The sequence below is a fragment of the Rhodococcus sp. NPDC003322 genome, from assembly GCF_053589555.1.
Window position 1 is genome coordinate 403,192 of record NZ_JBSFSC010000003.1, and the last position, 57,450, is coordinate 460,641.

A 57,450-nucleotide genomic window follows, 5' to 3' on the forward strand; every position below is an offset into this window, starting at 1 on the left:
CCCCGCGGGCGGGTTCTGTGACATCGCGGGCATGACCGTGCACGACGAACTCGCCCCCGACGAGGTCGACCGGGCGATGTACAAGCAGAAGACGTGGAAGCGTCTGGTCGTCATGTCCGGCGGCATCGCGATGAACTTCCTGCTCGGTCTGGCTCTGGTCGTGGTGCTCGCGGTCGGGTGGGGCCTGCCGAACATGAACCAGCCGCCGGAGACGCAGCTCGGCGCGATGAGCTGCACCTCGGACCAGATCGACGCGCAGACGCTGGCGAAGTGCTCCGGCACCGGCCCGGCCGAGGCGGCGGGCCTGCGCGAGGGCGACCTGGTCACCGCGATCGGCGGGGTGCCGGTCGAGACGTGGAGCCAGTTCCAGACCCAGACCCGGAAGCAGACCGGCCCGGTCGACTTCACGATCGAGCGCGACGGCAGGTCGATGACGGTGACCGTGGTGCCCGACCAGGTCCAGCGGATGGTCACGAACGCCGACGGAACGGTGACCACCACGACCGTCGGCGCGATCGGTGTGTCCCCGGACTACTACGAGCCCGTCAAGTACAACGTCGCGGCGGCGATCCCGGCCTCGGTGGCGTTCACCGGGGACCTGATGGTCGAGTCGCTCAAGGGCCTCGCCGAGTTGCCGAGCAAGGTCGGCGACCTGTGGACCGCGGTCACCGGTGGAGAACGCGCCCAGGACACCCCGGTCAGCGTCGTCGGGGCGTCGGTGATCGGCGGTCAGGCGGCCGAGCGCGGCCTGTGGGAGATGTTCATTCTGCTGCTCATCAGCCTGAACTTCTTCCTCGGCGTCTTCAACCTGCTGCCGCTGCTGCCCCTCGACGGCGGCCACATGGCCGTCGCGGTGTACGAGAAGATCCGCAACACGCTGCGCATCCGTCGCGGACTGCCTGCGGGCGGGCCGGTCGACTACACGAAGCTGATGCCGCTCACCTATGTGGTGATCGTCATCGGTGGCGCGTTCATGCTGCTGACCCTGACCGCCGACATCGTCAATCCGATCAAGATTTTCTAGCCCGGAGGACGTGCCTTCCGATCCCCTCACGGCGCCCCCGGCAAGGATCGGGAGACACGACCTAGACTTTCCTGGTACCGCAAAGAAAGAAGGCAACCGTGACCAGCCCCGTCGGTTTGGGCATGCCCGATGTTCCCGCCGTCCTCGCTCCCCGCCGCAAGACCCGGCAGTTGATGGTCGGCAACGTCGGTGTCGGCAGCGATCATCCGGTGTCGGTGCAGTCGATGTGCACCACCAGGACGCACGACGTGAACGCGACCCTGCAGCAGATCGCCGAGCTCACGGCGTCCGGATGCGACATCGTCCGGGTCGCGTGCCCGCGGCAGGAGGATGCCGACGCGCTCGCCGAGATCGCACGCAAGAGCAAGATTCCCGTCATCGCGGACATCCACTTCCAGCCGCGCTACATCTTCGCCGCCATCGACGCCGGCTGTGCCGCGGTGCGGGTCAATCCCGGCAACATCAAGGAGTTCGACGGCCGCGTCAAGGAGGTCGCGAAGGCGGCCGGGGACGCGGGCATCCCGATCCGGATCGGCGTCAACGCCGGATCCCTCGACCCACGGCTCATGCAGAAGTACGGCAAGGCCACCCCGGAGGCCCTCGTCGAGTCGGCGCTGTGGGAGGCGGGCCTGTTCGAGGAGCACGGCTTCGGCGACATCAAGATCTCCGTCAAGCACAACGACCCGGTCGTGATGGTGGAGGCGTACCGGCAGCTGGCGGCGCAGTGCGACTATCCGCTGCACCTGGGCGTCACCGAGGCCGGTCCGGCGTTCCAGGGCACCATCAAGTCCGCCGTCGCGTTCGGTGCGCTGCTCAGCGAGGGCATCGGCGACACCATCCGAGTGTCGCTGTCCGCGCCACCGGCCGAGGAGATCAAGGTCGGCACGCAGATCCTGCAGTCGCTGAATCTGCGCCCGCGCAAGCTGGAGATCGTCTCGTGCCCGTCGTGCGGACGCGCACAGGTCGACGTGTACACGCTGGCGAACGAGGTGACCGCCGGGCTCGAGGGCATGGAGGTGCCGCTGCGGGTCGCGGTGATGGGCTGCGTCGTCAACGGTCCCGGCGAGGCGCGCGAGGCGGACCTCGGTGTCGCGTCCGGCAACGGCAAGGGCCAGATCTTCGTCAAGGGCCAGGTCATCAAGACCGTCCCCGAGGCGCAGATCGTGGAGACGCTGATCGAGGAGGCGATGCGCATCGCGGAGGAGATGGGCAACGATTCCGAATCGGGATCGCCTGTCGTCACCGTGAGCTGATCGCGCACCGTATCCTGTCGGCACGCCCACCGTGAGGAACGGCGTGACTGTCCGCTTTCTTCGACGAGACCCGGGGGTGACGGGGTGCTCAAACTCCTCGGCGCCAGGCAACTCGGCGCACGGGACCGCGCTGACGTGCTGCGGGTCCTCGACGCCGACCCCGTCGCCACCTGCATGGTCGCCGCGCGGGTGCAGGACCTCGGGGTCGAGCCGCGATCGATCAACGGGGAGTTGTGGAGTCGCGGCGGCCCCGACGAGTCGCTGTGCTTCTCCGGGGCGAACCTGGTCCCACTGCGCGGCAGCATCGGCGACCTGCGCGCGTTCGCGGATCGGGCGTGCCGGTTCCCGCGGATGTGTTCCTCCCTCGTGGGGCGTGCCGAGCTGACCATGCCGCTGTGGGAGATGCTCGAATCCGACTGGGGTCCGGCGCGGGAGGTCCGCGCCGAGCAGCCGCTGCTCGCGTTGGCGGCCCGGCCGCTCGTCGAACCCGATCCCGACGTCCGGCTCGTCCGGATGGACGAGCTCGACACCTACCTCTGCGCCGCCGTCGAGATGTTCATCGAGGAGGTCGGGGTGGATCCGCGCGCCGGGGACGGAGGTCGCGGCTACCGGCGCCGGGTCGCCGGGCTGATCGCCGCGGGCCGTGCGTTCGCCCGATTCGAGGACGGCCAGGTGTTGTACAAGGCGGAGATCGGCTCCGCGTCCCGGCAGGTCGGCCAGATCCAGGGCGTGTGGGTGCATCCCGACCACCGATCCCGCGGGCTCGGCGCCGCCGGAACCGCGGCCGTCGCGGCCGCCGTGGTCCGGGGTGGGCGCACCGCCAGTCTCTACGTGAACAGCTTCAACGTGCCGGCTCGGCGGGCATACGAGCGGGTCGGCTTCACCCAGGTCGCGACCTTCTCGACCGTCCTCCTCGACTGATGCGGCAGCCGGCGGGTGCCGTGCACCGGCTGGGGCGAATCTCACGCGTGGTCGATCGGCCGAATGTGTCGGCGGCACACCTACTATGGGCGTCGATGAACTCTCGTGTCGCCCGCCGTGTCCGCACCCCGCTCGCTCTCGCCGTGACGGGGGCGTTGACCGTGGGCCTCGCCGCCTGCACCCCGAAACCCGACGGACCCGAGCCGGCTGCGCAGGAATTCGTCTCCGCGCTCGCGGAGCGGGACACCGAGGCCGCGGCTGCCCTGTCCGACCGCCCGGACGTCGCGCAGCGGGCGCTCGACTCGGCGTGGGAGAACCTGCAGGCCGAGTCGATGACCGCGACGCTGGGTTCGGTCCGCGTCACCGGCGACACCGCGACCGTCGGCTACACCTACGAGTGGCACCTGCCGAAGGAGCGCGTGTGGACCTACTCCGGTGATCTGCAGATGGGACGCAAGGACGGGGACTGGGCGGTGCGCTGGAGTTCGACCGACCTGCACCCGAAACTCGGTGACACCCACACCATGTCGTTGCGGGCCACGCCGGCGCCGCGGGCACGGGTCAACGAACGCTCCGGCACCGACGTCCTGGTGCCCGGCACGATAGAGCGGATCAAGCTGGACGCACGCAAGGCGGGCAACCTGGGGTCCGTCGCGGCCGCGCTCGCGAAGATCCTTGCGCCGTTCGACAAGTCGCTGACGGCGCAGTCCATCGCCGAGTCGGCATCGACCGTCAAGGGCACCTATCTGGTCGCGAGCCTGCGCCAGGAGGACTACGAGACGGTCGCCGCCTCGCTCGCCGAACTGCCGGGCGTCACGGTCGACGAGGAGGCCGACCTGGTGTCGACCGACCGCGACTTCGCGCCCGACCTGATCGGCCAGGTCAAGAAGAGGGTCATCGACGAGGTGGACGGAACCGCGGGGTGGAGTGTGGTCACCGTCAACCAGAACGGTGTCGACACCGACGTGCTCACGGACACGAAACCGCAACCGGCGCCGTCGTTCTCGGTGAGCCTGGACCGGCCGATCCAGGTGGCCGCGCAGAACGCCGTCAATGCCCGCACCGACCAGGCGATGATGGTGGTGATCCAGCCGTCGACGGGCGCGATCCTCGCCGTCGCGCAGAACAAGGCCGCCGACCGCGACGGCCCGGTCGCGTCCACCGGCATGTACCCGCCCGGGTCGACGTTCAAGATCGTGACCGCGGGCGCCGCCATCGACAACGGTCTCGCGCAGCCGGGCACCATGGTCGGCTGCCCGGGCCGGATCACGATCGGAGAGCGGTCGGTGCCGAACTACAACGAGTTCGCGCTCGGCACCGTCTCGATGAGCACCGCGTTCGCGCGGTCCTGCAACACCACCTTCGCGAAACTGGCCAGCGAGATGGAGCCGGAGGCGTTGACGAAGGCGGCAGCGCAGTTCGGTATCGGGGTCGACTACGAGGTGCCCGGCCTGCCGACGGACTCGGGGTCGGTGCCCCCGGCCGAGGATCTCGTGCAGCGCACCGAGGACGGCTTCGGGCAGGGCAAGGTAGTCGTCAGCCCGTTCGGCATGGCGTTGGCCGCCGCGACCGTCGCGAATGGTTCGACGCCGGTGCCGCACCTGATCCTCGGTGACGAGACCACCGTCGACGGCGACCGCACGGCGATCACCCCGGAGATGGTCAGCGGTCTGCGCGGCATGATGCGCGAGGTGGTCACGTCCGGCACCGCGACCCGGATCGCCGGCGAGGGCGACGTGTACGGCAAGACCGGTGAGGCCGAGGTCGACGGCGGCTCGCACGCCTGGTTCGTCGGCTATCGCGGGGACATCGCCTTCGCCACCCTCGTGGTCCGCGGCGGCAGTTCCGACAACGCGGTCGCCGTCACCAACGACATGTTCGCGGCGCTGCCGGAAGGCTACTGACCCGCACCCGTCACGCCCGTGCCCGAGCCGGTACCTCCCGGGCGAGCAGCAGGGCCACCGCGCCGAGGAGGGTTCCGGTGACTCGGCGCTGCCACGTCGCCCACGCGGGGCGCGCGGCGATCAGTGCGGCGACCGCGCCCGCCGCGATCACGATCGCCGCGTTCACGGCGACGCTGACCGCGATCTGCACGCCGCCCAGCGCGAATCCCTGTGCGACGGGGTGCCCGCGGCCCGGGTCGACGAACTGCGGGATCAGCGCGAGATAGATGATCGCCGCCTTCGGATTGAGCAGGTTGGTGACCAACCCCATCCCGAAGAGCCTGCCGGTCGAGTCGCGGGACAGTGACGCCGGTTCGAACAGGCCTCGTCCGCCGGGTTTGAGCGCCTGCCAGGCGAGGTAGGCCAGGTAGCCCGCGCCGGCCGCCTTGAATCCCGTGTACAGCCACGGAACCGCGAGGAAGACCACCGCCAGACCCAGGTTCGCCATCGCCATGTAGATCACGAATCCCGTCGCTGTGCCGGACAACGAGATCAGACCGGCCGTGCGGCCCTGGCTGATGCTGCGAGACACCAGGTACATCATGTTCGGCCCCGGGGTGAGGACCATTCCCAGTGCCGTCAACGCCATACCCAACGCCGCCGCCGTCGAAATCACCACGCCCCCAGGCTGCCCGGCAGGTGCGGTGCGGTCGACAGCCAGATCGCGAACACTGGCCTGCTGCGGGCCGGGGCGCGCGTCAGGAGTAGACGACGGCCCGGATCACTCGGAGGGACCTGCGATCGAGATAGCAGCACAGCAGGGCCGGGGAGCCGTCGGCGGTGCAGGAGGCGGTGACGGCGTCCCCCGCGGCGATGACCTTGGTCAGGTCGGTCACGGTGCGTCCGCCGAGGACCGCCCGGGCGTCGGCGTCTCCGCGTCCGGCGGACTCGACGAGTCGCCGCACGGACTGCTTGCCGCGTTCTCCGACGCTGCGGACCGCGGCGCCGAAGGCGAGGGATCCGCCCAGGCCCTGGTGCCGCAGCATCCGCGCGCCCATCGACATGCCGACCTTGAGTTTCGCCGGATCGACCCCCGCGACCTGCGCGAACATCGGTGCGACCGCCCAGTGCGCGGCGATCCGACGAATCCGCGGTTCGCCGTCGTCGAGGGTGGCCTCGTACAGCAGGTGCATCGGGGCCTTCGCGGCAACGCCTCCGCCGAGACGGGTCTCGATGGTGACGTCGCGGACCACGGTCAGGCCGTCGACGATGTCGTCGCGGTCGATGTGGAACCGAATGTCGTTGGGGGCGATGAAGGTGTCCCAGAACCGGGCGAGGGGTTCGCCGCCGCGGCGGAGGCTGCGCTTGTCGTACAGGCCGCCGAGGACGGGCCGCCCGCCGACCGGGTCCTCGACGACGTGCTGGCGGGCGAACAGGCCCAGCCACGCGGCCTTGTCGTGGGCGGCGACCGCGGCGGGGGAGGCGTGCGCGAGCGCGAGCAGGGTGGTGGGGTCGGCGAGCATGGCACACCTCGGATCGGTGACGGCGTCGGGCATCGCGGAGTATGCCAGAAAGTTGGAACGCGTTCTAGAAGTCAGTTGCTGGGGCCCTGCGGGTTCGTGGGATCCTGCGGGGCGTCCCCGAGGTACTCGGGATGCAGTTCGCCCTTGACCCCGAGTTTCGTGTTCACCAGGTGGTTGACGAACCACAGCACCACTCCGATCGCGAGCAGCACCCCGGCGATCGCGTACTGCTCGGGGTTGCGGTCGGTGAACGGAGTGGCGAGGAATGCGCAGCTCAGCGCCCCGACGACCGGTAGGGCAGTGGGTGCGCGGAAATGCTTGTGCTCCACCGGGTCCCGGCGTAGGACCAGTACCGCGACGTTCACGATGGTGAACACGCACAGCAGTAGCAGCGCCGTGGTGCCGCCGAGCTGCGGCACCTCGCCGACGAACGTGATCAGCCCCAGTGCGAGCAGGGTGGTGAACGCGATCGCGATGTACGGCGTGCGGCGGGTGCGGTGCACCCGGCCCAGTTGCGGCGGCAGCACGTGCTGGCGGCTCATGCCGTAGAGGAGGCGACTGGCCATCAGCATGTTGATCAGGGCGGTGTTCGCGACCGCGAACATCGTGATGAACGCGAAGATCCCGAGCGGGAAGCCGGGGGCGCCGGCCTGCACGACCTTGAGTAGCGGGGTGTCGCCCTCGCCCAGTTCGTCGGCAGGCACCAGTGCGATCGCGGTCACGGACACCAGCACGTAGATCAGGCCGGTGAACAGCAGCCCGATCAGGAGCACGCGCGGGAAGATCCGGCTCGGTTCCTTGCACTCCTCGGCCATGTTCACCGAGTCCTCGAATCCGACCATCGCGTAGAAGGCCAGAGTCGTCGCGGCGATCACGCCTCCGAGCGCGGTGCGGTCGCCGGTGTCGAACGTCATCGCGCGGGAGAAGTCGCCCTCGCCGACTCCGAGCGCCCACATGCCGATGAAGATGATGATCAGCAGTCCGGACAGTTCCACGCAGGTGAGGACCACGTTGATCTTGACCGACTCGCCGACCCCGCGGAAGTTGACCGCCGCGACCACCAGCATGAACGCCACGCCGAGCAGGGTGATGCCGATGCCGGTGCGCACGTCCAGCTCGAAGGCCTCGGCGAAGTTCGCCGCGAACGCCCGGGACGCGGTGGCCGCCGAGGTGATACCCGAGCACATCACCGCGAACGTGACCATGAACGTGAGGAACTGGAGACCGAACGCCTTGTGCGTGTACAGGGCGGCGCCGGCCGCCTGCGGATACTTGGTGACCAGTTCCAGATAGCTGAAGGCGGTGATCATCGCGACGACGAAAGCGACCAGGAACGGCAGCCACACCACGCCGCCGACGTCGTTCGCGACCTGGCCGGTCAGTGCGTAGATCCCGGTACCGAGGATGTCGCCGACGATGAACAGCAGCAGCAGCCACGGGCCCATCACGCGCTTGAGGGTCGGTTCGTGCCCGGTGGTGGACGACGGTGCGGCCATGGCCCCTCCTCGCGCTGACTGGATCTATGGAAGCAGACCGAGGCGCCTCGCGCTGACCACCGCCTCGTGCCGCGAGTGCGCGTCGAGCTTGCCCATCGCGCTGCGCAGGTAGCTCTTGACGGTCTCCGGTCCCAGCGAGAGCCGGTGCGCGACTTCATTGTTCGTGCAGCCGAGGGCGATGTGCGCGAGGACGTCGAGTTCGCGCGGGGAGAGGGTGACCGCGGACGGCGCGGCACCCTCCGCGAGCAGTCCGGCGAGCTTGTCGGCGACCACACGCAGCCGGCTCCGCAACGCGTTGTCCGGTACGTCCTGGGCCAGGCTCCGCAGCTCCGCGTGCGCGTCCCGGATGCCCTCCGACACGGCGGCGTCCGCGGGACCGGAACTGGTCTCCCGGGTCCCGAGCAGTCGCAGCCGCCGGTCCACCTCGTCCCGGATCGCGATCTCCGCGGCCAGCCTGCGCCCGGACAGCGTGAGCAGTTCCGCGGTCCGGTCACCGATCGGGGTGGATTCGCGGATCGCGGCGTAGAGCACGGCACGGGAGACGCCGTCGACGACGACGGGGACGGCGATCACCGACCGCAGGCCCTCGCCGAGGACCGGTCCGTCGAAGTGGTGGGTGATGTTCAGGGCGCTGCGATAGTCGGGCACCGACGCCGGCCGGCGCTGGTGCGAGACGCGTCCACCGAGCCCGGACGACGACGGGACGGTGAGTCCTTTCAACCCGTTGGTTCGGGTGCCGAGAAACTCGCTGAGCAGCAGGTTTCCGTCGTGGACCTCACCGCCGAACAGCACCGGTACGTCGGTGAGGCTCGCGGTCAGTCGCAGTTCGGCGCGCAGCGCGTCCCCGTCGCGGGGACGGAGGAGCGCGTCGCGGGGGCTCGTCGGCGTCGGCATCGGTGCGGCTACCCCTTTCCGGGGGTGGTGTGGAGACCTTGTGAGCTAGATCATAAGGCGAGTGAAGTGTCCGGCGTCATGCCGGAGTGAAGTGGGAAGGAACCTCCATGGTCGACAACAGTGCCGCGACGAGTCGCGCAGATGCTGATGCGCGGGTGCGCGAGCTGCTCGGTCAGTACGACACCGCCGATGCCTGCGCGGCCGAGCTGCTCTGCGACCGGCATCCTGCCGAGGACATCGCGTTCACCGTGATCGAGGGCGACCTGTCCTCCCGCGACCTCACCTACGGCGAGCTGCGCGCCGAGTCGACGAAGTTCGCCGCCGCCCTCGCCGACCTCGGCGTCGAGCCCGGCGACTGTGTCGCCACCCTGATGGGCAAGTCCGCGGAGCTGGTCGTCGCGCTGCTCGGCATCTGGCGGCGCGGCGCGGTGCACGTGCCGCTGTTCACCGCGTTCGCGTCCCCGGCGATCGCGTTCCGGCTCGACTCGTCCGGCGCGAAGGTCGTCGTCGCGGACCGGAACCAGCTCGACAAGCTTGCGCCCGGCGAGGACATTCCCGCCGACGCGCCGTGGACGGTGATCGTCGCTGCCGGCGAACCGGAGTCCGACGGTCAGCTGAAGCTGTCGGACCTGCTCGCCGCGCATCCCGGGGACGACCCGAAGGGTGCCGCGGTCGCGGTCGGCGCGCAGGGGCCGATCGTGCAGCTGTTCACCTCCGGGACCACCGGAACCCCGAAGGGCGTGCCGGTGCCGGTGCGCGCGCTCGCGTCGTTCCACGGATACATGGAGTTCGGGCTCGACGTGCGCTCCGACGACGTGTTCTGGAACGCGGCCGACCCGGGCTGGGCGTACGGGCTGTACTACGCGCTGCTCGGGCCGCTGGCGTCGGGCACGCGAAGCCTGCTGCTGCACGCCGGGTTCTCGGCGCCCCTCACCTGGCAGGTGATCGAGAAGTTCGGGGTCACCAACTTCGCCGCCGCGCCGACCGTGTACCGCAGCCTGCGCGCCGACACCAACCCGGTCCCGGCCGGGCTGGCGTTGCGGCGTGCGTCGTCGGCCGGCGAGCCGCTGACCCCCGACGTCGTGGCGTGGTCGCAGTCCACCCTCGGGGTCGAGGTCCGCGATCACTACGGGCAGACCGAGCACGGGATGTTCATCGTCAACGCCTGGGCGGACGGGCTGCGCGAGGGTGTTCCTGCCGGGTCGATGGGCCGGGCGCTGCCGGGCTGGTCGTGCGCGGTGCTGCTCGACGACGCCGACGAGGTCGCGCCGCCGCGCACCGCGGGCCGGGTCGCGATCGACACGCACCACAGCCCGATGATGTGGTTCACCGGCTACGTCGACGCCCCGGAGAAGACGAAGCAGCGGTTCAGTGAGGACGGCCGCTGGTACATCACCGGCGACGCGGGCAGCACCGACGACGACGGGCACTTCTTCTTCAGCTCCCGCGACGACGACGTCATCATCATGGCGGGATACCGGATCGGCCCGTTCGACGTCGAGTCGGTGCTGGTGATGCACGATCAGGTCATCGAGGCCGCCGTCGTCGGCATGCCCGACCAGCTGCGGGGTGAGGTCCTCGAGGCGTTCGTCGTGCTGCGTGACGGGGTGGAGGGCACCGACGAGCTCGAGGCCGACCTGCAGCTGCTGGTGAAGAAGAAGTTCGCCGCGCACGCGTACCCGCGCACCGTGCACTTCGTGCCGTCGCTGCCGAAGACCCCGAGCGGCAAGGTGCAGCGCTACATCCTGCGCAAGGGCTGACAGCGCGTGACGGGGAGTTCGGTGGCCGGGTCGTCGGCCCCGGACTCCCGTCATCGTGTCTCGGTCAGCCGTGAGGTGAGGAACGCGAGGATCTCGTCGCGCGCGGCAATGGTCGGCTCGCCCGCGGCATCGATCAGGTGTGCCGTCACGACGCTGTGCGGGCTCGCCACCACGTCCGCGAAGAACGGCGGGGGCGTGGGGTCGGCCGCGCTGTCCGGGAGCACCGTGCCCACGAACCGGTCGCCGAGCGCTGACGCGTAGGCGGCGAAACGTTCGGCCCGGCACCACTTGTCGCCGGCGAACCGGTACGACAGCACGGTCAGGTCGTCCCGGTCGAGGCGGTCGCGTACCGCCGTCAGGTCCTCCGGTGCGATCTCCAGTCCCCCCGGGTCGTCGAGCGGGAGCGACGGCTGGCAGAGCACCGGTGCGAGGACCGACGCCTCGAGTGTCATGGTCAGCGCGAAGTTCCCGGTGAAGCACATCCCGACGGCGCCGACGCCGGGGCCGCCGCACTCCTCGTGGGCGGTTCGCGCCAGCGCGCGGAGCCATTGGGTCACGGGACTGGTCCGGTTCGCGCCGAACGCCCGGAACTCGGCGCTCACGCACGCCCGCTGCATCACGGCGCTGCCGTCCTCGGTCGTCGGCACCGCACCGTCGCGCCCGAACAGCGACGGCAGGTACACGGTGAAGCCGGCGTCGCGCACCCACCGCGCGAACCGGGCCACGTGCGGGCTGATTCCGGGCATCTCCGGCATGACGACGACGGCCGGGCCCGCGCCGGAGACGAGCACGACCTTCGTGACCGAATCGAAGGTGACGTCGCGCCGTTCGAAGTCGTCGAGCGGATCGTCCACGGTCGTGTCGTGCGGTGTCATCTGTGGGTTCCTGTTCGTTGTCGGTCACTGAACAGGCCGAGTCTCGTGGCCGGCGGACCGGGGGACGAGGGGCGGGATCGCCACCTTTCGGGTCGATCCGGCCAGGGTGGCTCGGGCGAGGTCCCCGATGACGCCGAAAACAACCGTTGTCGCAGAGCGCCTCAGTTCTAGGCGTCGAACCTGGGTTCACCCTGGCAGCCGCCTGGGAATCCGATCCCCGCCCGGGGCGGCAACCTCAACGAGCGCGGAACCGGCGGCGGAACTCGGCGGGACCGATTCCGACGCGATCGACGAACATCCGCCGCAGCGTGCCGGGATCCTGGTACCCGACCCGACGCGGGATGTCGCCGATCGGGACATCGGTATCGGCGAGAAGCCTTTTGGCGGCAGCGATCCGTGCCTCCTGCAGGAAGGCCAACGGCGTCCGACCCTCCTCACCGCCGTACCTGCGCAAGAGGGTTCGGGTGCTGACGTGGAACGCATCCGCGAGCCGGGACAGGTTGTAGGGCTCCGTGAGGTGATCGACCAGCCAGCGCTGTACCGCGGTCGCGAAGGGGCCGGACGTCGTCGGCACCATCGACTCGACGACGTACGGCGCCTGGCTGGCCCGGTTCTCCGATACCAGGGTGATGCGGGCAGTCGCACGGGCGACGCTCGCGCCGAGGTGGTCTCGCACGATCGCGGTCGCGAGGTCGAGGGATGCACTGAACGCGGCGGTGGTGGTGACGTGGCCGTCGCCGACGACCAGCGACTCCGCGCACACCGTCGACTGCGGATATCGCCGAGCCAGCTGCGACGCGAACAGCCACGAAGTCGTCGACCGTCGTCCGTCCAGCACACCGGCCTCACCCAGCAGGAATGCGCCGACGCACACCGACGCGATCCGGGTGTTGTGGCGCGCCGCCGCTCGGAGGAAGTCGATCTCGCGGCCGCGATCGGCGAGCCGGACGTCGAGGTCCTCGGTGGGGGAGACGTCGAATCCCGGCACGACGAGGAGATCGAACCGGTGATGCCATCGCTGCGCGCCGATCGTGAACCCGCCTGCGGCGGCCACCGGTCCGTCCCCCGCGGCGACGACCGTGGTCCGGAACAGGTCGGTACGGGAGGTGCCGTTCTCGCGGGCGACCCGGTTGGCGATGCGGAGGATGTCGGAGACGGCGAACACCTCCGTCGCGAAACAGTCGTCGTACGCGAGGATTCCGATCCGCATGGCACCCACTCCCGAGACGGCCGCCGGTGGGGAGGCCACGAGAGTGCAAGGCTAGACCCGGGAGCCCTTCCCGTCCGGAGGCGGACCGGAAGGACTCCCGGGTTGCGTCAGCGCCTGCGGATGCGGCCGACGACAAGCAGGGCGACGAGCGTGACGGCGAGCAGGAGGGTGGTGTTCGCGGCGGCCTGGAACACCTGGCCCCGGTCTGTGAGGCCGAAGATGGTCACCGGCAACGTCTTCCAGGTCGCCGGGTATACCATCACGGTGGCGCCGAGCTCTCCCATGGACAGCGCGATCGACAAGCCGGCGGCGGCGCCGATCGCGGGCAGCAGCAGGGGGAGCGTCACCCGCAGCAGTACCCGGGCGGGCCCGGCGCCGAGCGACTCGGCGGCCTGCCGGTAGGCGGGGTCGAGGCGGTCGAGCGCGGCGGAGACCGAGCTGAACGCGAACGCAAGCACCAGCACCGTGTGCGCGAGGATCACGATCCACTTGGTGCCGCCGAGCAACAGCGGCTTCGAGTTGAACGCGACCAGCAGCCCCAGCCCGATCGCCACCGAGGGCACCGCGATCGGCAGGTGGAACACCGCATCGGTGGCCTTGCGCAGCCACACCGGCGCCTCGCGTGCCGCGAGGGCGGCCCAGGTGCCGACGGCCAGCGCGATCGCGCCTGCGATGAACGCGGTCTGCAGGCTCACCGCCAGGCTCGCCAGGTTTTCGTCGGTCAGCGCGGCTGCGAAGTGCTTGCCACCCAGATCGGACGGCAGCGGTCCGGTCCACGACCCGGCCAGCGCCGCCGCGACGACCGTCGCGATCGGGGCCACGAACACCACCGCGACAACCAGCCCGAACACGGTCAGCGTCAGCGCCCTAGCCCGCGTTGTCCACAGCAGCACGGCTGCCTCCCATCGGTCGGTTGAACAGGACCCGGTAGCCGACGTACAGCGCCACCGACAGCGCCACCTGGACGGTGGCGATCACCGCGGCGCCGGGCAGGTCGAAGGTGACGATGCCGCGGGTGTAGATCAGCACCGGTAGCGTCACGACGTCCTTGGCTCCGGTGAACAGCACGATGCCGAACTCGTTGAGCGTCAACAGCAGGACGAGCGAGCCGCCGGACATCAGTGCAGGCCACGCCTCCGGCATGACCACCGTGCGCAGCACCCGCCACGGGGACGCGCCGAGGCCGGCGGCCACGTCGAGCTGCTCACGCGGCATCTGGGTGAACGCGGCGAGCAGCGGGCGGACCACGAACGGCGTGAAGAAGGTGACCTCCGCGGCGATCACGCCGAGCGGGGTGGCGAGGAAGTTCAGCGGACCGTGCTCGGCGCCGGTGATCCGGGTGATCAGCGCGTTGACCGCGCCCGCGGTGCCGTACAGGAAGGTGAACGCCAGGGTGATCAGGAACGACGGCAGCGAGAGCACGGTGTCGATCAGGCGGCCCACCGCCTTGGACCCGGGGAACGGCACGAACGCGAGGACCAGGGCCAGGAAGGTGCCGAGCAGCATCGCGCCGAGTGTGGACAGGGCCGCGATCTGCACGGTGCGCCACAGCGCGGTGCGGAACAGCTGCGACCCGAGGACCTCGCCCCAGGTGGACCAGCCGCGGCCGTCGTCGGTGACCGTCGACTCCGCCAGAACGCGGGCCATCGGGTACACGGCGAAACCGAGGACCAGCAGCAGCGGCGGCAGCGCCCACAGCGTCGGACCCCACCGGCGCGGACGGGGGCGCGCCGGGGTGGGATCGAGGAAGGGCGGCCGCTCCAGCACGGGAGCGTTCACGGGACCGGCCTCGGGGCCGGGACGAGCACCGCGCTCCCGTCGGGAAACTTCACACCCACCGGGGTGCCGATCGGCCGGTCGTCGTGCCCGGTGACGTCGACGTGGAGGGGGTGCTCCGGCATCCCGGCGAGCGTCACGGTCAGGCGGGTGGTGGCGCCGCGCCATACGCTGCCGGTCACGGCGGCGCGCAGCGCGCCCCGGTCGGCGGGCCCGGTCAACTCGACGGCGTGCGGCCGGATGCACAGCAGCGCAGCCGAGTCGGCGGCCTCCCAGTCGGTGGCGCCGATCTCCGGTCGCGGAGCCTGCGCGGTGACGGGGAGCCCGGCCAGCGAGACCAGCGCGGACGTGCCGATCACCCGGCTCACCGTGCACGGCAGCAGGTTCGCCCCGCCGAGGAACGCGGCGGTGAAGCTGCTCGGGGGCCGCTTCCACAGGTTCTCGGTGGTGTCCACGTCCACCAGCCGGGCGTCGCGCATGACGGCGATCCGATCCGCCAGCGCGAGCGCCTCGGACTGGTCGTGGGTGACGTACAGCATCGCGGTGTCCGGCAGGGCGGCGCGCAGCTGCTGCAGTTCGGCGAGCATGGACTGGCGCAGCTGGGCGTCGAGCGCGGCGAGCGGCTCGTCGAGCAGCAGCACCTTCGGCCGGATCGCCAGTGCCCGCGCGATCGCCACCCGCTGCTGCTGTCCGCCCGACAGTTCGCGGGGAAACCGCTTGCCGTAGGCGGACATCCCGACCATCGCGAGCGCGTCGTCGACCCGGCCGCCGATCTCGGACCGCGGCACCCGCTGGGACCGGAGCCCGAACGCGACGTTCTCCGCGACCCGCATGTGCGGGAACAGGGCGTAGGACTGGACGACGACGCCGATGCCCCGTTTGGCCGGCGGCAGGTCGGTGATGTCGACGCCGCCGAGGCGGACGGTGCCCGACACCGGGCGGTTGAACCCGGCCAGTGCCTTGAGCGCGGTCGACTTGCCCGACCCGCTCGGCCCGAGCAGGGCCACGGTCTCGCCCGGTGCCACCCGCAGGTTGAAGTCGACCAACGCCCGGGTGGCGCCGCGGCCGCGCCCGTAGGCGACGTTGACGCGATCGAACTGGATCGCGGGAGAGGTGGTGCCGACCGTGCCGCCGTCGATCTCGGTGGCCGCCTGGCGCCACCGGGCGTTGATCCGCGTCATGTCAGTTCCCGGTGGCCTTCTGGTAGGCGGCGACGTCGGCGTCGAGGTCCCGCAGCACGTCGTTCCAGTTCGGGGTCCACACGTCGACGCCTACGAGGACACCCGCCGGCGTGTTCTCGCCGGCCGACACGGTGGTGGCGGCGAGGTCGCTGCGGACCGACACCCCCAGCGCCTCGGTGCCGACGGCCTGCTGCGCAGTCTCCGAGAGCAGGTACTCCATCAGCTTCTTCGCCTCGTCCTCCTGCGGGGCGCCCTTCGCCAGACCCATTACGTAGGGCAGGGCGACGGTGGTGCGGGTGCCGTCCGCGTTGGCGGGGAAGAACAACCCGAACTTCGAGCCGTCGTCCTTGATCGACGCCAGATTCATCTGCACGTCGCCGTTGGCCACGAGCAGTTCGCCGTTGCTGACCTTCGGCTGCAGCTTGCCGGTCGACGACGAGGGGCCGACGTTGTTGGTCTGCAGCTTGCCCAGGTAGTCCAGTGCGCCGTCCTTGCCCCTGAGGTGCTGGAGCAGCAGCAGTACTGCGGTGCCGTCGCCGGCCTGGCCGGGAGTCGAGTACTGCAGTTTGCCCTTGTACTGCTCGGTGAGCAGGTCGTCCCAGCTGGTGGGGCCCGGGTTCGCGGCGGGGTTGGCGATGAACGAGAGGTAGTTGTTCACCACGGGCACGTACGTGCCCGCCGGGTCCTGTTCGGCGGCGGGGACTGCCGAGGTGTCGATACCGCTGGGCTGCAGCAGGCCCTGCGCGGCGGCCTTCTGGATGAACGGCGGCAGCGTGACGACGATGTCGGCCTGCGGGTTGGACTGCTCCTTCTCCACGCGGGAGACGACCTCGCCGGACCCGGCCTCGACGAGGTTGACGGCGATGCCGGTTTCCTCGGTGAACGCCTCGAACTGCGGCTTGTACCAGTTTGCGAGCCCGTCGGCGCTGTAGACGGTGACGACGCCGGAGCCGTCGGAGTTCGCGGCGGTGCCGGTGCCGCCGCAGGCGGTCAGGGTCAGGGTTGTTGCGGCCAGTGCGGCCGCGGCGACGGCGGGGCGGATCCGGAAGGGGCGCATCGATTTCCTCGCTCGGGGTGAAGGGGTGTGGGCGAATGCTTCGTAGGGCGGGCGGCTAGCGGTCGGAAAGGATCAGATCCGCGAACTCGCGAACCGAGGGCAGTACGGCGGTGGCACCGGCGGCGCGCAGCTGCGCCTCGTCGTGGGCTCCGGTCAGGGTTCCGGCGACGACGGACGCGCCCGCCCGCAGGCCCGACGTGATGTCGTTGGCGGTGTCGCCGAGAACGGCGACCTCGCGCACGTCGTCGACCTGCAGCCGAAGCAGCGCGGTGAGGATCAGATCGGGGTAGGGGCGACCGCGACCGGCGTCGGATGGCGCCAGGGTCAGGTCGGCGAGGGCCCGCCACCCGAGCGCTGCGAGCAGCTTGTCCTGGGTGCCGCGGCTGAATCCGGTGGTCAGCGCCACCTTGATGCCGTTCTCGCGCAGCGCGGTGATCGTCTCGGCGGCACCGGGAATCGGTTCGGCGCCGATCTCGTCGATCAGCCGGTCGTAAGTGGCCTCGAACGCCGCGTTGGCGGCCTGGGCACGATCCTCGTCCCCTCCGGTCAGCGCACGGAACACGACGATCTTGGACTGTCCCATGGTGTCGATGACGTACTGCCGGGCGGCCTCGGCCTCGGGACCTTCGGTGGGCAGGCCCGCGGCGTCGGCGGCTGCCACGAACGCCCGCAGCACGAGCCCGTCGTCGGCGACGGTGGTGCCGGCCATGTCGAGGACGGCGAGTCGGATCTGGTTGTCGGACATGGTGTCTCCTGTTCCTACGGGCCGACCTGGTCGGCGGTGTCCTAGAGGCCGAGGTGTTCGGCGGTCTGCTCGGCGAGTGCCGGCCCGAGGGTCATGCCGCGACCGCCCGGTCCCGCGACGACCCACACGTTCTCGGCCGGTTGACCGCGGTGCACCAGCTCGCCCGGGTCGAGGTGCTGGCTGTAGACGCCTGCCCAGCGCTTGACGACGTGGGGGAGCTTGCGGCCCAGCAGTTCCTCTGCCACCGAGGTCAGGTGCTCGTACGGGGCCTCGTCGACGTCGAAGTCGAAGGGTTCGTCGTATTCGTGGGTGTCGCCGATGGTCAGGCCCCCGTGCAGTCGCTGCACGCACAACAACTGCATCCGGTGCGCCGCCGCGGTCGGGGCCTGCGCCTGCGCCGACTTCAGGGCGTCGAGGGCGCCGCCCGCGAAGCCGGGGTAGTAGCGCAGGCTGTCGCCGTCGGCGATTGCGGTGGTCAGCGGTTCGCCGAGCGGGGCGGTCTGCATCATCTGGAGCCGGACCCGGCGCAGAGGCAGTTCGCCTGCCAGGTCGCGGGCCAGGCCGCCGAGGGTGGCGCCCGGGCACACGATCGCGAGGTCGGCGTCGAAGGTGCGGCCGTGGTCGTCGCGGATGTGGACGCCGGTGGCGTCGCTGGTGACCTCGCGGGCCTCGGTGGACGGGTGGAACGAGTAGCGCCCGCTGGCCTCGAGGTGTTCGCGGATCGCGGGCAGGGTGACCCGGGACTCGACGGCGCCGTCGCGGGTGCAGTGCAGGCCCGCGAGGTACTTGCCGCGCAGGGCCGGGTTGACTGCGCGGACCCGCTCCGGGTCGAGGAGCGCGAAGCCACGGGCGGCGGCGGCGGGGCGGGCGAGCACCTCCTCGGCGACCGCCACCTCCTCCGGCGTGCGGAGCAGGGTCAGTGAGCCGGCCGGTCGGAAACCGATGGCGGGGACGCGGGCGGCCAGATCGGCCCACAGTTCACGCGAGCGCAGTGCGGCGTCCAGTTCGTGTTCGGCCCGCCCGGACACCCAGACCAGGCCGAAGTTGCGTACCGTGGCACCGCGCGCCTCGGGTTCGCGTTCGAGGTGGACCACCTCGTGTCCTCTGCGGATCGCCTCGTCGGCATGTGCCGTGCCGAGGATCCCGCCTCCCACAATTGCAATTCGCATGGGGCACAGCCTGACCATTGGTCTAGACCATCTGGGAGACGCCCGGGAAAGGGCAGATGAACAATTGGTATAGACCAAAAACTGTGTACGCTGACGGACGTGAACGACGACACGTCCGTGCTCGAAGAGACTGCTGCGCTGTCTGATTCGCGTCGCAACGGGCTCGATGGCAGGGCCCGGCGCGGCGTCCGCGCAGTCGCGTCCCGCGTGGGCGCCGCGGCGGTGGCATCGTGACGGCCGAGAGCCTGCCCAAGCACTACATCGTGCGGACGCACGTCGAGGACCTGCTCGCGGACCTCGTCGCGGGTGACCCGGTGCCTGCCGAGCGGGAACTCGCGGCCACCTGCGGAGTCTCCCGGGAGACCGTTCGTCAGGCGCTGCACGAGCTGCTGGTCGCCGGCCGGATCGAACGCCGGGGGAGGGGCACCGTCGTCGCGCGCCCGAAACTGGTCCAGCCCCTCTCACTCGGTTCCTACACCGAGGGCGCACTGAGCCAGGGGCGCGAACCGGGCCGAATCCTGGTGCGGTGGGAAGAGATCGACGCGCACGAGAGACTGGCCGCGATCCTCGAGATCGCCGTCGGCGATCGGGTGATCCACCTCGAACGGGTCCTGCTGGCCGACGGCGAGCGCATCGGACTCGAGAGCACCTACCTGCCGCTGTACCGCTTCCCGGATCTCGCGGACACGTTCGACCCCGAGAGCTCCCTGTATGCGGCGATCCGCGCGAAGGGAATCGAGTTCACGACGGCCACCGAGCGGATCGAGACCGCTCTGCCCACCCCGCGCGAGGCAGGGCTCGTCGAGTCGAGCACGGCGATGCCGATGCTGAAACTGCACCGCGTGTCCCGCGACGCCACGGGGGTCCCGATCGAGCGCGTGCGATCGCTGTACCGGGGGGACCGGATGGCATTCGTGACCGAACTCCGCTGACTTCCGGGCGCCGCCGACACCTCGATGCGACGAATTCCGCCCGAGCGGTACCGCATCGGGGGAGCGCGACGGACAATGGGCACACGCGTTCCTCATCGACGAAGGGGTGGCGAAGTGAATCGGTTCGAGCTCCCGCAGACGTTGCGTCGATCCGCGAAGGAGGTGCAGGAGGCCTTCGCGACGGCCCACGAGACGGCGGTCAGGCGGTACGGCGAGGGTGAAGAAGCCCAGCGTGCAGCCTATGGAGAGCTCAAACAGAGCTACGAACTCGAGACGGATCACTGGGTGCCCAAGTCGGGATAGTGCCCGCGCCGCTCACTGGGCCAGTAGACCGGATCCCATCGCGGCGTAGATCAACATGAACGTCATCAAGGCCCAGCCGGCGCCCTGCCACGCCGGCCAGGTGCCGCCGTGCCGCCACACCGTGTAGGTGTGCACGAACGCGCCGATCCCGCCGACCATCAGTATCGCCGCGGGTGCGATCGCGAGCAGATAGCGGTCGGCCGTCGCACACACCATCGTCGGGGCAGTGGTGCAGTCGCTGCGGCCCAGATACGCCCAGAGTGCGGCGAGTCCCATCACCGTCAGGGCCGCGGCGAGCACGACGACCGCGTAGCGGGTGGCTCGCCGGATCTCCGGCGGATCGTTCCACCGCTTCTCGACGTCGTCCGACATCATTCGCCTCCCGCTGCCGGGACCGGGTCCCGCAGTCCACGCTACGCGCGGCCTGGGGCGGCGGCGTCGCCTCGGCTCAGGCCTGCGATGTCCCGTTGTCGTGTGTGACGGGGCGAGGCCACTCGCGACCCGTGTGCTGCTCGATCTCGAGGTTGAAGCGTTCGAGGAGGTTCGCAAAGGTTGTTCGATCGTCGTCGTCCCAGCTCTCGAGCATGCTGGCGACCCCGCCGGCCTTCCCCGCCCGTTCCTCCTCGAGGCGGATTCGGCCTTCGTCGGTGATCAGGAACTTGCGAGCCATTCCCCCGTCGGGATCCGGGATGCGTTGAACCAGGCCGGAATTGAGCATCGCGGTCGTCTGCCGGCTCAAGGTGGAGGTGTCCAGGCCGAACGCCTCGCTCAGTTCGCCGACGGACATCGGCCCCTGCGCGCTGATCCGGCTGAGCAGGAGATACGCGCTGTTGTCGAGGTGGCCGGTGCCGCGGCGAGGGTGGGTGAGGTGTCGCGTGAGCAGCATGGTCTCGAACTCGATGCGGTCCGCGGCCGTGGTCATGTGCATCCTTTCCTCTTCCCCCCGAGCGTGGTCGGTCCCTGGCGTCGCCCCTGCGTGGAGGCGTGTCCAGGGTGGTCGATTCGTACCATACATCCGATTTGTACCATACATGCAGGTTGCACAATGCATGTGACGTGCATCATGCAAGTTGATTGTACCCTGCAAATTATGTGTACTATGCAATTAATGTGCACTGGGCACAGTCCGTGCCGGCCACAAAGGTCTCTGCACCACATTCTCGATAGTGAAGTAGTGAGGAGTCGTCCCTTGGGAGGGCAGAAAACCGCCGTGAACCCCAACGCGCTCGTTGGCGTTCTGGCATTCGCCGGCATCGTCGCCGCACTCATGCAGACGCTCGTCGTCCCGCTGATCGCCGACCTGCCGCACCTGTTGAACACCACCGCGTCCAACGCGTCGTGGATCATCACCGCAACGCTCGTCGCCAGCGCCGTCTGCGTGCCGATCACCGGTCGCCTCGGCGACATCTACGGCAAGCGCCGCATGCTGCTGATCTGCGCCGTGCCGCTGATCGCCGGTTCGATCGTCTGCGCACTCGCCACCTCGGTGCTGCCGATGATCGCCGGCCGTGCACTGCAGGGCGTCGGCATGGGCCTGATCCCGATCGGCATCAGCGCCATGCGTGACCTGATCCCGGCGGAGCGGCTCAACTCGTCGATCGCGATGATGAGCGCGTCGATGGGCATCGGCGGCGCACTCGGCCTGCCGCTCGCCGCAGCCGTCGCGCAGAACACCAGCTGGCGGGTGCTGTTCTGGGGCGCTGCCGCCCTCAGCGTCGCGATCTTCGCCCTGATCTGGAAGTTCGTGCCCGCCACCCCGGTCGACTCCGACGCGGGCAAGTTCGACCCCGTCGGTGCCATCGGCCTCGGTGTCGGTCTGGTCTGCCTGTTGCTGCCTGTCTCGAAGGGTGCAGTCTGGGGTTGGACCAGCGGCACCGTCCTCGGATTGTTCGCCGCCGCGCTCGTCGTTCTGCTCGCGTGGGGCTGGTGGGAGCTGCGCACCACCGATCCGCTGGTCGACCTGCGCACCACCGCCCGCCCGCGGGTGCTGCTCACCAACATCGCCGGCCTGGTGGTCGGCTTCGCGATGTACGCGCAGTCGCTGATCCTTCCGCAGCTGCTGCAGCTGCCGGAGTCCACCGGCTACGGGCTCGGGCAGTCGATGCTGGTCATGGGTCTGTGGATGATCCCCGGTGGCGTCGTCATGATGCTCGTGGCACCCATCGGAGGCAAGCTCTCCTCGGCTCGCGGGCCGAAGATCACCTTGGTCGTCGGTGCCCTGATCATCGCGCTCGGCTACGCCTCGTCGATGCTGCTGATGGGCTCGGCCTGGGGTCTGATGATCGTCGCCGCCATCTGTGGCGCCGGCACCGGCTTCGCCTACGGTGCGATGCCCGCCCTGATCATGACCTCGGTGCCGCACTCGGAGACCGCGGCAGCCATGGCGTTCAACACGCTCTCGCGGGCCCTGGGTACCTCGATCGCCGCCGCGGTCGTCGGTCTCGTCCTCGCCCAGATGAGCGTCCAGGTCGGCGACTACACGCTGCCCACCGAGAACGGGTTCCGGACCGGACTGCTGATCGGCTGTGGCGTCGCGCTCGTCGCCGCCGCTGTCGCTGCCAGCATCCCTGCGGCACGGCGGGCGGAGATTGCACCGGCTGTCGCGCCCGAGGAGGAATTGGTGTCGGCGCAGAGCTGACCGGCACGCCGCACACTCGAGCCCGGCGGACGTCTCTTCGTGGACGTCCGCCGGGCTCGTCCGTTCGGGCGCCGGTGCGGCGCGTAGCCTTGACGCCATGTCTGTGCGCGCACCCCTCGTCTCCGGAACCGTTTCGCCAACCCTGGCCGTGCCCGCGAAGATCGAGCGACCCGAGTACGCCTGGAAGCCCACCGTCAACGAGGGCAACGAGCCGTGGGTGCAGACGCCCGAGACCATCGAGAAGATGCGGCTCGCAGGCCGGATCGCCGCGCAAGCCCTGCAGGAGGCAGGCAAGGCGGTGGCGCCGGGCGTGACCACCGACGAGCTCGACCGGATCGCCCACGAGTACATGATCGACCACGGCGCCTACCCGTCGACGCTGGGCTACAAGGACTTTCCGAAGTCCTGCTGCACCTCGCTGAACGAGGTGATCTGCCACGGTATCCCGGACTCGACGGTCATCCAGGACGGTGACATCGTCAACATCGACGTCACCGCCTACATCGACGGCGTGCACGGCGACACCAATGCGACCTTCCTCGCCGGTGACGTCTCCGAGGAGAACCGCCTGCTCGTCGAACGCACCCGCGAGGCGACCATGCGCGGCATCAAGGCGGTCAAGCCGGGCCGTGAGCTCAATGTCATCGGCCGGGTCATCGAGTCCTACGCCAACCGATTCGGCTACGGCGTCGTCCGCGACTTCACCGGGCACGGCATCGGCGAGACCTTCCACAACGGGCTGGTGATCCTGCACTACGACCAGCCGAACGTGGACACCGTCATCGAGCCGGGCATGGTGTTCACCATCGAGCCGATGATCAACCTCGGCACCGTCGACTACGAGATCTGGGACGACAACTGGACCGTCGTCACCAAGGACCGCAAGTGGACCGCGCAGTTCGAGCACACCATCGTCGTCACCGAAACGGGCACCGAGATTCTCACGCTCCCGTGAGCGGTGCGCTGCTCGTTGCCGGAACCACCTCCGACGCCGGGAAGAGCGTCCTCGTGGCCGGGCTGTGCCGGCTGCTGGCCCGTCGCGGCCTCTCGGTGGCGCCGTTCAAGGCGCAGAACATGTCCAACAATTCCGTTGTCACCCTGGACGGTGGGGAGATCGGGCGGGCGCAGGCGCTGCAGGCGCGGGCCTGCGGGCTCGAGCCGAGTGTCCGGTTCAACCCGGTGCTGCTCAAGCCGGGCAGCGACCGCACCTCGCAGCTCGTGGTGCGCGGAAAGGCCGTCACCTCGGTCGGTGCCCGCGACTACATGGCGCACCGGCAGTGGCTGCGCGGGGTGGTCGCCGACGAACTCGCCTCGCTGCGAGCCGAATTCGACGTGGTGATCTGCGAGGGTGCCGGGTCGCCCGCCGAGATCAACCTGCGCGCCACCGACCTGGCGAACATGGGTCTGGCCCGCGCCGCGGACCTTCCGGTGCTCGTCGTCGGTGACATCGACCGCGGGGGAGTGCTGGCCCACCTGTTCGGCACCGTCGCCGTTCTCGACCCCGACGACCAGGCGCTGATCGCAGGCTTCGTCATCAACAAGTTCCGCGGGGACGTCGCTCTGCTCGAACCGGGCCTGCGCCAACTGGAATCGCTGACCGGCCGTCCCGCCCTCGGCGTGGTCCCGTTCGCCGAGGGACTGTGGATCGACGCCGAGGATTCGCTGTCCACGGTCGCCGACGCACCGGTCGGCCGGCCCGCGCCGCCGCGGGGCCGGGACTGGTTGCGGGTGGCCGCGATCCGGCTGCCTCGGGTGTCCAACGCCACCGACGTCGAGGCACTGGCCTGCGAGCCGGGCGTGTCGGTGCACTGGGTGAGCGAACCGTCCCGGCTCGCCGACGTCGACCTGGTGGTGGTGCCGGGCAGCAAGTCCACGGTGTCGGATCTGGCGTGGCTGCGGTCGTCGGGGATCGCGGACGCCCTCGGTGACCGGGCCGCAGCGGGCCTGCCGATTCTCGGAATCTGCGGCGGCTACCAGATGCTCGGCCGGAGGATCGTCGACACGGTCGAGTCCGGCACGGGAACCGTCGACGGGCTCGGCCTGCTCGACCTCGACATCGAGTTCGCCGCCGACAAGGTGCTGCGACAGGCGACCGGGACCGCGGAGGGGATCGTGGTGTCCGGTTACGAGATCCACCATGGTCGGGTGACCCGCACAGGCGACGCCCCGCTGCTCCGTCACGACGACGGGACCCCGGAGGGCAGCGTGCGCGGGTCGGTGTTCGGCACGCACTGGCACGGACTGCTCGAGTCGGACGAGTACCGGCGGGCCCTGCTCACCCGGATCGCCGCGGCGACCGGACGCGAGTTCGCCGTCGCCCCCGACACCTCGGTTGCCGCCGAGCGGGATTCGCAGCTCGACCTGCTCGCCGACCTGGTCGAGCGCAATGTCGACGTCGATGCGGTGCTCGCGCTGATCGAAAGCGGAGCGCCGCGGGACCTTCCGACGATCACGAGCGGGCTCGGGTCGGCGGCCGACGCCTGAGCTCGGGTCACACCGTCGTGCGGCGCAGCGCCACCCATCCACTCGCGAGGGCGAGCAGTGCGAGGACCAGTGGCAGCACCACCATCGGAACCACTCGCGGCATGTCCACGAACCACGAGCCGATTGCGGGCCACCAGCGTGCCCAGGTGATCACGATCGCTGCCAGTCCGAGTGCGCCCACGGCCCCGACGATCGCCGCGAGCAGTCCGGTTGTGCGCCATCGCTGGTAGATCGCGCCGGCGAGTACCGCGATCCCCGCGGTCAGCAACATGATCGCGAACAGCGAAAGCAGCTGCACGAGCGGATTGTCCGTGAAGTAGCGTGCGATCCCGAACATCCGCATGTACACGCCCCACCCGTTGGTGGCGCTCTCGATTGCGGACAGCACCTGTACCGCGACCGCGAACACAGCCGACTGTCCGAGCGCCATCAGGACCGTCGCGCCGTAGAACTCGCGGCGGGTGACGCTCAGTCCCAGAGCGAACGGGAAGGTCTGGGTCAGGGCCTGGACGTAGAACGCGATCATGAACCCGAGCAGGGCCGTGACGCTGCCGGTGAAACCCTCACCTTCCTCGTTTCCGACCAGGAAGTAGATCGTCCAGCTGATCGCGAAGGACACCGTGAGGATCCCGACGGGCCATGCGATCAGCAGCGGCCAGGCGACGGTGTGCAGGCGGAGCACCGATCCGATCCGGGATGGTCGGGTGGCGTGTGCGTCCGCCGTGGCGGTCAGGGTGGCTGCGGTCATGACGTCGACTCCTGCGTGGTGGTTCGGATGACGAGTTCCTGGAGTGATGCCGGTTCGATCGTTGCGCCGGCGGCGATCAGTCGGGCCCGGTCGGCCTCGTCCGCGGTGACCTGGACAGTGGCTCGCGTCTGAGAACCGAGCGATTCCTGGTGCAGGACGGTGCCTTTCGCGGTGAATGCGTCGACCGCCTCGGTGGGGCCGGACACCATCACCGCCCGGCGGCGCAGCGTCTCGGCATCCTCGTCGAGAATGATCCGACCCCGGTCCACGAGGATGACGTGCTCGAGCAGGTTCGCCACCTCGTCGATGAGATGGGTGGACAGCACGATCGTGCGGGGGTGCTCGGCGTAGTCCGCGAGCAGGCGGTCGTAGAACAGATGCCGGGCGACGGCGTCGAGGCCGAGGTACGGCTCGTCGAACAGCGTGAGCGGTGCTCGTGACGCGAGGCCGATGATCACCCCGAGGGCGGATTTCATGCCACGGGAGAGCTTCTTGACCATGCGGCACAGCGGAAGTTGGAAGTCGTCGAGCAGCAGCTCGGCGAAGCCGCGGTCCCACCGCTCCATCAGGTGTCCGGCGGCGGAGAGGACGTGCCCGACCCGGAGGTCGTCCGGGTAGGTCTGGCTCTCCTTGATGAAGCTGATGCTGTGCAGCACGCCCGCGTTCTCGAACGGGTTGGCGCCGAAGACCGAGACCTCGCCGGAGGTCTGGAGGCTCTGTCCGGTCAGGATCGACATGATTGTCGTCTTGCCTGCTCCGTTGCGTCCGAGCAGGCCGTAGATCTTGTCACGCTCGATGTCGAACGAGATGTCCGTGAGTGCGGCGACGTCCCCGTAGCGCTTGTCGACCTCTCGCATCGAGGCGACGACGTCGCGCCCGGTCGACTTCCGGTCGGCGATCCGGGTGACGGTCAGGCTCCGGGTCATCGGGCCACCTCCCTCGTGTCGAGCATGGACTTGAGTTCGTCGAGCGGAATGCCCAGCCGATCGGCCTCGGCGACGAGGGGCTCGATGTACTGGCGCGCGAACGCTTCTCGCCTCCGGAAGCGGAGCGCTTCGCGCGCCCCTGGACTGACGAACATTCCAATTCCCCGTTTCTTGTAGAGGATCCCCTCGGTGACGAGCTGGTTGAGGCCCTTCGCGGCGGTCGCCGGATTGATCCGGTGGAATGCCGCCAGTTCGTTGGTCGAGGGGACCTGGGTCTCCTCGGGCAGCGAGCCGTCGATGATCTCGCCCTCGATCTGCTCGGCGATCTGTTGGAACAGTGGCCGGCCGTCGTCGATCACGGGACCGACCTCCCCCCCAGGCTCACTGGTTCATTACTCATGTAATGAACCATAGAAGCGGTTCGCGTGGAGGGCAACCCCTGGCTCCCTTGCCTGGGCACGGGTCGGGGAGCAGGCTGAGAGTGTTCGCCGCGACGGCACTTCCGTCGACGGGCCTCGGATGCCGGTCGTGATCGAATCGGTGGAGGCTGTGATGGCTGCAACGGAAGAAGTGAACCCACGGGCCTACAACAGTGTGTGGCAGTTCCGCGCGGACGCGTGGTGCCGGCTGGAGGCGGCCAGCGCGCACCTGGCGGGTCTGGCCGCACGCGGCGCGCCGCTCGACGAGCTGATCGAGCGCGTCGAGGGGCTGCTCGGCCAGATGCGGCCGTTCGAGCGGTACTGGGCCTATCCGGGATCGCAGAGTTTCGCCCGCATCCAGCGACAGTTCGCGGGCGGAGGATACGACAAGCTCGCCCGGACCGTTGCGCGGATCAACCGGGCGCTGGTCACCGGCTCGTACCGGAGCGGCGTACCGGCGTCCCTTGCCGACGGTGAGCACGAGGCACTCGACGCCGACTCCGCGCGCAGCGAGGAGCCGGGTGCGGACCGACCGGAGCGTCACTACTTCGAGGTGCTCGTGGTCGAAAGGATGACGGAGGCACAGGAACTCGCCCTGCGCCGGGAGCTGCGGGCCTGGCGGCGACCGGACGACGAGTTCATCTACGAACTGGTCATCGTCGGCAGTGGCGACGACGCCGTCATCGCGGCGCGGCTGAACGTGAATCTGCAGGCGTGCGTGATCCGGCGTCGATTCGGCCACCGGTCGCAGCAGGATCTGACCGCCCTGTCGGACTTCATCTACTCCGGTGTGGCGGAGAAGCTGGCCGGGCAGCCGCCGGACGAACGGACCCGGATCCTGGCCGGGGAGCTCGCCGACACCCGTCCGGAGCTCGACCTGTACCTGATGACCGAGATCGCGGTCGAGGACACCGCGGGCCGGCTCGGCCGGTACTTCCGGCGGGTGTTCCATGCGGGGGAGGGCTCGCTCGACCTGCACCTGAGTCTGCTCGAGGGCGTCGCGGCCCGGTATCGGACCCCGTTCTTCAGTGCACTGCGCGAATACAGTCACCGCCCGACCGGGGTCTTCCACGCGCTGCCGATCTCGCAGGGCAAATCGATCGTCAACTCGCACTGGATCTCCGACATGGTGGACTTCTACGGGTTGGATGTGTTCCTGGCCGAGACCTCGGCCACGTGCGGTGGACTGGACTCGTTGCTCGAGCCGATCGGGCCGCTGCGTGATTCGCAGCGGCTGGCGGCGAAGACGTTCGGGTCGCGCCAGACGTACTTCGTCACCAACGGCACGTCGACGGCCAACAAGATCGTCGTCCAGGCCCTCATCGCGCCGGGCGACATCGTGTTGGTCGACCGCAACTGCCACCAGTCCCATCACTACGGTTTGATGCTCGCCGGCGCGCAGGTGACGTATCTGGACGCATACCCGCTGAGTCAGTACTCGATGTACGGTGCGGTGCCGCTGAGGGAGATCAAGTCCAGGCTGCTGGCGCTCCGCGCGGCCGGGAAACTGGACCGGGTCAAGCTGTTGATGCTGACCAACTGCACCTTCGACGGGATCATCTACGACGTCGAGCGGGTGATGGAGGAATGCCTGGCGATCAAGCCGGACCTGGTGTTCCTGTGGGACGAGGCGTGGTTCGCCTTCGCCCGGTTCCATCCGGTCTACCGCACCCGCACCGCGATGCATGCGGCGCAGGCGGTGCGCGAACGGTTGCGCGACCCCGCATCCAGGGCGGCCTACGACGCGCACGCCGAGCAGGTGCGGGGCGCCTCCGACGAGGAGCTGCTCGAACGGCGCCTGATGCCCGACCCGGCACGCGCCAGGGTGCGGGTCTACGCCACCCAGTCGACGCACAAGACGCTGACCTCGTTGCGACAGGGCTCGATGATCCACGTGTTCGACCAGGAATTCGACCAGAAGGTGGAGGAGACCTTCCACGAGGCGTACATGGCCCACACCTCCACCTCGCCCAACTACCAGATCCTCGCCTCCCTCGACATCGGCCGGAGGCAGGCCGACCTGGAGGGTGCAGAGCTGGTTCAGAAGCAGGTCGAGAACGCGATGCAGTTGCGTGACGCGGTCGACCACCATCCGCTGCTGAGCAGGTACATGCACTGCCTGTCGACGGGCGAGATGATTCCCGAGGAGTTCCGGCCCTCGGGTCTCTCCCAGCCGTTGCGGGGGGGCCTGCGCGAGATGGTGACCGCCTGGCGCAGCGACGAGTTCGTGTTGGACCCCTCGCGGGTCACCCTCTACATCGGGCCGACGGGTGTCGACGGGGACACCTTCAAGCGGGCCGAGCTGATGGACCGCTACGGCGTGCAGATCAACAAGACGTCCCGCAACACGGTCCTGTTCATGACCAACATCGGCACCACCCGCAGTTCGGTCGCCTACCTCGTCGAGGTGCTGGTCAAGTTCGCGCACGAACTCGACGACCGCCTCGCCGACATGAGCATCACCGAGCGCGGCTACCACGAGGCGGCCGTGGCCAGGCTGACCAACCCGTCGGCGCCGCTGCCGGACTTCAGCGGGTTCCATCCGAGCTTCCTGGAGAAGAACGGTGGCGCAACGACTCCCGACGGTGACGTGCGGCGGGCCTTCTTCCTCGCCTACGACGACGCGCTCTGCGAGTACCTCACCGACGACGAGGTGGAGGATGCGATCGAGGCCGGCAGGTCGGTGGTCTCGGCGACCTTCGTCACCCCGTATCCGCCGGGCTTCCCCGTGCTGGTCCCTGGGCAGGTGTTCAGCAGGCAGATCCTCTCGTTCATCCGCAGCCTCGACACCCCGGAGGTCCACGGCTATCGCCCGCACCGTGGCTACCGGGTCTACACCGTCAAGGCCCTCGAAATGGCGGATCCCTCGGTCGGAGTGTGATCGTGCGGGCGGTGCGGTCGCCGCCGTGTAGCGTCCGGTGCCATGGAGTTGACGGAAGTGTCGGTCGGGGACGTCGTCTACAGCGTCCGGGTGGACGGTCCCGAGAGTGCCCACGTGGTCCTGCTGTTGCCGGGCGCGGGCGAGGACGGTTCGGTGTTCGACGCGGTCTGCGAGCGCCTGCACGGATCCGATCTGCGCACCGTGGTGCCGGACTCGATCGACGGTCTCGACGTTGCGGGCGTGCTGGCCCTTCTCGACGGGCTCGGACTGACGTACGTCAACCTCGCAGGCAACCGCGAGGGTGCGACCCTCGCCTGGGAGGCCGCCGCCCGCACCTTCGGCAGATTCAAGAGCCTCGTTGTCGCCGACAGTCCCCATCCAGCGGTCGCGGGTGCGGACTGCCCGGCGGTGGAGATTCCCTCCACGGTCGTCGTCGGCGGTCCCGGCGGGCGGCCCGATGCCGACGCCAGTGGCCGGCGCTGCCGCTCGGACTTCCGGGTGGTCGAACTGGACGGTGTCGACTCGGTGCCGGATGCCGGGGCTGCCGCATTCGCCACGGAGATCTCCCTGCGCACCAGCATGTGGTGAGGCCCCTCGTGGAGTCCGGCCGGCGGGCTCACATGTCACATGCCTCCACGGTGGCCGCCCGGACCCGGTGCCGAACCGTGGGCTGCACCGCCGCGCTCAGAGCTTGAATCGGCCGGCGAACGCGCGGAGCGGGAGATCGGCGCTGGTGATGATTCCGGCAGGTGCGTCGACCACCGATCGGATCGAGTTCAGGGCCGGAAGGCCTGTGACGGTCATGCCGATGGAGGCGAAGTTCTCCGGGTTGGACATGTCGAAGCCTTTTCGCGGGTAGATCATGTGCCTGCTGTAGACGTTCGGGTCGCCTGTGATCTGGGTGATGTAGCAGCCCTTGATGTTCCATGCCGGATCGGTGTGCGGGGTCATCTGCCACTCCAGGTGCGTCTCGACGCGTGAGACACCGTCGACGATGCCCTGGTACTTGATGTAGTTGGCGCCGAGCGACCCCTTGGGCAGGTGATACCAACCCAGGTCGACGTCCTTGGTGCATGCGCCGAGCTCGTAACTGAACTTGACCTCGTCGAGAACGAGCCCGAACGCATCGGCCATCAAGTGGACCGAGTCGGCGAACACAGCGGTGTACTTGTGGAGCGAGTCCGGAATGGTCGGGTCGTCGACCGGCCGGCCGTAGCCGACGGCCTTCCAGGTGTCGACCGAGTGGTGGCAGGACACGTCGACCGATTCGATGACGGTGACATTCTCGATGTCGGCGACGTCGGCGGAGTGGACGAGGCCGAGGATCTGGCACAGTCCGGGGTTCATTCCCGTCCCGTAGAAGGTGGCGTTGCCGCGTTCGCAGGCCGCGGAAATGACCTCGCTGACCTTCCTGCCCGACGGGTGGGGATGGTTGGTGTCGCGGTGGTGGCCGGTGATCCAGTCGGCGGTGGTGACAATGTTGATCCCGGCTTCGAGGACCTTCTCGTACAGGGCCTCGTCGGGGAACACTCCGTGGAAGGTGAGTACGTCCGGGTGTGCCGCGATGATTTCCTCGACCGTGCCGGTGGCGATGACTCCGATCGGATCGAGACCGACGATCTCCCCGGCGTCGCGGCCGATCTTGTTCGGCGAGTAGCAGTGCAGGCCGACCAGTTGGAGATCCGGGTGGTTCTGGATGCGGCCGATCATCTCCGTGCCCAGGTTTCCGGTGGCGACCTGGAACACGCGAATCTTGTCGACGGTGCTCATCGCTGCTGATGCCTTTCTGTCGGGTTGTGGAACTGAAGACGGTGCTCGCTGTCGGGATAGAACTGCGCCGCCCATTCGCGAAGCGCCTTGAATCCCTTGAATTCTTTCTGCGACAGGGCCGGTGGGTCGGAGTAGCGCTGGTGCGCCCAGATGTGAATGTCGGCCTCGAACTGTTCGATGACGAAATTGGCCATCGTCTTGCCGTACTCGGTGATCTCGGGGCCGTCTTCACCGGGCCTGCGTCCGATCCAGACGGTGAAACGCACGTCGGAGGTGTGCTCGTCGACCGGTGTCACCGCCGGCATGGTGCGATTGTCGACCATTCCCCAGCTCTTGGTGATCGAGCAGCCGAGCCCCGCATTGATGGATTCCACACCGCTGGTGGCCTCTTCGAGGGTCGCGCCTTCGTCGAAGGCGATGGTGAAATCGACGTAGGAGACGGGGCCGGAGAAGTCGTGGCGGGTGAATTCCGGCATGAACGGCGTCTTGTGGACGAACTTGAAGTGCGCGAAATCCACCCCGTTCTCCATGATGTACTGCGGGTGAATCTCCAGCTGCTCGCGGAACAATGTGGCGGCGGGGAAGGGCTGGTGGTAGTCCGCGGCCGTCTTGTCGTCCCCGAAGGCCTCGAACATGTCGGGGACGTCGAAGTGCGGAGGCCGGCCGTCGATGTCGTACCAGATCCACACCGCCGCATTGCGTTCGACGACCGGATAGCTGCGGATGCGGCGACCCTTGTTCGGTGCCTTCTCGTACGGGATGCACACATTGCGGCCCTCGCGGTTCCATTCCCATCCGTGGAACGGACACACGAGACTCTCGCCTTCGACGTGCCCGCCGTACCCGAGGTGGGCACCGAGGTGCTCGCAGTACGCGTCGAACACGGCAACGGTGCCCGATGCCGATCGCCACGCGACCATCTCCCGGCCGAAGTACTTCATCTTGCGCACATCACCGACTCGGATCTCGGCCGACCAGGCGACCTGGAACCAGCCGGTGGGCTCCATCGACAACGGCGTGTGCGCCATACGAGAACTCCTCCACCATCGCGGGGTCGTGAGCCGAATTGCCGCCGGGGCTTCGAGAGCGGTCCGCGACCGACGACACGCAGAAGGGTAGAACCCTCTGTGAAACAATACAAGAGGGTTCTTTGAAATCTTTGGGAGCGCGTTACCATGAGCCGATGTCGGAGGTAGCAGCCGCACCGGGTCGCCGCGTGAACAAACGCGGGGCGGCCACGCGCGAGAGCATGATCAAGGCGGCGATCTCGTCGCTGGCCAGCGGCGACCCCGCCGCGGTGTCGGGAAACCGCATCGCGCGGGACATCGGCGCGACCTGGGGTGTGGTGAAGTACCAGTTCGGCGACATCGACGGCCTGTGGGCTGCGGTGCTGAGGCACACCGCCGAGCAGCGCGGTGACCTCCCCGCGAGCGCAAAACCCGATGGACCTGTGCGCGAGCGAGTCGCCGCGCTGATCGATGCCATGTATGTCGGTCTGCGTTCCCCGGAATCGCTTGCCATCGAGAATCTCCGGGCCGCCCTGCCCCGGGACACCGCCGAACTCGAACGCGCGTATCCGCTCACCGCGGCGGAGCTCGCGTCATGGAGGCCGAGCTGGGATCAGGCGTGCGAACGGGCCTTCGCCGGTCTCGGCATCGACAGGGTGCGGATCCGTCAGATCGCGGCCCTGCTCCCGGCGGCCATGCGAGGACTCGCCTCCGAACGCACATTGGGTACGTACGGAGACCTCGACGATGCTCGCGAGGGTTTGATCAACTCCATCGTCGCCTACTTCGAGAAGTCGTAGCGACCGTTCCCGGCGTCCCCGGGAAACACGTCGGGGCGCCTGCGCCAGCCGTCCGGCACTCACCCGCCGGCCGTGAACCGCGGGTGAACGCGCAGCGCACTAGACTCTGCCGGTGCTCGACAGCGTCTCCGCCCCCTCCCGTGTCACCTCCGTCCGCTCGGCCCTGCGTTCGCCGCGGCGGCTGACCACGGAGGCCCTCGCCGGGCTCGTGACGGCGCTGGCCCTGATTCCCGAGGTGATCTCGTTCGCGGTGATCGCGGGTGTGGATCCCAAGGTGGCGCTGTACACCTCGTGCGTCATGGCGATGACGATCGCGTTCGTCGGCGGCAGGCCCGCGATGGTCTCGGCGGCCGCAGGCGCCACCGCGCTCGTGGTGGCGCCACTCGTCGCGTCGCACGGCATCGACTACCTGATCGCGGCGGTGTGGCTGGCCGGCGGGCTGCAGATCCTGTTCGCCGTCGCCGGTCTCGCGCGGCTGGTGCGTTTCATTCCGCGGTCGGTGATGATCGGCTTCGTCAACGCTCTCGCGATCCTCATCTTCAGTGCCCAGCTGCGGCACCTGTTCGACGTGCCGTGGCTGGTGTATCCGCTCGTCGCCGCGGGGATCGCGATGGTGGTGTTCATCCCGAAGCTGACGAAGGCGGTGCCGGCGCCACTGATCGCGATCGTCGTCCTGACCGGGGTCGTCGCCCTGTTTCACATGGATGTGCCCGAGGTCTCCGACCAGGGTGAGCTCCCGTCGGGACTGCCGACGTGGATGATCCCGAACGTGCCCTGGACGTGGGACACGCTGACGATCGTCGCGCCGTTCGCCCTCGGCCTCGCCCTGGTCGGGTTGCTGGAGTCGCTGCTCACCGCGAAACTCGTCGACGACATCACCGACACGCCCTCGGACAAGACCCGCGAGTCCTGGGGGCAGGGTGTGGCGAACATGGCCGGCGCGCTCTTCGGCGGTATGGGCGGGTGCGCGATGATCGGCCAGACCATGGTCAACGTGAAGGAGGGCCGGGCCCGCACCCGCATCTCCACCTTCCTGGCGGGGGCGTTCCTGCTGGTGCTCTGCGTGACCGCAGGCGACGTCGTCGGCGCGATTCCGATGGCGGCGCTCGTCGCGGTGATGGTGGTGATCGCGGTGACCACCTTCGACTGGCGCAGCGTCGCCCCGCGTACCCTGCGGCTGATGCCGCGCAGCGAGACCCTGGTGATGGTGGTGACGGTCGTCGGCACCCTCGCGACCGAGAACCTCGCCGTCGGCGTCGTCCTCGGCGTGCTGACCGCGATGGTCGCCTTCGCGCGCCGGGTGGCGCACCTGACGGACATCGATGTCGCCGACGGCGAGGGCGAGCGGACGTACCGCGTGTCGGGCGAACTGTTCTGGGCGTCGAGCAACGACCTCGTGCACCGGTTCGACTACGCCGGCGACCCCGACTCGGTGGTGATCGACCTGTCCGAGGCCGACGTGTGGGACGCGTCCACCGTTGCCACCCTCGACGCGGTCTCGCACAAGTACGCCGCGCGCGGGAAGTCCGTGCGGATCGTCGGCTTGGACGGGGCGAGCCTGGACCGGCTCGAGCGGTTGTCCGGGCGGCTCTGACCGCTCGTCTCGCGGATGTCACCGCTCGTCGCCGCGCGTATACGCGTGATTTGAACTCTCAACCGCTTGCGCGTTAGCCTGCAGTCACGCCGACTTCTACGCGGCGGTAACGATCTCGTCCGGGAAGGACCACGATGCGCGGCCATGCAGCAACTGTCACCACGACGCTGATGCGTGGCGGTTGTTGTCGAATGCACCGCCGCTGAGACGAGATCCCGCGCGCCGTCACATCGAGTGACCGTGCCGCCATCTTCCCGCGTGAAATTCCCACCGGGCACCGATTCGTCGCAGCGCAGTCATTTGCCCGGTGCCCGTGGGGAAAGGACCAGTCCATGTCCGCCCGAACGCTCCCGATCATCGATCTGGAGAACCTCGACGTCGACGCGCTCCGCCAGGTCACGCACGAGATCGGCTTCTTCTACCTGACCGGTCACGGCATCGGTCAGCATCTCACCGACGACCTTGATCGCGTCGGCCCGTGAGTTCTTCGCGCTGCCCGAGGCGGACAAGCTGGAGATCGAGAACAGCAACTCGCCGCAGTTCCGCGGTTACACCCGGATCGGCGGCGAGCGTACCCAGGGCTACATCGACTGGCGCGAGCAGCTCGACATCGGACCCGAGCGCGCCGCGGTGGACCCGATCGACCCCGCCCGCCCGTGGGACGTGCTGCACGGACCGAACCTGTGGCCGACCCGGGTTCCGCAGCTGCGTGACCTGGCGCTGGAGTGGATGACGCAGGCCCAGGACGCGGGCCTGCGGCTGATCCGGGGCTGGGCCGTCTCGCTCGGCGCCCCGGCGGACTTCTTCGACGCCGCGTTCGCCGACCCCGATCCGCTGCTGAAGATCGCCCGGTATCCCGGCCACGACGGCTCGGTCACCGACCAGGGCGTCGGCAGCCACAAGGACGTCGGAGCCCTGACCCTGCTGTACCCCGAACCCACCAGCGGCGGATTCCAGGTGGAGACCGGCACCCCGGACGGCGGGACCGCCTGGCTCGACGTCGACCCGATCCCCGGGCACTTCCTCGTCAACATCGGCGAGCTGCTCGAGGTCGCCACCGGCGGCTACCTCAAGGCCACCGTGCACCGGGTGCTGCCGCCTGCCGCGGGCACCGACCGCGTCTCGCTGCCGTTCTTCCTCAATCCCGGCTACGACCAGGCCCTCCCGGCCGTGCCGCTCTCGCCGGAGCTCGCGGCCGAGGCGGCCGGTGTCGGGCCGGACCAGCACGGCGGCACCCTGCACGCCCGGTACGGCCTCAACGCCCTCAAGTCGCGCCTGCGCGCGCATCCGAACGTCACCGAGCGGTACCACCGCGACCTGCTCGACCTGCCCGCCCTGCGCGGCTGACCCGTCACCACCCACCCGGAAGGTATCCCTCAATGTTCTTGCGCCGCACCGCTGTTCTCTCCGCAGCCGCCCTGCTCGCCGCGGGCCTGGCCGCCTGCTCGTCGGGTGGTGACGCCGAGACCCTGGTGGTCTCCGCCTCCAGCACGCCGCACGTGGAGATCCTCGAGCACATCGCCGACTCGGGCGTCCTCGGCGACGTCAAGCTCGACATCAAGCCGGTCACCGGCGAGATCGACCCCAACGAACTGCTCGTCGCGGGCGACGTTCAGGCCAACTACTTCCAGCACGCCCCGTACCTGGCGGACTGGCAGAAGCAGAAGGGTGTGAGCGACCTCGTCTCCGTCGCCGACGTCCACCTCGAGCCGATGGGCCTGTACTCGGAGAAGATCACCGCCGTCGACCAGCTGGCCGACGGGTCGACCATCGCCCTGCCCAAGGACACCACCAACTTCGCGCGTGGCCTCTACCTGCTCGAGTCCGCAGGCCTGATCCAGATGGACAAGCCGTTCGCCGACGCAGACCTGTCCGTCGTCACCCAGGCGAACATCAAGGCCAACCCGAAGAACCTGAAGTTCGTCGAGATCGAACGCTCCCAGATCGCTCGCAACCTCGGCGACCCGCAGATCACCGCCGCGGTCATCAACTCCAACTACGCGATCGAGGCGGGCCTGACCCCGGCGAAGGACGCGCTGCTCTCGGAGAAGGTCGAGGGCAACCCGTTCGCGAACCTGCTCGTGGTCCGCGCCGCCGACGAGAACGATCCCGGTGTGAAGGCACTCGCCGAGGCCCTCGTCTCGCCGGAGACCGCCACCTGGATCGAGGAGAACTACTCCGGTTCCGTCGTCCCGGTCCACCCCGCGAACTGATGATCACCGTCGAGAACCTGGTCAAGACCTTCCCCGCCGCCGGTGGCGCGGGGGAGGTCTCGGCCTTGCGCGGGATCGACCTGGAGATCGGCGAAGGCGAGATCTTCGGCATCGTCGGGCCGTCCGGTGCGGGCAAGTCGACGCTGCTGCGGTGCCTGAACCTCCTGGAACGGCCCACCAGCGGTCGCATCGTGCTGCGCGGTGACGACCTGTCCCGGCTCACCGGGGCCGGTCAGCGGCAGGCGCGCCGCCGCATCGGCACCGTGTTCCAGCAGTTCAACCTGCTGCACTCGAGGACCGTGCGCGCGAACATCGAGTTCCCGCTCGAACTGGCCGGGCTCGACCGCGCGCAGCGCCGGGCCCGCGCCGACGAGCTCATCGAGCTGGTCGGCCTCGCGGGCAGGGAGCAGTCGTTCCCGTCGCAGCTGTCCGGCGGGCAGCAGCAGCGGGTGGGCATCGCCCGCGCGCTCGCGTCCGAGCCCGACGTGCTGCTGTGCGACGAGGCCACCAGCGCGCTCGACCCCGAGACCACCGACCAGGTGCTCGACCTGCTCGCGGAACTGAACCGCACGATCGGCGTCACGGTCGTGCTCATCACCCACGAGCTCGGCGTGCTGCGCCGCATCTGCACCTCCGCGGCGCGGCTCGAGGACGGCCGGATCGCCGAGTCCGGGAAGATCCTCGACCTGGTCGCCGACCCCGAGTCGGCGCTGGGCGCGGCGATCCTGCCGGTCGGCGACGACCTGTCGGCGGGCGAGGGCGCCGACACCGCGCTGGTGACCACCATCGGCGACGACGCCCACGGCCCGTGGCTGGCGCAGCTGATCCGCAAACTCGACGCCGACATCGCCGTCGTCGGCGGCCGGGTCGAACCGGTCGCCGGCGTCACCGTCGGCCGGCTGCGGCTGCGGTTCGGGCCGGAAGTGGACCGCGCGGACGTCGAGGCGTTCGTCGACGCGCAGCCCAACGTCACCCTCGCGTGGGGTGCCGAGAGCGGGATCGAGGGGTTGACCGCATGAACAAGCTGTCCTGGCAGGATTCGTTGCCGGAGGTGTGGGATGCGACCCTCGAGACCCTGTACATGGTGTCGATCTCGTTCGTGCTCACCGTGATCGGCGGCATCGTGCTCGGTGTGGTGCTGCACGTGACGTCGCCGGGCGGTCTGTGGCCGCAGCGCGCGGTCAACTCGGTGCTCGGCGCCGTCGTCAACGTGTTCCGCTCGCTGCCGTTCCTGATCCTGATGATCGCCCTGATCGGTACCACGCGTCTGATCGTCGGCACCGCGATCGGCCCCACCGCCGCGATCGTGCCGCTGACGATCGGCGCGATTCCGTTCTACGCGCGCGTCGTCGAGGCGGCGCTGCGCGAGGTCCCGGTCGGACGGGTGGAGGCCGCCCAGGTGATGGGCGCGACCAACGGGCAGATCGTGCGCAAGGTGCTGCTGCCGGAATCGCTGTCGGCGCTGATCGCCGGCGCGACCCTGACCGTGGTGCTGCTCGTCGGGTACTCGGCGATGGCCGGTGTGATCGGCGGCGGCGGCCTCGGCGACTTCGCGATCGTCTACGGCTACCAGCGCTTCAACACTCCGGTGCTGCTCGTCGCGGTCGTCGTGCTCGTGGTCGTCGTGCAGATCCTGCAGTCGATCGGCGACCGCGCCGTTCGGGCGCTGGACCACCGGCGCTGACGCGCGGTGCGTGATCTCACCCCGACCGGGGTGAGATCACGCACCGGTGGCGCGGCCGCTCAGGCGTGGCTCGGGATCCGTCCGGTGGTCGCGGTCGCGAGCACCGCCCGCAGTCCCGCCGTCACGTCGTCGGCGATCGCCTCCTCCGCCCCGTCCTCGAGGGCGTCGAGGATGCGGGAGACGATGACGGCCGGGTCCGATTTCGGAACGTCGAGGTGCGCGATCATCGGTGTGTCGGTGTAGGCGAGGTGGGCGCCGAGCACCTGGGTCCCCTGTCCCTCGAGCTCGAGCCGCAGCGCGTTCGTCAGTCCCCAGAAGGCGGCCTTGGACGGGCTGTAGGCCCCGGGCGTGGCCAGCCAGCTCAGGATCGAGTGCAGGTCGATCACCGCTCCTCCTCCGTTCCGCGCAAGAGTTGGGGCGAGGGCACGAACCAACTCGAGCGGCCCGAACACGTTGGTCTCGAACGTGTTCCGGATCTCGTCGATCGGTGAGGCGAGAAGCGAGGGGGCGCCGGTGATCCCGGCGTTGTTCACGATCACGTCCACGTCCGGTGCCGCGGCGGCGGCCGACCGGACCGACGCGGGGTCGGTGACGTCGAGGTGGATGGGGACGATCCGATCGTCGTGCCAGTCGTGATCGCGCCGCGCCGCGGCGTACACGCGGCGCGCCCCGCGGGCGAGGAACTGGCCGACGAATTCCCGGCCGAGGCCTCCGGTCGCGCCCGTCACGAGCACGGTGCGTCCTTCGATGTTCATGGTTTCCTCTCATCGGGTGACGGCCGGAGTCGGCCGCCGCGGTGGCTCCGCGGACGGGGGTGACCCCGCCCGCGGAGCTTGGGCTCACAGGCGTTCGATGATGGTTGCGTTCGCCAAACCGCCTGCCTCACACATGGTCTGGAGACCGAACCGGCCGCCGCGATCGCCCAGTGCATGAACCAGTGTGGTCATCAGCCGGGCGCCGCTGGCGCCGAGCGGATGGCCGAGCGCGATGGCGCCGCCGTTGACGTTGACCCTGCTCGGATCGGCGCCGGTCTCCTTCTCCCAGGCCAGCACGACCGAGGCGAACGCCTCGTTCACCTCGAACAGGTCGATGTCGCCGATCGTCAGTCCCGCGCGGTCGAGGACCTTGCGGGTCGCGGGGACGACCGCGGTCAACATGTAGAGAGGGTCGTCGCCGGCGACCGCGACGCTGTGGATCCGGGCGAGCGGTGTGAGTCCGAGTTGTCCGGCACGTTCGCTCGTCGTGATCAGCAGCGCGGCGCTGCCGTCGGTGACCTGGCTCGCGTTGCCCGCCGTGACGTTCCATCCGATCTGGGGGAACCTGCGGGCCATCGCCTCGTCGTAGTAGGCGGACCGCAGACCCGCCATGGTCTCCAGTGTGCTGCCGACCCGGATGCCCTCGTCGGTGCGAACGTCGCCCACGGGGCTGATCTCGGCGTCGAACAGTCCGTTCTTGGCGGCCTCCGCCGCCTTGGCATGGCTGGCGAGCGCGAACTCGTCCATCTGTGTGCGGGAGATGCCCCAGCGCGCGGCGATCAGTTCGGCACTGATGCCCTGCGGTACCAGACCCTCGGGGTAGCGCTCGGCGAAGGCGATTCCGCTCGGGTCCGTGGTCCCGAGCATGCTCGAGCCCATCGGCACCCGGCTCATGGATTCCACCCCGGTCGCGACGACGATGTCGTACGCGCCCGAGATCACTCCCTGTGCCGCGAAGTGGACCGCCTGCTGACTGCTGCCGCACTGCCGGTCGACCGTGGTGGCGGGTACCGACTCGGGGTACCCGGCCGCCAGCACCGCGCGGCGGGTCACGTTCGCGCCCTGCTCGCCGACCGTACTGACCACGCCGCCGATGACGTCGTCGATCAGGCTCGCGTCGACACCGCTGCGCCGGACCACCTCGCGGAGGCTGTGGGCCATCAGGTCCACGGGGTGTACGTCGTGCAGCACACCCGTCGCCTTGCCTCGGCCCAGGGGAGTGCGGACGGCCTCGACGATCACTGCGTCCCTCATCGTGTGTCCTTCTCGCTCGTGAGCGCCCGGTCGGGTCCTGACGCTCGGTCCACCAGTGCAAACCATCTAGCTATGTAAAACCATACCCAGATCGGGCGGAGTCTGGCTATGGTTTTCGTAAGTCAGTAGTCTGGGGGCATGGCGATGAAGCTGCAGGGACCCCTCGCGGACCGCTCGGCATGGGAGGCGGGCGATCGCTGCTCGATCAAGCGGGCCATGGACGTCGTCGGGACCCGCTCGGCGATGCTGCTGCTGCGCGAGGCGTACTACGGCACCACGCGCTTCGACGACTTCGCCCAGCGGGTGGGGATCACGGACGCCGTCGCGTCGGCCAGGTTGAAGGACCTGGTGCAGGCGGGATTGCTGGCCAAGAGTCCCTACCGCGAGCCCGGGCAGCGCACCCGCTACGAGTACGTCCTGACCGACATGGGCCAGGATCTGCTGCCGGCGGTCGTCGCGCTCATGCAGTGGGGCGACAAGTACCTGCAGGACGGCCGCGGGCCGCTGCAGCTCGTCGAGGACGAGACCGGCGAGCCGATCAGCGTGGAGGTGCGCAGCACCGCAGGTAACGAGGTCGACCTCGACGACATCCGGGTACGGGTCAGCGGCGCCGCGGCGCGTGGGCTCGCGGAAAGTGTGTGATTCCTCCCGGAACCCGGGAGGAATCACACACTTTCAGCTCAGGCCGAGGAGGGCGTTCTCGACGACCTCGGTCAGGGCGGGGTGGATCCAGTACTGGCCGAGCGCCATCTCGCGTGCCGGCAGGCCGAAGCTCATCGCCTGCACCAGCGGCTGGATCACCGTCGACGCCTGTGCGCCGATGACGTGCGCGCCCACGAGCTGCCCGGTGCCGCGGTCGGCGATCACCTTGCACAGGCCCTCGTCGTCCTCCATCGCCCAGCCGTAGGCGACGTCGGCGTACCGCTGCACCTTCACCGAGACGTCCAGGCCCCGCTCGCGGGCCTGGGCCTCGGTCAGCCCGACAGACGCGATCTGTGGGTCGGTGAACACCGCCGACGGGACGAACCGGTGGTCGGTCCGCACCAGGTCGGCGCCCTCGCTCCACGCGTCGCGCAGCAGATTCGCCTGCACCACCCGCGCCTCGTGGTTGGCGACGTGCTTGAGCTGGTGCGGTGACGAGACGTCGCCGAGCGCGAACACGCCCTCGGCGGTGGTGCGCTGGAACTCGTCGACGGTCACCCGGCCACGGGCGTCCACCTCGATGCCGGCGGTCTCGGCGCCGAGCCGGTCGCCGTTCGGGGTGCGGCCGGTCGCGACGAGCAGGGTGTCGCCTGCGACGACGGTGCCGTCCGCGAGCACGACCTCCACGGCGCCCTCGCGGCCCCGCACCTCGACGGCCGGATTGCCCAGGTGCACATCCCATTTGCCGCGCGCGAGGTCGGTGAACCGCTGGGAGACGTCCGCGTCGAGGTCGCGCAGCAGACGCTCGCCGCGCCCGATGATCGACACCCGGCTGCCGAGGGCCGAGAACACGTGCGCGAACTCGGATGCGATGAATCCGCTGCCGAGAATCACCAGGTGCCCCGGGAGTTCGGGCAGCCGCATGATGTCGTCGTTGGTGACGTACGGGACGCCGCTGCGTGCGACCTCGTCGGGGATGATCGGCCGCGACCCGGCCGCGATCACGACCTGGTCCGCGGTGATCACCTCGCCGGGGCCGGTGCTGATCGTCCGCGGACCCGTGAAGGTGGCGTAGCCGGAGAACAGCGTGGTGTTCGGGTTCTCGTCGCGGCGGTAGCGTTCGCCGCCCGCCGAGATGGGGTCGATCCGGTCGAAGACCCGGCCCACGATGTCGGGCCAGCGCACCTTGTCGACGTGGGCGTCGACGCCGTACCGGGCGGCGTCGCGCACGGTACGGGCGACCTCGGCTGCGTAGACGAACATCTTCGTCGGGATGCACCCCACGTTCAGACAGGTGCCGCCGAAGGTGCCGCCTTCGCAGATCGCGACCTTCAGGTCCGCGAACCTCTCGTCGAGAATGGTGTTGCCGGAACCGGATCCGATGATCGCCAGGTCGAAGTGCGTCACGCGCCCTGTCCTTCCGAGATGCCCTGTCCCTCCGGGACGCCCTGCGCTTCGAGCCAGCCCAGCCACTGGTCCACCTCGTCGAACGCCTGCTTGCGCGGCACCTCCCGGGACAGGAACACGTCGTGCCGGGCTCCCTCGATCGGGACGATCGTGGTGCGGTCGCCGAGGCATCCGGCCCAGCGCGCGATCTGCTTGACGTCGAGCACCAGGTCCGCGACCTCCGACTTCTCGGTGTACCGCATCGAGTAGTGGGTCGACTTCGACCGCAGGATCAGCGACGGCACCCCGATGTCGAGCCCGTGGTGCAGATGGGCCTGCGCCCGCCGGACCGCGCGCAGCCATCCGAACGTGACCCCGAAGCCGCGCAACGGCTTCCACTCGAGGTCGTAGTCCCACTCGCCGCCGTGACTGCGGTGCAGGGTGCGGCCGTACACGTCGATCGGCGGTTGCTTGAGTTCGAGCCTGTCCTTGAGCCGTCCGACGGTCCGGATCGCGACCGTGCCCGCGCTGCGCACGTACGACGGGCCCTGCAGGTCGAACCACGGGCTGTTGAGGATCAGGCCGGCGATGCCGGCGCCGGTGCTGCCGCCGGGGCGGCGGTTCACCCGGTCCAGCCACAGCGGCAGGATCAGGCCGCCCGTCGAGTGCCCGGTCAACAACACCGAACCGCCGTGCGTCTGCTCGCGGACCGTCTCCAGCGCCCAGTCCAGCTCGGCGTCGTACAGTGCGAGATCCGTCACGAAATGCGGGGTCTGGTCCGGGCGTCGTGACCGGCCGCACTTGCGCAGGTCGAGTGCGTAGAAGTCGTAGCCGCGGTCGTGAAAGTGCTCGGCGACGTGCGTCTGGAAGAAGTAGTCGGTGAATCCGTGCAGGTAGAGCACGGCGCGACGGCGTGGGGTCGCGCCCGCCGGGCGGTACCGGACCAGCGTCGCGACCACCTCGCCCTCGCCGTCGGGGTCGTTGCCGAGGGGCAGGGTCGTCTGTTCGTAGCCGTCACCGAGGAGGTCCGGCACCCAGGTAGTCACAAATCACAATCGTAATGGTCGTTCGTGACCGGCCGGGGGCGCACAATTGAGGCGAGGTAAACCCTGCTCATACGCGCAGGTAACCTATGCGCGGGCAGTCGGCGCGACTGCCGCTGCCAATGGACAAGGAAGTCGATTCTCCAGTGTCAGACAACACCGCGGTACAGACCAAGACCGATGTAGTTCTCGTGGGTGCGGGCATCATGAGTGCCACGCTCGGAGCGCTCCTACGGCAGCTGCAGCCGGACTGGTCGATCAGCGTGTTCGAGCGACTCGACGCCGCCGCTGCCGAGAGCAGCGACCCGTGGAACAACGCCGGCACCGGACACTCGGCGCTGTGCGAGCTCAACTACACGCCTGCGAACAAGGACGGCTCGGTGGACATCACCAAGGCCGTCAACGTCAACGAGCAGTTCCAGGTCTCGCGCCAGTTCTGGTCGTACGCGATCGAGGCCGGCATCCTGACCGAGCCCAAGGAGTTCATCAACCCGATCCCGCACGTGAGCTTCGTGCACGGGGCGGAGAACGTGAAGTACCTGCGGGCTCGCTACGACGCCCTCGCCGGCCACCCGCTGTTCGCGGGCATGGAGTACACCGAGCGCCCGGACGAGTTCACCAAGCGGCTGCCGCTGATGGCCAATGGTCGTGACTTCTCCGACCCCGTTGCCCTGAACTGGACCGAGGGTGGCACCGACGTCGACTTCGGCGCCCTCACCAAGCAGCTCCTCGGCAACATCGGCGCGACCGGCGGCAGCGTGTACTTCGGTCACGACGTGCGAAACATCACCAAGCAGTCCGACGGCAGCTGGACGCTCAAGGTGGTCAACCAGCGGACCGGCGACAAGAAGACCGTGAACGCGAAGTTCGTGTTCGTCGGCGCCGGCGGCGGAGCGCTGCACCTGCTGCAGAAGTCCGGCATCGCCGAGGCCAAGGGCTTCGGTGGCTTCCCGGTCTCCGGCGAGTTCCTGCGCTGCACCAACCCCGAGCTCATCGACCAGCACAACGCCAAGGTCTACGGCAAGGCCGCCGTCGGTGCGCCGCCGATGTCGGTCCCGCACCTCGACACCCGTGTCATCGGTGGCAAGAAGGGCCTGCTGTTCGGCCCGTACGCAGGCTGGTCCCCGAAGTTCCTCAAGAACGGCAAGGTCACCGACCTGCCCGGCTCGATCAAGCCGAACAACCTGATGTCGATGCTCGGCGTCGGCGTCACCGAGCTTGGCCTGACCAAGTACCTCATCGGTGAGCTGCTGCAGTCGGCCGACGACCGCATCGAGACCCTTCGCGAGTTCGTGCCGCGCGCGACCGGCGGCGACTGGGAACTGATCACCGCGGGCCAGCGCGTGCAGGTGATCCGCAAGAAGGGCAACGGCGGCGTGCTCGAGTTCGGCACCGCGGTCATCAACGCCGCCGACGGCACCATCGCGGGCCTGCTCGGTGCCTCGCCCGGTGCGTCGACCGCGGTCCCCGCGATGCTCGACGTCCTGCAGCGCTGCTTCGGTGACCGCTGGACAGCGTGGGAGCCGCAGCTCAAGCAGATGGTTCCGTCACTGGGCCTGAAGCTGTCGGACAACGAGTCCCTGTTCCGCGAGGTGTGGGACTGGAGCAACAAGGCTCTCGAGCTGGAGGCGTCCGCCGAGGTCGCCGCAGCCGCCTCGGCCTGATCCGTCGGATCCCCAACCGGCCGTCACCTGCCCGTCCGGGCCAGGTGGCGGCCGGTGTCGTCTCACCGGATAGAGTCGGCACCGAACATCGATGTTCTCCGCCGCGGGGAAGTCCTGTGTGAATCAGGCACGGTCCCGCCACTGTGACGGACGCAGGCCCATGAGCGCGTCCGAAGTCAGATCGCCGCGGCGGCGGAACCTTTCGTCCGACCCCCGGCGTGGAGACCGGGGAGTGAGGGGAGTGTCGCCGTGGCGCAACATGATTCGGCCGCCGTGCCGCAACAGGGTTCGGCTGCCGAGCCGGGCTTCCCGTTCAGTGCGATCGTCGGCCAGGACCAGCTGCGTCTGGCGTTGACCCTGTGCGCGGTGCATCCCGGCATCGGTGGCGTGCTGGTCCGCGGCGAGAAGGGCACCGCCAAGTCCACGGTGGTCCGCGCCCTCGCCGCACTGCTGCCCCCGACGTCCTCCGGCACCCCGGCCCGCCTGGTGGAGCTTCCGGTCGGTGCGACGGAGGACCGCGTCGTCGGGTCCCTCGACCTGGAGAAGGTGCTGCGCGACGGCGAGCGGGCGTTCCAGCCCGGGTTGCTGGCCGCCGCGCACGACGGCGTGCTCTACGTCGACGAGGTCAACCTCCTCCACGACCACCTCGTCGACGTGCTGCTCGACGCCGCCGCGATGGGCCGTGTCCATGTCGAACGCGACGGCGTCTCGCACTCCCATCCGGCGAAGTTCGTGCTGGTCGGCACCATGAACCCGGAGGAAGGGGAGCTGCGCCCGCAGCTGCTGGACCGGTTCGGTCTGGCCGTGGACGTCGCCGCCTCCCGCGACGTCGACGTCCGCATGCAGGTGATCCGTCGCCGACTCGACTTCGAGGCCGACCCGGCCGGGTTCGCCGCCCGGTACGCCGCCGCCGACGCAGACACCGCCGGCCGGATCGCCGCCGCACGCGGCGCGCTGGCCGAGGTCGCACTGCCCGACACCGAACTGCGCCGCATCGCGGCCCTGTGCGCGTCCTTCGACGTGGACGGTATGCGCGCCGACCTGGTCCTGGCGCGCACCGCCACCGCGCACGCCGCCTGGCGCGGCGCGACCGAGGTCGCCGAGCAGGATGTGCGGGTCGCCGCCGAACTCACGCTGCCGCACCGTCGTCGCCGCGACCCGTTCGACGAACCGGGCCTGGACCCACAGCAGCTCGACGATGCGATGCGTGACGCCGACGAGCAGGCCCGGCAGCAGCCCGATCCCGAACCCGACCCGGACCCGGACGGTCCCGGCGGCGGCGCCCCGCAGCCCGAGTCCGACGGCGGTGACCCCGCCCCGTCCGACCCGTCGCAGGCCGATGCCCCGGCCCCGCCCGGCCCCGGCACGGCCGGCGAACGCCCGGTGGGGGCGCCGTCCGCGCAGTTCCGGACTCGGCTTCTCACCGTCCCCGGAGTCGGCGAGGGCGCCCCCGGCCGGCGTTCGCGGTCGCGGTCACCGCGCGGTCGCACCGTGCGCGCCACCACCGAACCCGGGCGGGGCCTGCACCTGGTCGGCACCCTGTTCGCCGCAGCCGAGCACCAGGTGGCCCGTGGCCGCCGGGACGGCCGGATGCTGTTGGCGCCCGGCGACATCCGCGGTGCGCTCAAGGAGGGACGCGAGGGCAACCTGATCGTGTTCGTCGTCGACGCGTCCGGTTCGATGGCCGCGCGGGACCGGCTGTCCGCGGTCACCGGTGCGGTGGTGTCGCTGCTGCGCGACGCCTACCAGCGGCGGGACAAGGTCGCGGTGATCACGGTCCGCGGCGCGACCGCGGAACTCGTGCTGCCGCCGACCTCCTCGGTCGACGTCGCGGTGCGCCGCCTGCGCGCGCTGCGGACGGGTGGGAGAACCCCACTCGCGCAGGGCTTCCTGAAAGCCCGTGAGGTGGTGTTGCGGGAGCGGGTGCGTGACCCGCAGCGCCGCGCGATGGTCGTCGCGCTGACCGACGGCCGCGCCACCGGCGGCGCCGATCCGGTTCGGCGGGCGAAGGTCGCGGCCGGGTTGCTCGCGGACGTGTCGGTGGCCGCGGTGGTCGTCGACTGCGAATCCGGGATGGTGCGCCTCGGGCTGGCCGCGGAACTCGCGACGGCGTTGCGCGGCGCCTGCATCCGGCTCGCCGAACTGTCCGCGGAACAGGTCGCCGGCGTCGTCCGTGCCGCCGCCTGATCCCGCCCCCACCCGTGCAGCCGCCTGATCCCGCCACCCACCCGGGCCGCCGCATGACCCGACTTCGCTTCCAGTAGAGGAGATTCCGTATGCCAAAGGGTGTCCCCGAGAACATTCCCGACGACGGCCTGACCACTCGGCAGCGCCGCAACGCCCCGGTCCTGGCCGTGCACACCGGCCCCGGTAAGGGCAAGTCCACCGCCGCGTTCGGGATGGCGCTGCGCGCCTGGAATCAGGGTTTCGACGTCGCCGTGTTCCAGTTCGTCAAGTCCGCGAAGTGGAAGGTCGGAGAGGAGGCCGCGTTCCGTGCCCTCGGTGACCTGCACGAGAGCACCGGCGTCGGCGGGCCTGTGCAGTGGAACAAGATGGGTGACGGCTGGTCGTGGACCCGCAAGAAGGGTGACGACGAGGATCATGCCCGCGTGGCGCTGGACGGCTGGCGAGAGGTGGCGCGCCGAATCGCGGCCGAGGAACACAAGTTCTACGTCCTCGACGAGTTCACCTACCCGCTCAAGTGGGGCTGGATCGACGTGGACGAGGTGGTCGACGTACTGGTCAACCGGCCCGGCGCCCAGCACGTCGTCATCACGGGCCGGGACGCGCCGCAGGCACTGATCGACGCCGCCGACCTGGTCACCGAGATGACGAAGGTCAAGCACCCGATGGACGCCGGCCGCAAGGGGCAGCGGGGCATCGAGTGGTGACGGAGCCGAGCGAAGCGACGAGGAATGCGACGGAGCCGAGCGAAGCGACGAGGAATGTGACGGAGCCGGTTGCGCCTGCCGTCGTCATCGCCGCGCCGGCGTCGGGCAGCGGAAAGACCACCATCGCAACGGGTTTGATCGGCGCTCTGAGGGCGGTGGGGGATCGGGTGGCGCCGTTCAAGGTGGGCCCGGACTACATCGACCCCGGCTACCACGGTCTCGCCGCAGGCCGGGTCGGACGCAACCTGGACCCGGTACTCGTCGGTGCCGATCGGATCGGGCCGCTCTACCGCCACGGCAGCGCGGGCTGCGACATCGCCGTCGTCGAGGGCGTGATGGGCCTGTTCGACGGCAAGATCGCCGACCCGGCCCCGGAAGGTGCCGCTGAGGGGTCCACCGCGCAGGTCGCCGGCCTGCTCGGAGCGCCGGTGGTCCTCGTGGTCGACGCCCGCGGGCACAGCCAGTCCCTGGCCGCGGTGCTGCACGGGTTCGCCACGTTCGACCGCGCGGTGCGGATCGGCGGGGTGATCCTGAACCGGGTCGGCAGCCCCCGGCACGAGCAGGTGCTGCGGCAGGCGTGCGAGAGGGTCGGTGTCCCGGTCCTCGGCGTGGTGCCGCGGCTCGCCGAGCTGGCGGTGCCGTCCCGTCACCTGGGGCTGGTCACCGCCGTCGAGCACGGCGGCGCCGCGACCGCCGCGGTGGACGCGATGACCGCGCTGATCGCCCGGCACGTCGACCTGGAGGGCGTGCGGGCGTTGGCGTCGGCGACGGTGACCGCTCCGGCCTGGGACCCGGAAGCGGAGGTCGGGTCGCCCGTCGCGGGCGGACCGGTGGTCGCGGTCGCCGGTGGCGCCGCATTCACGTTCGGGTACGCCGAACACCGCGAACTGCTGGAGGCGGCCGGTGCCCGGGTGCAGCTGTTCGATCCGGCCCGCGACGCGTTGCCTGCCGGGACGTCGGCGCTGGTGCTGCCCGGCGGATTCCCGGAGGAACACGCGGCCGCGCTCGCGGCGAACACCGCGCTGCTGACCGCGGTGCGGGAGGCGGCCCGCCGCGGAATGCCGATCCACGCCGAGTGCGCGGGCCTGCTGTACCTGACCCGTGCGCTCGACGGACACCCGATGTCGCGGGTGATCGACGTCGAGGCCGGTTTCGGGTCGAGGCTCACGCTCGGCTACCGGGATGCGGTGTCGTTGGAGTCGTCGGTGCTGTTCGAGGCCGGGGAACGGGTCGTCGGGCACGAGTTCCACCGCACCGCGCTCGCCGCGCAGTCCGCCGAGGGCTGGGCGCCGGCATGGGGGTGGCGCGCGGGCGGGGCCGCGAGCCGAGAGGGCTTCGTCGGCGGGGGAGTGCACGCGTCGTATCTGCACACCCACCCGGCGGCGCATCCGGACGCGATCCGTCGATTCGTCTCTGCCGCACGAGAGTTCGAGTTGGCGAATGGGTGACCTGGTGGTCGGAGTCGGCCTGCGCGACGGGATCGGGCCGGAGACGGTGCTGGACGCGATCAGCGACATCGTCGACGACCCGGCCGAGCTGCACGCGCTGGCGACGCTCGACCGCAAGGCGGCCGAGTCCTCCGTGGCGACCGCCGCCGCGGAACTCGGCGTGCCGGTCCTCGGCTTCACCGCCGACGAACTGTCCGCGGTCTCGGTGCCCACCCCGTCCGATCGGGTCGCCGCGGAGGTCGGCACCCCCAGCGTCGCGGAGGCGGCCGCGGTGCTCGGCTCCGGCGGCGGCGACCTGCTCATACGCAAGCGTGCCCGCGATGGCGTCACCGTCGCGCTCGCCCGTACTGTTTGATAACCCGCTCCTGTGAGTCCTGCTGGTCCGCACAGGGGCCACAAGAACCCACAGGCGCGAAGCGCACAAAAGGAGAAGTGCAGTGGCAGCAGACGAGACGAACTACCTCGTCGGTCTGAATCTGACCGGCCGCAAGGTGGTCGTGGTCGGTGGCGGCACCGTGGCCCAGCGCCGCCTCGGCCTGCTCGTCGCCTCCGGCGCGAAGGTGCACGTCATCGCCCGCGCCGTCACCCCCGCCGTCGAGGGCATGATCACCGGCGGGCAGATCACCGCCGACCTGCGCGACTACGTCGACGGCGACCTCGACGGCACCTGGTACGCGATCGCCTGCACCGACGAACCGGACACCAACGCCGCGATCGTCGCCGAGGCCGAGCGTCGCCGCATCTTCTGCGTCCGAGCCGACAGTGCCCGCGAGGGCACCGCCGTCACCCCGGCCAGCGCCTCGTTCGACGGCCTCGAGGTCGGTGTGCTCGCCGGCGGCGCGCACCGGCGTTCGGCCGCGGTCCGCACGGCGATCGTCGAGGCGCTGCAGGCAGGCACCCTGATCGACGACGAGCCGCACGCGCCCGGCGTCGCGCTGGTCGGCGGCGGCCCCGGCGACCCGGATCTGATCACCGTCCGCGGCCGGAGGCTGCTGGCGCGCGCCGACGTCGTCGTGGCCGACCGCCTGGCCCCACCGGAACTGCTCGCCGAGCTGGGACCGCAGGTCGAGGTGATCGACGCCGCGAAGATCCCGTACGGCCGTGCGATGGCGCAGGAGGCGATCAACACCGCGCTGATCGAGAACGCGAAGGCAGGCAAGTTCGTGGTCCGCCTCAAGGGCGGCGACCCGTACGTGTTCGGCCGCGGCTACGAGGAACTCGAGGCGTGCGCGGCGGCCGGGGTCCCGGTCACCGTCGTTCCCGGCATCACCAGCGCGATCTCGGTCCCGTCCGCGGCAGGCATCCCGGTCACCCACCGCGGCGTCACCCACGAGTTCGTCGTCGTCAGCGGGCACGTGGCACCCGACCATCCGGACTCGCTGACCGACTGGTCGGCGCTCGCGAAGCTGCGGGGCACCATCGTGATCCTGATGGGCGTCGAGCGGATCGAGAAGTTCGCCGCCGTGCTCGTCGAGGGGGGTCGTCCCGCCGACACTCCGGTGACCGTGATCCAGGAGGGCACCACCCGGTCCCAGCGCGAGCTGCGGGCGGATCTGGCGACCGTCGCGGCGCGGGTTCGGGAAGAGGGGATCCGGCCTCCGGCGATCATCGTCGTCGGTCCGGTCGCCGGCTTCTCGGTAAACGATCGGTAACGTGGAATCCCGTGTCTGACTCTCGTGCCTCCGAAGCCGCCGTCGTATCGCCCGGGAAGGCGGCCGCGACCAGCGTGATCGGGCTCGCGATCGTCGTGCTCAGCGGCCTGCAGATGATGGTCGTGCTTGACGGCACGGTCGCGAACCTGGCGCTGGCGCCGCTGCAGGAGGACCTCGGCCTGTCCGACAGCGGCCGCAACTGGGTGCTCACCTCGTACGCGCTGGCGTTCGGTGGTCTGATGCTGCTCGGTGGCCGGCTCGGGGACGCGTTCGGGCGCAAGAAGATGTTCATCGCCGGTGTGGCGGTGTTCACCGTCGCCTCGCTGGCGTGCGGGCTCGCGTTCAACGAGATCACGCTGGTGCTGGCGCGGTTCCTGCAGGGGGCAGGCGCGGCGGTGGCGTCACCGACCGCGCTCGCGCTCGTCGCGACCACATTCGCCGCAGGCCCGGCCCGCAACCAGGCGATCGCGATCTTCGCGGCGATGACCGGCATCGGGTCGATCGCCGGACTGATCATCGGCGGCGCGCTGACCGAGGTGTCGTGGCGACTGATCTTCCTGATCAACGTGCCGATCGGCCTGCTGATCGTGGCGTGCGCGTTCACCGCGCTGCGGGAGACGGCGAGCGAACGTCTCCCACTCGACGTCCCCGGCGCGGTGCTCGCCACCCTGGGCTGCACCGGGATCGTGTTCGCGATGAGCGAGGGTCCCGAGTTGGGCTGGACCAGCGCCGCGGTGATCGGGACCGCGATCGCGGGCATCGTGCTGCTGGTGGCGTTCCTGTTCGTCGAACGCCGGGCGGACAACCCGCTGCTGCCCTTCTCGCTCTTCCGGGACCGCAACCGGGTCGCCACGTTCGTCGCGATCTTCTTCGCCGGCGCGGTGATGTTCTGCGTCGCCGCCTACGTGGCCCTGTTCGTGCAGGACATCCTCGGCTACAGCCCGCTGCGCGCGGGCATGGCGTTCATCCCGTTCGCCTTCGGCCTCGGCGCCGCGGCCGCGATCGCGTCGAAGCTGATCGTGCGGATCCAGCCGCGCTGGCTCGTCGTCGCCGGTGCCGTGATCATGGTCGTCGGTCTGCTGTACGGGTCGACGCTCGACGGGTCCGCGACGTACTGGGCCAACCTGTTCGTGCCCGTCATCGGCATCGGGTTCGGTGTCGGCCTCGCCGTGGTGCCGCTGCCGCTGTGTGCGATCGCCGGCGTCGGGTCGCACGAGATCGGACCGCTCGCCGCGATAGCCCAGGTCGCGCAGACCCTCGGCGGGCCGCTCGCGCTTGCGGTGGTCGGCGCGATGGCCACCTCACGGACCCTCTCGCTCGGCGGCGTGAAGGGCGCGGTGTCGGAGATGACCGCGGATCAGATCGTCGCCCTCGGCAACGGCTACACCTTCGCGCTCGTCGGCAGCGCCGTGTGCGCGGCCGTCGCGGGCATCGCGGCCCTGTTCATCCGCTTCACCCCGCAGCAGGTCGCGCAGGCGCAGGCCGCGGAGAAGGCGGCCCAGCAGGCCTGACGGCCGGTCTCCCCGCCGTCCGGTTCCCGATCGGACACGAGGCGCGCGACGCGGTAATTGCGTCGCGGAAGCGGCACCCCGCCCGTAATGTCCGATCGGTGCACTTCACACTGACCGCAACGGCGACCGCCGATTTCCCGGACGCCTCGGATCTCGGCCACCTCCTGCACAAGCATCCCGATCGGGTCCAGACCTTCGAGTTGTCGGTGGGCACCGCGACCGTGCTGTACCCGGAGGTGTCCGCGTCGCGGTGCACCGTCGCGCTGCTCCTCGACATCGATCCGGTCGTGCCTCCGCAGGGTTCGTTCCGCGGCGGTACCGACGGATTCGCGCTGGGGCAGTACATCAACGACCGGCCCTATGCGGCGTCCTCGATGCTTGCGGTCGCGATCTCGAGGGTGTTCAAGTCGGCCGTCGCCGGGACGCTGAACTCCCGCCCGGAGCTTCCGCTCTCGCCGGTAGCGCTGACGATCACGGTTCCGGTGACGCCGGCGCGCGGTGGCGCCGACCTGCCCGCCCGGCTGTTCGGGCCGCTCGGCTGGGCGGTCACGGCGACGCCGGTGCCGCTGGACGAGACGATCCCGCGGTGGGGCGACTCGGACTACGTGAGCCTGATGTTGGAGGGCACGCTCACGGTGTCCGAGGCACTGCGGCACCTGTACGTCCTGCTGCCGGTGCTCGACGACGTCAAGCACTACTGGGTCGGCGAGGCCGAGGCCGACAAGCTGGTGCGGGTGGCGGGCGCATGGCTCGCCGACCACCCCGAACACGAGCTGATCGCCGCCCGCTACCTCGCGCACCGGCGGGAACTGGTGGCCTCGGTGACCGATCGACTGAGTGACGAGACCGCGCTCCCTGCAGGTGAGCCGCGCGTGGCGAGTGCGGGGCTGGCGGGGCTGCGCCAGGACGCGGTGCTCGCGACGCTCGAGGACCTCGGTGTCACCCGGGTCGTCGATGTGGGCTGCGGCGAGGGAAAGCTGCTGCGGGAGCTGCTCGCCCGGCCGGCGTTCACCGAGATCGTCGGTGTCGATGTCGGAGACGCGGCGCTGCGCAGGGCCGAACGGCGTCTCGGACTCGGCGATCTGCCCGATCGGCAGCGGGCGCGGATCTCGGTGCTGCAGTCGTCGGCCACCTACCGGGACGCGCGGCTGCGCGGTTTCGACGCGGCCGTGCTGATGGAGGTCGTCGAGCACGTCGACGAGGACCGCCTGCCCGCGCTCGTCCGGTCGGTCTTCGCCGACATGCGGCCGCGGTTCGTGCTGGTGACCACCCCCAACGCCGAGTACAACGCGCTCTACCCGAATCTCGAACCCGGCGCGTTCCGCCATCCGGATCACCGGTTCGAGTTCACCCGAACACAATTCGAGACCTGGGCCGCCGAGATCACGGAGGCGCACGGCTACGACGTCCGCTTCACCGGGATCGGCGACCCCGATGCCATCCACGGCGCGCCGACCCAGATGGCCGTCTTCACGCGAAGGGAGGAGGCGTAAATGAGCGATCTGGAGATACCGGAGCGGAGCGACCTCGAGATACCGGAGCCGTCGCTGGTTGTCCTCGTGGGGATCAGCGGATCCGGCAAGTCGACGTTCGCGGCCCGGCACTTCGGGCCCTACGAGGTGATCTCGAGCGATCACTGCCGGGGCCTGGTCAGCGACGACCCCAACTCGCAGGCGGCGACGGCCGACGCGTTCGAGGTGCTCGAGTTCATCGCGGCCAAGCGGCTGCGCGCGGGCAGGCTGACCGTCGTCGACGCGACGAGCGTCCAGCCCCCGGCCCGCCGCGCGCTGGTCGACCTGGCACGCTCGCAGGACATGCTGGCGGTGGCAATCGTGCTGAACGTGCCGGAGCCGGTGTGCGCCGAACGCAACGCCGCACGAGGGGAGCGCGCATTCGACCGGGCCGTCCTGCGGCGTCAGCACCAGCAGCTCACGCGCTCGATGCGCGGGCTCTCCCGCGAGGGCTTCCAGGTCGTTCACGTCCTCGACGGCGTCGACGCGGTGGACCGGGCACGGATCCTTCGGCGACCGCTCCGGAGCGACCGCCGCGACCTGCGGGGCCCGTTCGACGTCGTCGGCGACATCCACGGCTGCCTCGGTGAACTCGAAACCCTGCTGACGACAATGGGATACGAGATCGTCCGGGACGAGTCGGGTCGTCCCGTGGACGCGACACCACCGGAGGGGCGGACGGCACTGTTCCTCGGCGACTACGTCGACCGCGGTCCCGACGCGCCGGGCGTGCTGCGCCTGGTGATGGGCATGGTCGCCGCCGGTCATGCACTGGCCCTTCCCGGCAACCACGAGAACAAACTGGTCAAGGCGCTGCGTGGACGTAAGGTCTCCGCCACCCACGGACTCGATCGAACCCTCGAGCAACTCGGAAACGAGACCGAGGAGTTCCGCCGCGAGGTGGCGCAGTTCTGCGACGGACTGGTCGCGCACCTCGTGCTCGACGAGGGACGACTCGTGGTGGCACACGCGGGTCTCAAGCAGGAGTACCACAACCGGGCATCGGGCCGGGTGCGCAGCTTCGCCCTGTACGGCGAGACCACCGGCGAGACGGACGAATTCGGGCTTCCCGTTCGCTATCCGTGGGCGGAGGAGTATCGCGGGGACGCGATGGTGCTCTACGGGCACACGCCGGTGCCCGACGTGCGGTGGGTCAACAACACCGCGTGCCTGGACACCGGCTGCGTCTTCGGTGGTGCGCTCACCGCGCTGCGCTACCCGGAACGCGAGGTGGTTTCGGTTCCCGCGCAGCGCGAATGGTATCCGCCGATCCGGCCGTTGCATGTCGCCGACAGTGATCCGCAGGCTCTCGACATCGCGGACATCCTGGGAGTCGGGGGAGTGGAGACGTCGCTGCGCGGACGCGTCTCGGTGCGCCCGGAGAACGCGGCGGGGGCGCTCGAGGTGATGAGCCGCTGGGCGGCGGCGCCGCAGTGGCTGATGTACCTGCCTCCGACGATGGCGCCGTGTGCGACCTCGTCGCTGCCGGGCCTGCTCGAACATCCGGCCGAGGCCTTCGCCGCTTATCGAAAGGCGAAGGTGGACAGGGTGATCTGCGAGGAGAAGCACATGGGTTCGCGCGCCGTCGCGCTCGTGTGCCGTGACGCCGGGGTCGCCGCCGAGCGGTTCGGGGTGGGGGACGGACTGTCCGGGATGGTGCACACCCGAACGGGCAGGCGCATGTTCGACCCGGAGCGGACCCAGCGACTGGTCGAGATGATCGCCTCCGCCGTCACCGCGGCCGGACTGTGGGACGAACTCGGCACCGACTGGCTGCTACTCGACGCGGAGCTGCTGCCGTGGTCGGCGAAGTCGGAAGGCCTGCTGCGGTCGCAGTACGCGGCGGTGGGTGCGGCGGCCCGCACGGACCTGGTGGCGCGGGCGCAGGTGCTGGCGACGGCAGCGTCCCGCGGCCTCGACGTGGCCGCGCTGCAGTCGAGTGTCAACAGGCGTGCGGACGACGTGGCGCGGTACGTCGACGCGTACCGGCGCTACGTCTGGCCGACCGACGGGCTCGACGGCGTGCAGATCGCCCCGTTCCAGCTGCTGGCCACCGAAGGAACCGGATACGCCGACCGCGACCACGGCTGGCACCTCGCGGTCGCGGACCGGCTGGCCCAGGCGGCACCGAATCTGTTCCGGACGACCCGCCGGCTCGTCGTCGACACCACCTCTCCGGAGTCCGAGGCGGCCGGTGTCGCCTGGTGGGAGGAGCTGACAGCGGCGGGCGGTGAGGGAATGGTGGTCAAGCCGTTCGGCAACCTGGTGCCCGGATCGCGGGTGCAGCCGGGCGTGAAGGTGCGGGGTAGGGAGTACCTGCGGCTGATCTACGGGCCGCACTACACCGAGCCGGAGAACCTCGACCGACTCCGGAACCGGAGTCTCGGTCACAAGCAGTCGATGGCCCTGCGCGAGTACGCACTCGGCCTCGAGGCCGTTGACCGGCTGGTGAAGAAGGATCCGCTGTGGCGGATCCACCAGGCGGTGTTCGCTGTCCTTGCGTTGGAGTCCGAGCCGGTCGATCCCC

50 protein-coding genes, 1 pseudogene and 1 riboswitch (2 of these 52 cut by a window edge) are annotated in these 57,450 nt (G+C 69.7%); of the genes and pseudogenes, 28 read left to right on the forward strand and 23 right to left on the reverse strand.

Annotation, left to right across the window (positions count from 1 at the left end; genetic code table 11):
* The 4 genes from ACWDUM_RS14105 to ACWDUM_RS14120 form a co-directional block, all read left to right on the forward strand.
* Positions 1-1,024, forward strand: partial view of a M50 family metallopeptidase gene (locus ACWDUM_RS14105; protein WP_450134436.1) — the 3' portion only. It extends 182 nt beyond the left edge of the window; only the last 1,024 of its 1,206 coding nucleotides appear in the window; its start codon lies off the left edge, out of view; its stop codon occupies positions 1,022-1,024.
* Between the two features lie 98 nt (positions 1,025-1,122).
* The gene (gene ispG / locus ACWDUM_RS14110; protein ID WP_450116195.1) at positions 1,123-2,277 is read left to right on the forward strand and encodes a flavodoxin-dependent (E)-4-hydroxy-3-methylbut-2-enyl-diphosphate synthase; all 1,155 of its coding nucleotides are present in this window, start codon (positions 1,123-1,125) and stop codon (positions 2,275-2,277) included.
* A gap of 84 nt (positions 2,278-2,361) precedes the next feature.
* Positions 2,362-3,198, forward strand: coding sequence for a GNAT family N-acetyltransferase (locus ACWDUM_RS14115; RefSeq protein WP_450116194.1), 837 nt, complete (start codon positions 2,362-2,364; stop codon positions 3,196-3,198).
* A gap of 95 nt (positions 3,199-3,293) precedes the next feature.
* The gene (locus ACWDUM_RS14120) at positions 3,294-5,102 is read left to right on the forward strand and encodes a penicillin-binding transpeptidase domain-containing protein (RefSeq protein WP_450134437.1); all 1,809 of its coding nucleotides are present in this window, start codon (positions 3,294-3,296) and stop codon (positions 5,100-5,102) included.
* 10 nt (positions 5,103-5,112) lie between these two features.
* Here the strand turns inward: ACWDUM_RS14120 and ACWDUM_RS14125 are convergent, their stop codons facing one another.
* The 4 genes from ACWDUM_RS14125 to ACWDUM_RS14140 all read right to left on the reverse strand — a co-directional run bounded on the left by ACWDUM_RS14125 (position 5,113) and on the right by ACWDUM_RS14140 (position 8,994).
* Positions 5,113-5,757, reverse strand: coding sequence for a LysE family translocator (locus ACWDUM_RS14125; protein ID WP_450134738.1), 645 nt, complete (start codon positions 5,755-5,757; stop codon positions 5,113-5,115).
* Positions 5,758-5,839: 82 nt separating this feature from the next.
* Positions 5,840-6,637: a nuclear transport factor 2 family protein gene (locus ACWDUM_RS14130; RefSeq protein WP_450134438.1), complete on the reverse strand. Its 798-nt coding sequence runs from the start codon at positions 6,635-6,637 to the stop codon at positions 5,840-5,842.
* 38 nt (positions 6,638-6,675) lie between these two features.
* Positions 6,676-8,100, reverse strand: coding sequence for an APC family permease (locus ACWDUM_RS14135; RefSeq protein ID WP_450116191.1), 1,425 nt, complete (start codon positions 8,098-8,100; stop codon positions 6,676-6,678).
* A 24-nt stretch (positions 8,101-8,124) separates the two neighbouring features.
* The gene (locus tag ACWDUM_RS14140; protein WP_450134439.1) at positions 8,125-8,994 is read right to left on the reverse strand and encodes a LuxR C-terminal-related transcriptional regulator; all 870 of its coding nucleotides are present in this window, start codon (positions 8,992-8,994) and stop codon (positions 8,125-8,127) included.
* A 107-nt stretch (positions 8,995-9,101) separates the two neighbouring features.
* Between ACWDUM_RS14140 and ACWDUM_RS14145 the strand changes: the two genes are divergently transcribed.
* Positions 9,102-10,754 (forward strand): AMP-binding protein, encoded by a 1,653-nt coding sequence (locus ACWDUM_RS14145; RefSeq protein ID WP_450134440.1) that lies wholly within the window; start codon positions 9,102-9,104, stop codon positions 10,752-10,754.
* 50 nt (positions 10,755-10,804) lie between these two features.
* Here the strand turns inward: ACWDUM_RS14145 and ACWDUM_RS14150 are convergent, their stop codons facing one another.
* The 8 genes from ACWDUM_RS14150 to ACWDUM_RS14185 form a co-directional block, all read right to left on the reverse strand.
* The gene (locus ACWDUM_RS14150) at positions 10,805-11,629 is read right to left on the reverse strand and encodes a dienelactone hydrolase family protein (protein WP_450134441.1); all 825 of its coding nucleotides are present in this window, start codon (positions 11,627-11,629) and stop codon (positions 10,805-10,807) included.
* Positions 11,630-11,864: 235 nt separating this feature from the next.
* Positions 11,865-12,839, reverse strand: a complete 975-nt coding sequence (locus tag ACWDUM_RS14155) for a GlxA family transcriptional regulator (RefSeq protein ID WP_450134442.1) — start codon at positions 12,837-12,839, stop codon at positions 11,865-11,867.
* Between the two features lie 107 nt (positions 12,840-12,946).
* On the reverse strand, positions 12,947-13,732 hold the full coding sequence (locus ACWDUM_RS14160) for an ABC transporter permease (protein ID WP_450134443.1): 786 nt from the start codon (positions 13,730-13,732) through the stop codon (positions 12,947-12,949).
* Positions 13,707-14,618, reverse strand: coding sequence for a 2-aminoethylphosphonate ABC transporter permease subunit (locus ACWDUM_RS14165; RefSeq protein WP_450134444.1), 912 nt, complete (start codon positions 14,616-14,618; stop codon positions 13,707-13,709). The genes ACWDUM_RS14160 and ACWDUM_RS14165 overlap by 26 nt, the downstream gene beginning before the upstream one ends.
* Complete coding sequence (locus ACWDUM_RS14170) at positions 14,615-15,796, reverse strand: ABC transporter ATP-binding protein (protein WP_450134445.1); 1,182 nt, start codon at positions 15,794-15,796, stop codon at positions 14,615-14,617. Before ACWDUM_RS14170 ends, ACWDUM_RS14165 begins: the two co-directional genes overlap by 4 nt.
* A gap of 1 nt (position 15,797) precedes the next feature.
* Positions 15,798-16,853 carry a 2-aminoethylphosphonate ABC transporter substrate-binding protein gene (locus ACWDUM_RS14175; protein WP_450134446.1) on the reverse strand — a complete coding sequence of 352 codons (1,056 nt, stop codon included), beginning with the start codon at positions 16,851-16,853 and terminating at the stop codon, positions 15,798-15,800.
* A 55-nt stretch (positions 16,854-16,908) separates the two neighbouring features.
* Positions 16,909-17,598, reverse strand: coding sequence for a phosphonatase-like hydrolase (locus ACWDUM_RS14180; RefSeq protein ID WP_450134447.1), 690 nt, complete (start codon positions 17,596-17,598; stop codon positions 16,909-16,911).
* Between the two features lie 41 nt (positions 17,599-17,639).
* On the reverse strand, positions 17,640-18,767 hold the full coding sequence (locus ACWDUM_RS14185) for a TIGR03364 family FAD-dependent oxidoreductase (protein ID WP_450134448.1): 1,128 nt from the start codon (positions 18,765-18,767) through the stop codon (positions 17,640-17,642).
* Positions 18,768-18,994: 227 nt separating this feature from the next.
* Between ACWDUM_RS14185 and ACWDUM_RS14190 the strand changes: the two genes are divergently transcribed.
* Positions 18,995-19,699, forward strand: coding sequence for a GntR family transcriptional regulator (locus ACWDUM_RS14190; protein ID WP_450134739.1), 705 nt, complete (start codon positions 18,995-18,997; stop codon positions 19,697-19,699).
* Between the two features lie 75 nt (positions 19,700-19,774).
* Positions 19,775-20,002 carry a ChaB family protein gene (locus ACWDUM_RS14195; protein WP_450117061.1) on the forward strand — a complete coding sequence of 76 codons (228 nt, stop codon included), beginning with the start codon at positions 19,775-19,777 and terminating at the stop codon, positions 20,000-20,002.
* Positions 20,003-20,014: 12 nt separating this feature from the next.
* Here ACWDUM_RS14195 and ACWDUM_RS14200 read toward each other — a convergent pair whose 3' ends face one another.
* Together ACWDUM_RS14200 and ACWDUM_RS14205 are read right to left on the reverse strand one after the other, a co-directional pair.
* Positions 20,015-20,377, reverse strand: a complete 363-nt coding sequence (locus ACWDUM_RS14200) for a hypothetical protein (protein ID WP_450134449.1) — start codon at positions 20,375-20,377, stop codon at positions 20,015-20,017.
* A gap of 73 nt (positions 20,378-20,450) precedes the next feature.
* Positions 20,451-20,924: a MarR family winged helix-turn-helix transcriptional regulator gene (locus ACWDUM_RS14205; protein WP_450134450.1), complete on the reverse strand. Its 474-nt coding sequence runs from the start codon at positions 20,922-20,924 to the stop codon at positions 20,451-20,453.
* Positions 20,925-21,191: 267 nt separating this feature from the next.
* On the opposite strand from ACWDUM_RS14205, the gene ACWDUM_RS14210 reads away from it, so the two are divergent.
* The 3 genes from ACWDUM_RS14210 to ACWDUM_RS14220 all read left to right on the forward strand — a co-directional run bounded on the left by ACWDUM_RS14210 (position 21,192) and on the right by ACWDUM_RS14220 (position 25,124).
* Positions 21,192-22,640 (forward strand): MFS transporter, encoded by a 1,449-nt coding sequence (locus tag ACWDUM_RS14210; RefSeq protein ID WP_450134451.1) that lies wholly within the window; start codon positions 21,192-21,194, stop codon positions 22,638-22,640.
* A gap of 97 nt (positions 22,641-22,737) precedes the next feature.
* Entirely contained in the window at positions 22,738-23,595 is an 858-nt protein-coding gene (gene map / locus ACWDUM_RS14215; RefSeq protein WP_450134452.1) for a type I methionyl aminopeptidase, read from the forward strand.
* Positions 23,592-25,124: a cobyric acid synthase gene (locus ACWDUM_RS14220; RefSeq protein ID WP_450134453.1), complete on the forward strand. Its 1,533-nt coding sequence runs from the start codon at positions 23,592-23,594 to the stop codon at positions 25,122-25,124. The genes map and ACWDUM_RS14220 overlap by 4 nt, the downstream gene beginning before the upstream one ends.
* Positions 25,125-25,131: 7 nt before the next feature.
* On the opposite strand, the gene ACWDUM_RS14225 is transcribed toward ACWDUM_RS14220, so the two are convergent.
* From ACWDUM_RS14225 to ACWDUM_RS14235, 3 genes are read right to left on the reverse strand one after another with little or no spacing between them, the layout of a single operon-like run.
* Complete coding sequence (locus ACWDUM_RS14225) at positions 25,132-25,872, reverse strand: ABC transporter permease (RefSeq protein WP_450134454.1); 741 nt, start codon at positions 25,870-25,872, stop codon at positions 25,132-25,134.
* Entirely contained in the window at positions 25,869-26,798 is a 930-nt protein-coding gene (locus ACWDUM_RS14230) for an ABC transporter ATP-binding protein (RefSeq protein ID WP_450134455.1), read from the reverse strand. Before ACWDUM_RS14230 ends, ACWDUM_RS14225 begins: the two co-directional genes overlap by 4 nt.
* Positions 26,795-27,157 carry a GntR family transcriptional regulator gene (locus ACWDUM_RS14235; RefSeq protein WP_450134456.1) on the reverse strand — a complete coding sequence of 121 codons (363 nt, stop codon included), beginning with the start codon at positions 27,155-27,157 and terminating at the stop codon, positions 26,795-26,797. Before ACWDUM_RS14235 ends, ACWDUM_RS14230 begins: the two co-directional genes overlap by 4 nt.
* Positions 27,158-27,350: 193 nt before the next feature.
* Between ACWDUM_RS14235 and ACWDUM_RS14240 the strand changes: the two genes are divergently transcribed.
* Together ACWDUM_RS14240 and ACWDUM_RS14245 are read left to right on the forward strand one after the other, a co-directional pair.
* On the forward strand, positions 27,351-30,098 hold the full coding sequence (locus ACWDUM_RS14240) for an aminotransferase class I/II-fold pyridoxal phosphate-dependent enzyme (protein WP_450134457.1): 2,748 nt from the start codon (positions 27,351-27,353) through the stop codon (positions 30,096-30,098).
* 42 nt (positions 30,099-30,140) lie between these two features.
* Positions 30,141-30,686 carry an alpha/beta fold hydrolase gene (locus ACWDUM_RS14245; RefSeq protein WP_450134458.1) on the forward strand — a complete coding sequence of 182 codons (546 nt, stop codon included), beginning with the start codon at positions 30,141-30,143 and terminating at the stop codon, positions 30,684-30,686.
* 96 nt (positions 30,687-30,782) lie between these two features.
* Here the strand turns inward: ACWDUM_RS14245 and ACWDUM_RS14250 are convergent, their stop codons facing one another.
* Positions 30,783-31,868, reverse strand: coding sequence for an NAD(P)H-dependent amine dehydrogenase family protein (locus tag ACWDUM_RS14250; protein WP_450134459.1), 1,086 nt, complete (start codon positions 31,866-31,868; stop codon positions 30,783-30,785).
* Positions 31,865-32,896, reverse strand: coding sequence for a Rieske 2Fe-2S domain-containing protein (locus tag ACWDUM_RS14255; RefSeq protein WP_450134460.1), 1,032 nt, complete (start codon positions 32,894-32,896; stop codon positions 31,865-31,867). The genes ACWDUM_RS14250 and ACWDUM_RS14255 overlap by 4 nt, the downstream gene beginning before the upstream one ends.
* 155 nt (positions 32,897-33,051) lie before the next feature.
* Between ACWDUM_RS14255 and ACWDUM_RS14260 the strand changes: the two genes are divergently transcribed.
* From ACWDUM_RS14260 to ACWDUM_RS14285, 6 genes and pseudogenes are all read left to right on the forward strand, one after another.
* A complete protein-coding gene (locus tag ACWDUM_RS14260; protein WP_450134461.1) occupies positions 33,052-33,675 on the forward strand; it encodes a TetR/AcrR family transcriptional regulator in 624 nt (207 codons plus the stop codon).
* A gap of 112 nt (positions 33,676-33,787) precedes the next feature.
* On the forward strand, positions 33,788-35,269 hold the full coding sequence (locus ACWDUM_RS14265; protein WP_450134462.1) for a SulP family inorganic anion transporter: 1,482 nt from the start codon (positions 33,788-33,790) through the stop codon (positions 35,267-35,269).
* 332 nt (positions 35,270-35,601) lie between these two features.
* Positions 35,602-36,616: pseudogene (locus tag ACWDUM_RS14270) on the forward strand (isopenicillin N synthase family dioxygenase).
* A 32-nt stretch (positions 36,617-36,648) separates the two neighbouring features.
* On the forward strand, positions 36,649-37,482 hold the full coding sequence (locus ACWDUM_RS14275) for a MetQ/NlpA family ABC transporter substrate-binding protein (protein ID WP_450116929.1): 834 nt from the start codon (positions 36,649-36,651) through the stop codon (positions 37,480-37,482).
* Positions 37,482-38,501: a methionine ABC transporter ATP-binding protein gene (locus ACWDUM_RS14280; protein WP_450134463.1), complete on the forward strand. Its 1,020-nt coding sequence runs from the start codon at positions 37,482-37,484 to the stop codon at positions 38,499-38,501. Before ACWDUM_RS14275 ends, ACWDUM_RS14280 begins: the two co-directional genes overlap by 1 nt.
* Positions 38,498-39,166 carry a methionine ABC transporter permease gene (locus ACWDUM_RS14285; RefSeq protein ID WP_450116927.1) on the forward strand — a complete coding sequence of 223 codons (669 nt, stop codon included), beginning with the start codon at positions 38,498-38,500 and terminating at the stop codon, positions 39,164-39,166. Before ACWDUM_RS14280 ends, ACWDUM_RS14285 begins: the two co-directional genes overlap by 4 nt.
* Before the next feature lie 59 nt (positions 39,167-39,225).
* Here ACWDUM_RS14285 and ACWDUM_RS14290 read toward each other — a convergent pair whose 3' ends face one another.
* Both ACWDUM_RS14290 and ACWDUM_RS14295 read right to left on the reverse strand, forming a co-directional pair.
* Entirely contained in the window at positions 39,226-39,921 is a 696-nt protein-coding gene (locus ACWDUM_RS14290) for an SDR family oxidoreductase (protein WP_450134464.1), read from the reverse strand.
* Between the two features lie 84 nt (positions 39,922-40,005).
* Entirely contained in the window at positions 40,006-41,175 is a 1,170-nt protein-coding gene (locus ACWDUM_RS14295; protein WP_450134465.1) for an acetyl-CoA C-acyltransferase, read from the reverse strand.
* A gap of 138 nt (positions 41,176-41,313) precedes the next feature.
* Here ACWDUM_RS14295 and ACWDUM_RS14300 point away from each other — a divergent pair, with 138 nt between their 5' ends.
* Complete coding sequence (locus tag ACWDUM_RS14300) at positions 41,314-41,817, forward strand: winged helix-turn-helix transcriptional regulator (protein WP_450134466.1); 504 nt, start codon at positions 41,314-41,316, stop codon at positions 41,815-41,817.
* A gap of 33 nt (positions 41,818-41,850) precedes the next feature.
* Here ACWDUM_RS14300 and mtr read toward each other — a convergent pair whose 3' ends face one another.
* Both mtr and ACWDUM_RS14310 read right to left on the reverse strand, forming a co-directional pair.
* On the reverse strand, positions 41,851-43,224 hold the full coding sequence (mtr, locus tag ACWDUM_RS14305) for a mycothione reductase (protein WP_450134467.1): 1,374 nt from the start codon (positions 43,222-43,224) through the stop codon (positions 41,851-41,853).
* Positions 43,221-44,249 carry an alpha/beta hydrolase gene (locus ACWDUM_RS14310; protein WP_450134468.1) on the reverse strand — a complete coding sequence of 343 codons (1,029 nt, stop codon included), beginning with the start codon at positions 44,247-44,249 and terminating at the stop codon, positions 43,221-43,223. Before ACWDUM_RS14310 ends, mtr begins: the two co-directional genes overlap by 4 nt.
* Before the next feature lie 119 nt (positions 44,250-44,368).
* Between ACWDUM_RS14310 and mqo the strand changes: the two genes are divergently transcribed.
* The 9 genes from mqo to ACWDUM_RS14355 form a co-directional block, all read left to right on the forward strand.
* Positions 44,369-45,910 carry a malate dehydrogenase (quinone) gene (gene mqo, locus ACWDUM_RS14315; RefSeq protein ID WP_450134740.1) on the forward strand — a complete coding sequence of 514 codons (1,542 nt, stop codon included), beginning with the start codon at positions 44,369-44,371 and terminating at the stop codon, positions 45,908-45,910.
* 79 nt (positions 45,911-45,989) lie between these two features.
* Positions 45,990-46,151: riboswitch (adenosylcobalamin (AdoCbl) riboswitch) on the forward strand.
* An 8-nt stretch (positions 46,152-46,159) separates the two neighbouring features.
* Positions 46,160-48,097, forward strand: coding sequence for a VWA domain-containing protein (locus tag ACWDUM_RS14320; protein ID WP_450134469.1), 1,938 nt, complete (start codon positions 46,160-46,162; stop codon positions 48,095-48,097).
* Between the two features lie 89 nt (positions 48,098-48,186).
* On the forward strand, positions 48,187-48,801 hold the full coding sequence (cobO, locus tag ACWDUM_RS14325; RefSeq protein WP_450116920.1) for a cob(I)yrinic acid a,c-diamide adenosyltransferase: 615 nt from the start codon (positions 48,187-48,189) through the stop codon (positions 48,799-48,801).
* 56 nt (positions 48,802-48,857) lie between these two features.
* Positions 48,858-50,249, forward strand: coding sequence for a cobyrinate a,c-diamide synthase (locus ACWDUM_RS14330; RefSeq protein ID WP_450134470.1), 1,392 nt, complete (start codon positions 48,858-48,860; stop codon positions 50,247-50,249).
* On the forward strand, positions 50,242-50,604 hold the full coding sequence (locus ACWDUM_RS14335) for a cobalamin biosynthesis protein (protein ID WP_450116918.1): 363 nt from the start codon (positions 50,242-50,244) through the stop codon (positions 50,602-50,604). Before ACWDUM_RS14330 ends, ACWDUM_RS14335 begins: the two co-directional genes overlap by 8 nt.
* A gap of 82 nt (positions 50,605-50,686) precedes the next feature.
* Positions 50,687-51,901: a uroporphyrinogen-III C-methyltransferase gene (gene cobA, locus ACWDUM_RS14340; protein ID WP_450134471.1), complete on the forward strand. Its 1,215-nt coding sequence runs from the start codon at positions 50,687-50,689 to the stop codon at positions 51,899-51,901.
* An 11-nt stretch (positions 51,902-51,912) separates the two neighbouring features.
* Positions 51,913-53,412, forward strand: a complete 1,500-nt coding sequence (locus tag ACWDUM_RS14345) for an MFS transporter (protein WP_450134472.1) — start codon at positions 51,913-51,915, stop codon at positions 53,410-53,412.
* A 98-nt stretch (positions 53,413-53,510) separates the two neighbouring features.
* Positions 53,511-54,905, forward strand: a complete 1,395-nt coding sequence (locus ACWDUM_RS14350; protein WP_450134473.1) for a 3' terminal RNA ribose 2'-O-methyltransferase Hen1 — start codon at positions 53,511-53,513, stop codon at positions 54,903-54,905.
* Positions 54,906-57,450, forward strand: the 5' portion of a protein-coding gene (locus ACWDUM_RS14355) for a polynucleotide kinase-phosphatase (RefSeq protein ID WP_450134474.1). Its footprint extends 8 nt past the window's final position; only the first 2,545 of its 2,553 coding nucleotides appear in the window; it begins with the start codon at positions 54,906-54,908; the stop codon falls past the right edge of the window.

Bases quoted from the DNA above. Each gene is read 5' to 3' on its own strand.
- ACWDUM_RS14120 (WP_450134437.1), top strand. From the start codon at position 3,294: ATGAACTCTCGTGTCGCCCGCCGTGTCCGCACCCCGCTCGCTCTCGCC.
- ACWDUM_RS14130 (WP_450134438.1), bottom strand. From the start codon at position 6,637: ATGCCCGACGCCGTCACCGATCCGAGGTGTGCCATGCTCGCCGACCCC.
- ACWDUM_RS14135 (WP_450116191.1), bottom strand. From the start codon at position 8,100: ATGGCCGCACCGTCGTCCACCACCGGGCACGAACCGACCCTCAAGCGC.
- ACWDUM_RS14140 (WP_450134439.1), bottom strand. From the start codon at position 8,994: ATGCCGACGCCGACGAGCCCCCGCGACGCGCTCCTCCGTCCCCGCGAC.
- ACWDUM_RS14145 (WP_450134440.1), top strand. From the start codon at position 9,102: ATGGTCGACAACAGTGCCGCGACGAGTCGCGCAGATGCTGATGCGCGG.
- ACWDUM_RS14150 (WP_450134441.1), bottom strand. From the start codon at position 11,629: ATGACACCGCACGACACGACCGTGGACGATCCGCTCGACGACTTCGAA.
- ACWDUM_RS14155 (WP_450134442.1), bottom strand. From the start codon at position 12,839: ATGCGGATCGGAATCCTCGCGTACGACGACTGTTTCGCGACGGAGGTG.
- ACWDUM_RS14170 (WP_450134445.1), bottom strand. From the start codon at position 15,796: ATGACGCGGATCAACGCCCGGTGGCGCCAGGCGGCCACCGAGATCGAC.
- ACWDUM_RS14175 (WP_450134446.1), bottom strand. From the start codon at position 16,853: ATGCGCCCCTTCCGGATCCGCCCCGCCGTCGCCGCGGCCGCACTGGCC.
- ACWDUM_RS14180 (WP_450134447.1), bottom strand. From the start codon at position 17,598: ATGTCCGACAACCAGATCCGACTCGCCGTCCTCGACATGGCCGGCACC.
- ACWDUM_RS14185 (WP_450134448.1), bottom strand. From the start codon at position 18,767: ATGCGAATTGCAATTGTGGGAGGCGGGATCCTCGGCACGGCACATGCC.
- ACWDUM_RS14195 (WP_450117061.1), top strand. From the start codon at position 19,775: ATGGGCACACGCGTTCCTCATCGACGAAGGGGTGGCGAAGTGAATCGG.
- ACWDUM_RS14200 (WP_450134449.1), bottom strand. From the start codon at position 20,377: ATGATGTCGGACGACGTCGAGAAGCGGTGGAACGATCCGCCGGAGATC.
- ACWDUM_RS14205 (WP_450134450.1), bottom strand. From the start codon at position 20,924: ATGACCACGGCCGCGGACCGCATCGAGTTCGAGACCATGCTGCTCACG.
- map (WP_450134452.1), top strand. From the start codon at position 22,738: ATGTCTGTGCGCGCACCCCTCGTCTCCGGAACCGTTTCGCCAACCCTG.
- ACWDUM_RS14225 (WP_450134454.1), bottom strand. From the start codon at position 25,872: ATGACCGCAGCCACCCTGACCGCCACGGCGGACGCACACGCCACCCGA.
- ACWDUM_RS14230 (WP_450134455.1), bottom strand. From the start codon at position 26,798: ATGACCCGGAGCCTGACCGTCACCCGGATCGCCGACCGGAAGTCGACC.
- ACWDUM_RS14240 (WP_450134457.1), top strand. From the start codon at position 27,351: ATGGCTGCAACGGAAGAAGTGAACCCACGGGCCTACAACAGTGTGTGG.
- ACWDUM_RS14245 (WP_450134458.1), top strand. From the start codon at position 30,141: ATGGAGTTGACGGAAGTGTCGGTCGGGGACGTCGTCTACAGCGTCCGG.
- ACWDUM_RS14250 (WP_450134459.1), bottom strand. From the start codon at position 31,868: ATGAGCACCGTCGACAAGATTCGCGTGTTCCAGGTCGCCACCGGAAAC.
- ACWDUM_RS14255 (WP_450134460.1), bottom strand. From the start codon at position 32,896: ATGGCGCACACGCCGTTGTCGATGGAGCCCACCGGCTGGTTCCAGGTC.
- ACWDUM_RS14260 (WP_450134461.1), top strand. From the start codon at position 33,052: ATGTCGGAGGTAGCAGCCGCACCGGGTCGCCGCGTGAACAAACGCGGG.
- ACWDUM_RS14275 (WP_450116929.1), top strand. From the start codon at position 36,649: ATGTTCTTGCGCCGCACCGCTGTTCTCTCCGCAGCCGCCCTGCTCGCC.
- ACWDUM_RS14280 (WP_450134463.1), top strand. From the start codon at position 37,482: ATGATCACCGTCGAGAACCTGGTCAAGACCTTCCCCGCCGCCGGTGGC.
- ACWDUM_RS14285 (WP_450116927.1), top strand. From the start codon at position 38,498: ATGAACAAGCTGTCCTGGCAGGATTCGTTGCCGGAGGTGTGGGATGCG.
- ACWDUM_RS14290 (WP_450134464.1), bottom strand. From the start codon at position 39,921: ATGAACATCGAAGGACGCACCGTGCTCGTGACGGGCGCGACCGGAGGC.
- ACWDUM_RS14295 (WP_450134465.1), bottom strand. From the start codon at position 41,175: ATGAGGGACGCAGTGATCGTCGAGGCCGTCCGCACTCCCCTGGGCCGA.
- ACWDUM_RS14300 (WP_450134466.1), top strand. From the start codon at position 41,314: ATGGCGATGAAGCTGCAGGGACCCCTCGCGGACCGCTCGGCATGGGAG.
- mqo (WP_450134740.1), top strand. From the start codon at position 44,369: ATGGACAAGGAAGTCGATTCTCCAGTGTCAGACAACACCGCGGTACAG.
- cobO (WP_450116920.1), top strand. From the start codon at position 48,187: ATGCCAAAGGGTGTCCCCGAGAACATTCCCGACGACGGCCTGACCACT.
- ACWDUM_RS14335 (WP_450116918.1), top strand. From the start codon at position 50,242: ATGGGTGACCTGGTGGTCGGAGTCGGCCTGCGCGACGGGATCGGGCCG.